The organism is Streptomyces sp. NPDC051310 (genome assembly GCF_044455245.1).
In the GTDB taxonomy this organism is placed as follows: Bacteria; Actinomycetota; Actinomycetes; order Streptomycetales; family Streptomycetaceae; genus Streptomyces.
The window spans coordinates 1-55,743 of the sequence record NZ_JBITEO010000029.1 but is presented as its reverse complement, the minus strand read 5'-3'; the positions used below and the strand labels follow the sequence as shown (position 1 = coordinate 55,743).

Genomic DNA, 55,743 nt, shown 5'->3' with positions numbered 1-55,743 from the left:
CGACGCGGCCCTGCGCACCACCGGTCTCGGCTCGATCGGGCTGATCGGTTCGGCCGCCAAATGGACGCGGTTCCGGCACCGCCTGGCCACCGAGGGCGGCCACGACGCCGCCACCATCGACCGGATCAGGACCCCGATCGGCATCACCGGGATCACCGGCAAGGAACCGGCCACCATCGCGGTGAGCGTCGCGGCAGACCTGCTCCGGAGCTTCGAGCAGGACCGCCACTGAACCGTGCGGTAGCGGCGGCCACGGTCCGGTGCTCCGGTACGTCCTCCGGAACACGCTCCGAGCACACGCTCCGGTACGTCCCTAGAGGCCGCCGTCGCGGCGCAGGCTGGCGGGGCCGGAGTGGGCGCTGACGGAGGCGAAGTGGCCGTAGTACTTGGCGGCGTACTTCAGCGCGCCGAAGCCGCCCATGGAGAACCCGGCGACGGCGCGGCCGTCAACGCGACCTCCTGGAGGAACGCGGGGCGACGGCCGGGGTCCGGACCGCCGTGGAACGTGCGGTTCGGACGCTAGCCACGCGCCTCCCGGTGCAGAACCCGGAACGTCACGGACTGACAGACGCGGCCGCGGTCGGCTATGAGCCGGCCGGGGTCGGCACCGACTCCGACGGGACGGGAACCCCGACAGCCTCGGTCGTCCCCACGGCGGCCCAGGGGCGACCACGGCCGGCGGGCCGGGGTTGCGGATTTGGCCATCTGAGCAGGTTCGAGGCGTCACTCAGAGGGATTTCCGGCCACCCTTGGCCGGGCAACGTCTGTCCGGGCGTCGAACCGGCAGAGTCGACTCGGGATGACGGAGGAGCCGGCCCCCGGCCCCCGTCCTGCGAAGGAGGTGGAGTGACCATGACGATGCATGCCGTCGAGCTCCCGGAACTGTGGATGCCTCATCCGCTGCGGGTCAACCGGCATCTGCCGGGGCTGCGCGCGGAGAGTGAGACGTGGGCACGGGAGATGGGCATGGTGAGCGACGGAAGACGGACGTCCCGCCACGCGATATGGACCCGGTCCCAGTTCCAGGCCATGACGGTGGACCAGCTCACCGCATGGACCCTTCCCGACGCCGCCCCGGCCGACCTCCGTCTCAACCACCGGTTCAACATCTGGGCGTTGGCGTGGGACGACTACTTCGCCTCGGCCTTCAAGCGGACGGGCGACATGCAGGGCGCGCGGGAGTTCACCGTTCGGCTCCACGCCTTCCTGCACCCGGAGGACGGGGCCCGGTCACCGGAGCCGGTGAATGCCGTCGAGCGCGGACTCGCGGACCTGCAGCGGCAGCTGTTTCCACCCCGACTGGCGCACTGGCGGCGGGACTTCAACCGGGCCCTGGCGCAATACATCGATGCCGGAGTCGAGGAACTGGCCAACAGCCGCGCCGGCCGCGTACCCCACCTGATCGATTACGCCCCGTTCCGGCGGGAGAGCTTCGCCGCTCACACCGCCCCCTACTCCGTCGAGCTCTCCACCGGTGCGCGCATACCCGAGCGCATACGGAGCAGCCGGACCATGCGTGGATTACTGGCCGCGTTCATGGACGTCATGGGGCTGGCGAACGACATCGCCTCCTACGACCGGGAAGTCCATGAGGAGCACGACGTCAACAACCTCGTCGTGGTGATGGCCACGTCGCTGGGCATCCCCCTCGGCGATGCCGTACCGGCCGCCGTCCGTCTGGTGAACTCCCGGCTGCGCGACTTCGAACAGCTCCGGCAGGACGGGCTTCCGCTGCTGGTCCGGCGCTGCGGCTTGCGGCACGAGGAGCGAGCCGAGCTGGAGACGTGGATCGGAGGAGCCTGCAGCTTCCTGTCGGGTCTCCACGCCTGGTACACCGGGGCACCCCGGTATGTGTCCCCGGACGGGCCCCCCGGGCTACGGTACCGAGCGGGCACCGGCGCATGCCCGCCGGTACCCGCTTCAGTCGCCGGGCCGGGGAGCGGCGCCCAGCCGTGAGGGGATCTATCGCCTCCGCAGGAGGCGGCCGAGACGCACCCACCACGAGGAGCGGTCCCCCGGCCCCCGGCCGGGCTCGGGGACGGGCCCCGGCACCGGCGCCGCCCGGAGCGCCGAACCGCTCTGCGGGGGCGGCGCCGGGAGCGGTACCGGGAGATGCTGGTTCCTCGGGGGGCGCGCGGCGAACGTGACGGGCAGTGCCGTCAGATGCCGGGCCCAGGTGGAGGAACGCCACGTGAGGTCCTTCTCGGGAACGGCCAGAGCGATGTCGGGAAGCCGCGTCAGCAGGATGTCGATGCCGGTGTCGGCGATGATGCGCCCGATGTCCTGGCCGGGACACTCGTGGCTGCCGGCGCTGAAGGACAGGTGAGCGCGGTTGTGGTGGACGGGTGTCGAGGGATCCGGGCGGATCGCCCTGTCGACGTTGCCGGCGGCCAGGCCCAGCAGGAGCATGTCTCCCGCCTTGATGTCCTGCCCGCCCAGGGTGGTGTCCCCCTTGGCATATCGGGAGGGACACACCATCAGCGGGGGCTCGTCCCAGAGGACCTGCTCCACGGCTTCGGGCAGGGTCATCTGTCCGCCGGCCAGCGACCCGCGGAACCGGGGGTCGGTGACCACCATCCGCAGGACGTTGGACATGAGGTTGGCGGTGGTCTCGTACCCGGCGAGCAGGATGAGGCGCAGGTGTTGCACGACCTCCTCGTCGGTGAGGCCCGCCGGGTGGGCCATCAGAGCGGAGGCGATGTCCTGCCCCTTGTGCACATGCTTGGTCCTGACGAGCTCTTCGAGGCTCTCCACCACGATCGCGTTGCTGGCGAGCGAGGTCTCGGTGGCCTTGAAGAGGTCGCGCGCGGCGTGCACGAGCCGGGGAGTCCCCTCTTCGGACATGCCCAGCAGATGGGTCAGGGTGAGCATGGGCAGGTGCTCGGTGAACTGGCCGACGAGCTCGGCCTCGCCGCTCGCGCAGAACGAGTTGATCAGCTGGTGGGCGAAGCGGGTGATGTGGCGTCGGAGGCCACGGTGATCGAACTGGTCGAGCGAGGCGGTGACCGCGCTGCGCAGGCGCTGGTGCTCCTCGCCGTCCGCGCAGACGCAGTCGGGACGCCAGCCGATCATGGGCATGAGGGGGGAGGTGGCCGGGTCGATCTCCCCGCTGCTCCAGCCGTGCCAGACGCGGGGGTCGCGGGAGAACTGGGTGGCGCGGGTGGCCACATCACGGTTCTCGAGGTAGCCGAGGACGAGCCAGGCACGTACGTCGCCGTCGAGCAGGACGGGTGCCACGGGGCCGTGGGCGGCACGCAGCTCCTCGTAGAGGCCCATGGGGTCCGTCTCCGCTGCGGAGCCGAAGAGGCGGACCGTCCCGCCGGGCCCGGTGGCCGCATGGGCCGGGCAGCCCGGCGGCGGGAGCATTCCGGAGTCCTCGGTGGCGTGGTCGGGGCGTGGAACGGTCATGCGGTCTCCTGGGCGGCGAGGGTGCACAGGTAGACCATCAGCGAGAGGAGGGCGTCGCGGCAGGACGCCCGGTCCCGGGCGTCACAGGTGACGAGGGGTACGGATTCGCTGAGGGCCAGAGCCGTGCGCAGTTCTTCTTCGGGGTATTCCGGTGCGTCAGGGAAGGCGTTGACGGCCACGATGAACGGGACGCGGCGGTCCTCGAGACGGGTGACCACCTCAAAACAGACTTCGACCCTGCGGGTGTCGACGAGGACCACGGCACCGAGCGCGCCTTCGAAGATTCCGTTCCACAGGAACCAGAAGCGCTCCTGTCCCGGGGTTCCGAACAGGTACAGGACCAGCTCCTGGCTGATGCTGATACGGCCGAAGTCCATCGCGACGGTCGTGGTGTTCTTGCTCGCCGTGCCGGGATTGTGGTCGATCCCGACGCCGGCCTGGGTCATCGTCTCCTCGGTGGTCAGGGGAGGGATCTCGCTCACGGCTCCGACCATGGTCGTCTTGCCGACTCCGAAGCCTCCGACGACGACGACCTTGACCCCCCTGGCACCGTGGGCCAGCAGCACGTCGGTGTCGCGTGGGCCTGCCATGAGCGCGTCAGAGTCTGCGTAGTCCATGAATAACCGCCTCCAATAGGCCGCGGTCGGGATAGGCCGCGACGGGCACGGGTGCAATCGCCTCGACGCGTTCGTCCTCGACGAGCTGGTGCAGCAGCACCGTGACGACGCTGAACGGCAGGCTGAGGTAGGCCGAGATCTCGGCCACCGACAGCGGGTACCGGCACATGGAGAGGATGGCCGCCTGCTCGGGCTGCATCGAGGGTTCCGGCTCGGACCTCGTCGCGATCAGGGTGACGAGGTCGAAGGTCCTGGCCGAGGACCCCGCGCCACCGGTGATGACGTAGAGCGGAACGGGAGTGCCCTCGTCCCAGGGTGACTGGTTCTCCGAGCTCACATCGCCTGCCGGACGTCATCACGAGGCGGGCTGGTCATGTGCCGACCGATCCGGACCACCAGCGTCCGCATGCGGTCGCCGAGCAGCCCGGCGTCCACCTCCTCGTCCGCCAGTACCGCGAGGTACGCGCCGGGGCCGGCCGCCATCTGGCAGAAGTACCCGCCATCGGCCTCGATCCCGACCGTGCGCGTCGAGCCGTCTCCGTGCGGGAACATCTGCGCGATGGCCCTTGCCAGGCTCTGAAGGCCGGAGCATGCGGCGGCGATCGCGTCGGCCGTGTCGGGTGCTGTGCTGGCCTGGCCGATGCAGAGGCCGTCCGACGAGAGGACGACGACGTGTCGTACGTGCGGAACGCCGCCCACCAGCTCGTTGAGCATCCAGTCAATGTTGGGCAGTGGCTGCATGTTAGTCGACCTCATCAGACGGCTCATTGTGCGGAGTTGAGGATTCGGCGTCCGGCCTCTTGGCACCGTTGAAGGCCTCCCACATCAGGCCGGGCTGGCGGGACGTGCCGGAGGTGCCCCGGGAGACGGGGGTGGCGGGGGGCGTGGGGGCCGTGCGGACGACCGGTGGCGGGACGGGTGACTCCCGGCGCCGGCGGGGGAGCCCGTTCACGGTCTTCCCGACCTCGCCGCCGGAACGCGCCGGCCTGTCGTGCACGGCCGCCGGTGCAGGCCGGGGGCGGATCGGTCCGCCGACGGGTCTCCGTACGGGCTCCGGGGTCCGTACGACGGGCTGCTCCACCGTGGTGATCAGGCGCCGGGGTACGAGGACGACGGCCCGTACGCCTCCGTACGCGGAGGTGCGCAGGTCGACTTCGCAGCCGTGCTCGCGGGCCAGCCTGCTCACGACCGGCAGGCCGAGCTGCGTCACCTCGCCCAGGCCCGTCAGGAAGAGCCCCGACGAGGCGTCCGCCATGACGCGCGCGATGCGCTGCCGGACCTCCTCCGTGAGTCCGACCCCGCGGTCCTCGATCTCGATCGCGATGCCGGAGGGCACCTCGATCGCGCTCACCTCCACCGGGGTGTGCGGGGGCGAGAACGTCGTGGCGTTGTCGAGCAGTTCGGCGAGCAGGTGGATCAGCGGTTCGGCTCCCGGACCGATCACCGCCGCCTCCGTGACGGCCTGCAGCTTCACCCGGGGATAGTCCACGATGCGCGACATGGCCCCCCGCAGGACGTCGTAGAGCGGAATGGCCTTCGACCACTGCCGCCCGGGACGGGCGTCGCCCAGGACCGCGATGCTGGCAGCGAGGCGGCCGATCAGTGCGTTGCGGTGGTCGATGCCCTGCAGGCCGCGGGAGAGCACGAGGTCCGTGCCGTGGACGATCTGCATGGAGCGGAGGTCCTTGGCGAGCTGGTGCACGATCGCCTGCACCCTGCGCGCCACGGCCACGAGGGCCCGCTGGGAGGAGTCCCGTGTGCTCTCCTCGGCCTCCACGGCCTCCAGGAGCGTCCGCAGGGCCAGCTTGAGGGCCTCGGTGAACTCGTCGTCGAGGTGCGCTCCGAAGGGGACGGACTGCAGGATGTCCGAGGACGTGTCGCCCTGCCTCAGGCGCGCGACCGCTGCGGGAAGGAGCTCCTCGGCCAGCCAGACGGTGGTGGTGCGCTGATCGGCCAGGCGCCTGAGGAGCGCGGCCTCACGCAGTGCGTGGGCTTCCTGCGCCTGGGCGACCGCCCGTGCGTGACGGGCCGCTTCCGCCGAGCGCGACCGGCGTACGGTCGCAGCCGAGCAGATGGCCGTGAGCGACACCGCGGCGACGCCCCACCATGCGAGCGGCGTCCGTATCTGCGCCGAGGGCGAGAAGGCCAGCCCTATGGCCAAGGCGCCGGCCAGGACGCCCGGCGTGATGAGCCACACCGGGAGCGTCGCAGGCGGCCGGGCTCCGGAGGTGGAACCTGCACGAACCATCAAGGTGTCCCTAAACAGTCTGGAATGAGCGGACCGAGGTAGTACGACGCATCATCAGGAACATAATTTCGATCGAATGCGTAAACGTTCTCGAACGGGGCCGCTCATAAAACACTCGCGCGAACGCTCACCATGGAGCGCGGCGCAACTTCTGCGGCGAGCATAGTCAGTTCATGTTTGGCGTGTGGCTCCGATGAACGGAAGGTTCCCATCAAGCAATTCGACCGCATGAAGTGACAAGAATACGGACTGAAAATGACACCGGGTGATCGAATTGTGTCCCGATTCCCGCGACCCGGCGGAGTGGGCCCGGCCGGCCCGCCCCGAAGGCGACGTGGCGGAGAGACCCGGACCTCCTCGGAGGCCCGGGTCCGGGTCGTCACGCCTGCTGCTCGCACACACGGGCGGCTACCGGCTGATCGACTGGCGGGGCATGCGCCCTGACGCGGCGGAGGGAGGCCGGCTCGACAGGATGGCCGACACCTCCGGGCAACCGGCGTCAGGCCTCAGAAGAGCCCGAGCTTCCTGGGCGAGTAGTTCTGGAGGATGTTCTTCGTCTGCTGGTAGTGGTCCAGCATCATCCGGTGCGTCTCCCGGCCGATGCCCGACTGCTTGTAGCCGCCGAACGCGGCGTGCGCCGGGTAGGCGTGGTAGCAGTTCGTCCATACCCGGCCCGCCTGGATCGCCCGGCCCGCGCGGTAGGCCGTGGTGGCGTCCCGCGTCCAGACGCCGGCGCCGAGACCGTACAGCGTGTCGTTCGCCGTCGTGACGGCGTCCTCGAAGTCGGTGAAGGACGTCACCGCGACGACCGGGCCGAAGATCTCCTCCTGGAAGACGCGCATGCGGTTGTCGCCCTCCAGGATGGTGGGCTGGACGTAGTAACCGCCCGCCATCTCACCGTCGTACTCGATGCGCCGGCCGCCCGTCAGGATCTTGGCGCCCTCCTGCAGGCCGATGTCCAGGTACGAGAGGATCTTCTCGAGCTGGTCGTTGGAGGCCTGGGCACCGATCATCGTGTCCGTGTCCAGCGGATGGCCGGGCACGATCCGCTCCGTGCGGGCGACGGCGGCGTCCAGGAACTCCGCGTAGTGACCGCGCTGGACCAGCGCGCGTGACGGACACGTGCACACCTCGCCCTGGTTGAAGGCGAACATGGTGAACCCCTCCAGCGCCTTGTCGCGGAAGTCGTCGTCCGCCGCCCACACGTCGTCGAAGAAGATGTTGGGCGACTTGCCGCCCAGCTCCAGCGTCACCGGCCTGATGTTCTCGGAGGCGTACTGCATGATCAGCCGCCCCGTCGTCGTCTCCCCGGTGAACGCGATCTTCGCCACGCGCGGGCTGGACGCGAGCGGTTTGCCGGCCTCCACGCCGAAGCCGTTGACGATGTTCACCACGCCCGGCGGCAGCAAGTCCGCGACCAGGCCCACCAGGAGGTGGATGGAGGCCGGGGTCTGCTCGGCCGGCTTCAGCACGACCGCGTTGCCCGCGGCGAGCGCGGGCGCCAGCTTCCAGACCGCCATGAGGAGCGGGAAGTTCCACGGGATGATCTGCGCCACGACGCCGAGCGGCTCGTGGAAGTGGTACGCGACGGTGTCGTCGTCGATCTGGCTCAACGACCCCTCCTGGGCCCGCAGGGCGCCCGCGAAGTAGCGGAAGTGGTCGATGGCCAGGGGCAGGTCGGCGGCGAGGGTCTCGCGGACCGGCTTGCCGTTCTCCCAGCTCTCGGCGACCGCCAGTTCCTCCAGGGAGGCCTCCATCCGGTCGGCGATCCGCAGCAGGATGCCCGCCCGTTCGGCCGGCGCCGTCCGGCCCCAGGCGGGAGCCGCCGCGTGCGCCGCGTCCAGCGCGCGCTCCACGTCCTCCGCGGTGCCGCGGGCGATCTCGGTGAAGGGCCGGCCGTCGACCGGACTCACGTTCTCGAAGTACTGGCCACGGGCGGGGGGCACATAGGCGCCACCGATCCAGTGGTCGTAGCGCGACGCGTACGAGACGATCGCGCCTTCCGTGCCGGGAGCTGCGTAACGGGTCATCTCGGGGCCTTTCTCGTACGGGGCCTGGCTCGCCGCAGCGCCGCCCGCGACGGGTGCGCGGGGTACGCGCCGGCCGGCGGTGCTCGCCGGGAGACTAGGGACCCGGAGGTTGCAACGCCGTTGCGGTGGGCCTTCGCCGATGTACCGGCGTGCTGCCGCCACATGGGGTTGTGCACCGTGTTGCGGTGCCCCGCACCCGTGCGGCTGCCGCGCGCGCCGCTACGGCTTCGCCCGGTGCCCCACCCCGCCGCCTCCCGCACCCAGTTCCGCGTCCAGCGCGCGAAGCCTCGCCCTTACGGTGGCGCGATCGCCGGCCGGCACACTCGCGGCGAGCGCGCGCCACACCTCCAGGTCGTCCTCGCCCCACGGGCTGTACGCCCAGTCCGCCAGCAGCCCCGCGTCCCCGCGGGCGATCAGCGCCGCCCGCAGCCGGTCCGCCAGCATCTGCCGCAGCCGCACCACCGCGGGCGCACCCGAACCCGGCAGCAACGGCCCGGCGTACCCGCTCAAGGCGGCCGTCACCGCCCCCGAGGCCAGCCGGCGGCCGACCGCGCCGAAGTCCGCGTCGACCGGCACGGCCAGCCGGTACGGCCGCGAACGCAGCACCCCGGGCCCCAACAGGGCCCGCAGCCGCGACAGTTCCGCGCGCAGCGTCACCGGATTGACCGCCCCCTCCTCGTACAGCGCCACCAGCAGCTCATCACCGCTCAGGCCCTCCGGGTGACGGGCGAGCAGGACGAGGATCTCGCTGTGCCGCCGGCTCAGGCGTACCGTGCGCCCACCGGCCGCCCACAGCGCCTCGTCCCGCCCGAGCGCCGACAGCCGCGCCCGCTCACCGCCCGCGGGCGGCCCCGCCAGCGCCAGCTGTGACTCCGCGGCCCGCGCCACCGCCTGCACGAACGCCAGGCTGTGCGGATGCGCCAGCCGGTCCCCGCCGGTGATGTCCACCGCGCCCAGCAGGTGCCCGGTGTGCGGATCGTGCACGGGCGCCGCCGCGCACGTCCACGCCTGCACCGGGCGCCGGAAGTGCTCCGCGGCGAAGACCTGCACGGGCCGGTCGACGGCGAGCGCCGTCCCGGGCGCGTTCGTCCCGGCCGCCGACTCCGCCCAGCGCGCGCCCGCCACGAAGTTCATGCGCTCCGCGCGGCGCAGCGTGCCCGCATGCCCCTCCACCCACAGCAGGCGCCCGTACGCGTCGCACACCGCCACCAGGTGCTCCCCGTCCGTCGCGTACGCCCCCATCAGCTCCCGGATCACCGGCATCGCGGCGGCCAGCGGATGCCCGCCCCGGTACGCGCCCAGCTCCTCCCCGCCGAGGTCCACGCAGGCGGCGCCCTCGGGGCTCACCCGGGCCCGCGCCGAACGCCGCCACGACTCGGCCACCAGCGCCCGCACGGGCGGCCCCGGCACACCGCCACCGGACGTGAACGCGTCGTGCGCCCGGCGCAGCGCCCCGGCCCGTGCCACCGGATCCGCACCCCGCTCCAGCGCCGCCTCACCCGCCCAGGCATCGCCCAACTCGCCCTCCCGCTGCCGTACGCCGCCGCGCCGGTGCCATCGTCGCCGCCCCTCACCACCCCGACAAGCGTGCCGGTGCGTCCGACCCGTACGAGGCGACCGGACGAGCCCTCCCGTAGAGTGGGCGGCGGGCCGTGACTGGCGCTTGGGTGGAGTACCACCGGGGAGCGGCCCGACGGACCGACGTCGATGCCGCGCGCCTGGGCGAGCCACCGCGACGCTCAGGAGCGCATCCATGACCACCGACAGGTCCACCAGCACACCCGCCGGCACGCACGCCCCGTCCCCGACCGCCCGCCTCATGGACGGCAGCGGCCTCGCCCGCCGCCTCATCGAGGACACCGCCGTCCGCGCCGCCGACCTCACCCGCCGCACCGGCACCCGGCCCTGCCTCGCCACCGTCCTCGTCGGTGAGGACCCGGCGTCCGTGACGTACGTGCGGATGAAGCGGGCCCGCTGCGAAAAGGCCGGAATCCGCTCCCGCCACATCGAGCTGCCCGCCACGACGACCACCGGCGAACTGGTCGCCACCCTGCGCTCCCTGTCGGACGACCCCGACGTCCACGGCATCCTGCTGCAGCACCCCGTCGGCCCGCACATCGACGAACGGGCCGCCTTCGAGGCCATCGCCCCGGCCAAGGACGTCGACGGCGTGACCACCAGCTCCTTCGCGGCGATGAGCTTCGGCCTGCCCGGCTTCGTCTCCTGCACCCCGGGCGGCATCATGCGGCTGCTCGACGCGTACGAGGTCGACCCGGCCGGCAAGCGGGCCGTCGTCGTCGGCCGCAGCGCCATCCTCGGCAAGCCCGCCGGCATGCTGCTGCTCGCCCGCAACGCCACGGTGACGTACTGCCACTCGTACACGCCCGCCGCCGACCTGTCGGCGGCCCTCCGCGAGGCCGACATCGTGGTCGCGGCGGTCGGGCGGTCCCGCTTCATCCGCGGCGAGGACATCAAGCCCGGCGCCGTCGTGATCGACGCCGGGTACAACGAGGGGAACGTCGGCGACGTCGACTTCGAAGGTGCGGCGGCCCGGGCGGCCCTGATCACCCCCGTACCGGGCGGTGTCGGCCCGATGACCATCGCCGTGCTGCTCGCCCAGACCGTCGACGCGGCGGAGCGGCAGCTCGCGTAATACCCGGGGGCCTCATGGCCGGGGCAGCACCGCCGCCAGCTCCCGCAGGTGACGGTGCAGCCCCCGGTGCGGCTCACCGGCCGGCAGCCATTCCTTGCGGATCTTCGCCACGCACGTGTAGTTGGTGTCGCAGACGTTGGCCAGGGGCGCCTCGCCCGCCTGCGTCACCAGCTGGTACGCGTCCAGCCGGGACAGGCCGTAGTCGCGGGCCAGCCACTGCACCAGATCGAGCTGGGAGATGCGGAAGGCGTCCTCCAGCGGCCGTGCCGAGCCGGTCGACATGATGTGCGTGTCGGACTCGATGCGCGGCCAGGGCGTCGCCACACCCTTCAGCAGCTCGACCACCACCACGGTGTTCATCGCGCACTCCACCGCGACCCCGCACGTCTCGCCCTCGCCCTGCCGTGCGTGCCCGTCCCCCAGGCTCAGCAGCGCGCCCTCCACGTTGACGCCCAGGTAGCAGGTGACGCCGGCGCGCATCTCGGGCGTGTCCATGTTCCCGCCGTGCGCGTCCGGGACGAGTGCGGAGCGGACCTCCAGGTTCGCGGGCGCCACCCCCACCGTGCCGTGCATCGGATCCATCGGCAGCTCGATCTCGATGTCGCTGTCCCGCGCGTCGAACAGGCAGGTGCGGCGCTCCCGGTCCAGATGCCACATCCACACCACCTCGGGCAGCGGCTCCTGAAGGGTGGCCGTCGTGTGCGTGGAGGTGAGCGCCCCGAACAGCGGTACGGTCGTCGACGCCGCCCAGTCGCGGGCCGGCTCGATCGACACGAAGTGCACGGCCACCGTGTCGCCGGGCTCCGCGCCCTCCACGAAGAACGGCCCCGTCTGCGGGTTGAGGAACGGGAAGGTGCACACCTCCGACACCAGGTCCTTGACGGACCGTACGCGACCGGCGAAGCAGTCCTCGGTGTACAGGTCCAGCACCGTGCCCGGCGCGATGCGCGCCACGGGAGCGGCGCCGCCGAACGTCCAGGCGTATTCGCCCTCCTGGGGGCGTACGGTCACGATCCGCGGATCGGTCATCGTCGCTGCGCTCCTGTTCGGCCGGGCCGGTGGCGGACTGCGCTCACGCTACGGCGCCGCCACCGGCCCCGCCAGGGCCTCACACCGGACGACCGGACCCGTCCTCCGACGCACCCGTCGGCCCCATCGCCTCCGCGAGGCCCGGTGCCGGATCCCCGGGCGCGTCCGTCGGCCCCATCACCTCGGCCAGGGCCGACGCCGGATCCCCGGCCGGAGGGGCCGCCGGAGCCCACCGGCCGCCCTCCTTGCGCAAGGCCCACCAGCGGCCGTCACGGCCCAGCCGGAGCTGGACACCGGCGCCCGGCACCGTCCAGCGGTCGGGCCCCGACGCCCGCAGCGCGGGCCGCTCGGTCTCGTCCCACGCCTCGGCGAGCAACGCGCGGGCGCGTGCCGCCTGCTCCGGGGCGGGTGTCCACTCCTCCTCCAGCACGGCCAGTGCCGCGGTGCCGCCCAGGCGCCACGCGCGCGTGGCCAGGTCCAGGCCGGCCCGCCGCCGGCCGGTCCCGGCAGCCAGCCGGCCGGTGACCCGGGGATGCCCCTCCGTCCCGGCGGCGAGCCGCACCGCGTCCTGGTCCCGTGTCAGCTCCGGTTCCGCCGGCTGGTGCTCATGGCCGGGTACGAGCGCCTCCGCCAGCATCCGGTGGGCCCGCGCCGCCGCGTCCGCCGCGAGCAGGGCCAGCGCGTCCGGGTCGACACCGGGCGCCGGAGGGGTCTCGGTGTCCAACGCCGGCGGCTCGCCCGGCCGTTCCGGCAGCGGGGGAGGGGCGGGCAGGGGCGGCAGGATGTCCCGCGCGGCGAACGCCTCGTCGGCCCGTACGCCTTCCGGTCCCGTGTCCGCGGGCCGGCCGCCCTCCGTGCGTCCGGCCCGCGCCGCGCTGCGCACCTGGAGCTCGTCCAGCACCCGCCGCTCTCCGCGGCCCCGCATCAGCAGCAGCACGAACGGGTCCTGGTCCAGCAGCCGCGCCACCTGATAGCAGAGCGCAGAGGTGTGCGGACAGTGGTCCCAGGCATCGCACGTGCACTCCGGCTCCAGGTCACCGATCCCCGGCAGCAGTTCGATGCCGGCGGCCGCCGCGTCCTCCACCAGATGCGGCGGCATGTCGCGGTCCAGCAGCGCGGCGATGTGCCCCGCCCGGTCCACCACGAGGTCCAGGAACAGATCCCACTCGGGGTCGGTCAGTTCCTGCAGCAGGATGTCGCTGCGGTGCGCGGTGCCGTCCCGGTCCTTGACGACCGCGGTGATGCGCCCCGGCCGGACCGAGACCGCGCCCACCGCGCCCTCACGCGCGTGACGGCGCCCTCTCTTCAACTGCTGCCCGTCGAGCGCCGTGTCCTCCAGGGCCCGCAGCCACGCCCGGCCCCACCACGTCTCGGCGAAACCGCGGCCGTGGGCGGGCGGCAGCGCCGCGAACGTACGCTCGTCGTCGGTACGGCTCATCGCGCGCTCCCTCGCTCCGTCTTCCGCTGCGTCTCCTGCTGCGCCTCCCGCTGTGCCTTCCGCGGGGCCGGCTCCCGCGTTTCCTGCGGCGCTTGTCGCTGCCTCTCCCGTCCCGGATGGCGTTTTGGACCACCGGCCGGCCCGCGCAACTCCACCAGTGCCGCCAGCTCGGCGTCGGTCAGCTCGGTCAGCGCGCTCTCGCCGGAGCCGAGGACGGCGTCCGCCAGGTCCTGCTTGCGCGCCAGCATGGCGGCGATGCGGTCCTCGATGGTGCCCTCCGCGACCAACCGGTGCACCTGCACGGGCTGGGTCTGCCCGATCCGGTACGCGCGGTCGGTGGCCTGCGCCTCGACGGCCGGGTTCCACCAGCGGTCGTAGTGCACGACATGACCCGCGCGGGTCAGGTTGAGACCGGTGCCCGCGGCCTTCAGCGACAGCAGGAACACCGGTACCTCACCGCCCTGGAACCGTGCCACCATCGCCTCGCGCTCGGCGACCGGGGTACCGCCGTGCAGGAACTGCGTCCGTACGCCGCGTGCCGCCAGATGCCGCTCCAGCAGCCGCGCCATCCGCACGTACTGGGTGAAGACCAGCACGCTCGCCCGCTCCGCGAGGATCGTGTCGAGCAGCTCGTCCAGCAGTTCCAGCTTCCCGGACCGGCCGGCGATCCGCGGATCGTCCTCCTTCAGGTACTGCGCGGGGTGGTTGCAGATCTGCTTGAGCCCGGTCAGGAGCTTGACCACCAGGCCGCGGCGTTCCATGCCGCCCGCCCCGGCGATGGCCGCCAGGGTCTCGCGCACCACCGCCTCGTACAGGCCCGCCTGCTCCGGGGTCAGCGACACGGTGTGGTCGGTCTCCGTCTTGGGCGGCAGCTCGGGCGCGATGCCCGGGTCCGCCTTGCGGCGGCGCAGCAGGAACGGCCGGACGAGGGCGGCCAGCCGCTCGGCGGCGGCGGGGTCGGTGCCCCCCTCGACGGCCTGTGCGTAGCGGCTGCGGAAGGTTCCGAGCCGGCCCAGGAGTCCCGGCGTCGTCCAGTCGAGGATCGCCCACAGCTCGGAGAGGTTGTTCTCCACCGGCGTGCCGGTCAGCGCCACGCGCGCGTGCGCCCCGATGGTCCGCAGCTGCCGGGCGGTCGCCGAGTACGGGTTTTTGACGTGCTGCGCCTCGTCCGTGACGACCATGCCCCAGGTGGTGCCGGCGAGCCGCGCCGCGTCCAGCCGCATCGTGCCGTACGTGGTGAGGACGAACTCGCCCGCCTTCACGGGTTCCAGTTCGCGCGCCGGGCCGTGGAAGCGGCGCACCGGCGTGCCCGGTGCGAACTTCTCGATCTCGCGCTGCCAGTTGCCCATCAGGGACGTCGGGCACACGACGAGGGTCGGGCCGGCGGCCGACGGGTCGGTCTGCCGGTGCAGGTGCAGCGCGATGAGCGTGATGGTCTTGCCGAGGCCCATGTCGTCGGCGAGACAGGCCCCGAGGCCCAGGGAGGTCATGCGGTGCAGCCAGTTGAGACCGCGCAGCTGGTAGTCGCGGAGCGTCGCGGCCAGACCCGCGGGCTGCCCGATCTCCCGCTGCCCGCCGGCTGTCCCCTCCGGATCGGCGAGCCGGTCCCGCAGTGCCCGCAGCCGTCCCGTCGCCTCCACGTCGACCCGGCGGCCGTCGACCTCGGCGCTGCCGGTCAGCACGGCACCGAGCGCGTCGATCGGGGTGACCCCGTGGTCCTGGGCGGTCTGGGCCCGGCGGGCCTCCTCGGGGTCGAGGAGCACCCACCGGTCACGCAGCCGCACGACGGGCCGGCCGGCCTCGGCGAGCCGGTCCAGCTCGGCCCGGGTCAGCGGCTGGTCGCCGATCGCGAACCGCCAGTCGAAGCGGAGCAGGGCGTCGGCGGACAGGAACGACGGCAGACCGCCCTGCCGGGCCGCGTCGCCGGGCGTCTCCTCGTCCGGAAGCCCGATCACCGCCCGGGCGGTCAGCGAACGTGCGAGCTCCCTCGGCCAGTGCACCGGTACGCCGGCCGCCGCCAGCGCCCGTCCCGCCTCGCCGAGCAGCTCGGTGACCTCCTCGTCGGCGAGGGCGACGGCATCGGGGACGGCGGCCGACAGCAGGGGGCCGAGTGCGGGCCAGGCACGCGCGGCCCGGCGCAGCGCCAGCAGCGCGTCCATCCGGGCGCGCGGCCCGAACGACCGGCCCGCGGCCGCCCCCGGCCCGTCCGCCGTACCCGACCAGACATCGGCGGCGTCGGCGACCAGCGCCGGGTCGTCGGCACTGTGCAGCTGCAGCACGGCACGGAAGGCCGGCCGCGCCTCGGCCGCGGGTTCGGGGGAGCCGGACATCGCGTCGCCGGGTGCGTCCAGGCCGGTGACCTCGACGCGCAGGGAGAGCCGTACGCCGGCGTCATGGCCGGCGGCCACGTCCGCCGCCCAGGCCCGCTGCTCCGGCACGTGCTGCGGGGGCTCCGCCGCGAAGGCCGCGCTGTCGGCGGCGAGAGGGGCCGCGGGCGTACGGGGCAGGGTGTCGGCCACAGCGTCCAGGAACGACCGCAGCAGCTGCTCCGGCTGCGGCAGCAGCGCCACGCCGTCCGGCGCGCTGCCGACGGGCACGGCGTGCGCCTGTGGAGGCATGGACGCCGCCAGGGTACGAAGGTGCTCCAGGTCGTCGGGTCCGAGCGGCCCCACCCGCCACGCGTCATGGTCGGTGACGGTCAGACCGGGCAACAGCCTTCCACGCGCCACGAGTTGCAGCGCCATCAGGGCGGCCGCGCCCCAGAACGCCACGGAGGGTGCGGCGCCGGCGTGGAGGCGGGCCCGCGTGAGCACGGGCAGCGCGTCGCGCACGGGCAGCGCCAGCGCCCGTACGGTGCCGGTCACGCCCTCGTCCGTGATGACGGTCAGCTCCTCGGCGGCGCCCGCGGCACCGGCGGCTCCGGGCGAGTCGGCTGACTCCCGCGGGTCGGGGAGATAGAAGGCCACCCGCCCGGCGCGGGGCGGGTCGCCGGGCAGGAAGACCGCGCGCGAGCGCGCGAAGCAGGGGAAGACGGGGGACTTCGGGGCGGCGGGGTTCGGGGCGGGCGTTGCATCGGAGAGCCTGTGCACAGCGCTGACGCATTCCTCAAATTTGACTAGTGCGAGCCGGAGCGGCCGAGGGTACCGGAAGCAGGCGCCGTCATGCGCTCAATTCGGCCGTGATGCAGCTCACTTCACCGAGGTGCGGGCCTGTTGGGGCACGGCACCGATGCCGGGATCGAGTCCGGCTACGCCGGCACGCACGACGCGAGCGTGGTCGGGTTCGCCTTCACCGCGCTGTGCAACCGGATGGTCGAGGACGCCACCGCGCCCCGCCGCGGGAGAGCCGAGGCCGAGCAGGTGCCGCGGCGTTTCACCCGCGGCGGCCCAAGCCCCGCACCGCCGGCCGATCCCGTGCGGAGACGCGATGAAGGCTTCCAGGACCCTCATCGGTGGGGGAGGCCTGCGCCTGCGGAGCGTGGCGCGGCGGGCGACCAGCTCGTCGATGCGTTCGGCGAGCTGCCGCCCGGCATCGACCTGCAGGGGGGTGCAGCCAGCCCTACCTCCCCCCTTGGGAAGCCCCCCGGCTGCCTCCGGGTGGTGGTGCCATGGCGGGGGGTGCGCACTCGCCCGTACGTTGATCAGGTCGGCGTACATCATGCGCACGGACCAACATCCGGAGTCCTCATGCCTCAGCTCATCGCTGCCCTCGACACCCTCACGCCCGCACCGCCGGCCGGTGCTTCCGCTCCCGCACGCGGGATCCGGAGCACCGGCAGTGAGTTCGCGCCCCTGCTGCGCGTCGTGAAGTCCCAGGGGCTGCTGGAGCGCCGCACCGGGTGGTACGCGGTCGGCATCTCCGTCAACCTGCTGGCCCTGGCGGCTGTCGCCGCCGGCCTCGCCCTCTTCGGGCATTCCTGGTGGTCCCTGCTGCTGGCCGTCCCCTTCGCCGTCCTGTCCGCGCGCGCCGGGTTCTTCGCCCACGACGCCGGCCACCACCAGATCAGTGAGGACAAGCGCCGGGACAGGCTCCTGCAACTGCTCCACGCCAACCTGTTGCTCGGCATGAGCCAGGAGTGGTGGAACGACAAGCACAACCGGCACCACGCCAACCCCAACCATGAGGAGAAGGATCCCGATGTCGCCCCGGACGTCCTCGTCTTCTCGCGGCACCAGGCGGAGGGCCGCACCGGCTTCCGGCGCTGGCTCACCCGTCACCAGGCTTGGCTGTTCTTCCCGCTGACCACCCTCGAAGGACTCGCCCTGAAGGTGTACGGGTTCCAGGCGCTGTTCGCCAAGGACGGGCCGCGCCGAGCGCGGCGCGAGCGGCTGACCGAAGGCGGGCTGCTCCTCGCCCACGTGGCGGGCTACCTCACCCTGCTGCTGAGCACCATGCCGTTCGGCCGGGCCGTCGTCTTCGCGCTGATCCACCAGATGCTGCTCGGTCTCCACCTGGGCCTGGCCTTCGCCCCCAACCACAAGGGCATGGAGGTGCCCGACCCGCACGGGGAGCCCTGGGGTCATCTGCGCCGACAGGTGCTCACCTCGCGCAACATCCGGGGCGGCGCCTTCACCGACTGGTTCCTGGGAGGGCTGAACTACCAGGTGGAACACCATCTCTTCCCCAGCATGCCCCGGCCCCACCTGAAGCTCGCCCAGCCCATGGTGCGTGCCCACTGCCGCGCCCTGGGCATCCGTTACACCGAGACCGGGTTCGTCGACTCGTACCGTCAGGCCCTCGGCCACCTCCACGACGTGGGCGAGCCGCTCCGTACCGCCCCGACGGCGCGGTGAGGACACGCCACCGCGGGCCGTGCTCCAGGACCGCTAGGGTGGCAGTTGATCATCCGTTCGACAGAGGGGGTCCCGGGGGATGCGCGGCACGGTCACTGCGGTCAGCAGCAATGGGGAGTACGCGTTCAGCAAGCCCAATCGCCCCGCGATCACGCTGCTGGCCGGTCTCGGGGTGGAAGGGGACGTCCACGCGGGCGTGACGGTGAAGCACCGGTCCCGCGTCGCGCAGGACCCCACCCGGCCGAACCTCCGCCAGGTGCACCTGATCCACGAGGAGCTCTTCGATGACCTGGCCGCGGCCGGCCACACCGTCGCACCCGGTGAGCTCGGGGAGAACATCACCACCCGTGGCATCGACCTGCTCGGCCTGCCGGCCGGCACCCTCCTCCGCATCGGCCGCGGAGCCGTCATCGAGGTGACCGGCCTGCGCAACCCCTGCCTGCAGATCGACGCCTTCCAGAACGGACTGCTGAAGCAGGTCGTCGGGCGTGACGAGAAGACGGGCGACGTCGTCCGCAAGGCCGGGATCATGGGTGTCGTGAGGACCGGGGGAGAGGTCCGCCCCGGAGACCCGGTCGAGGTGGAACTGCCGGACGAGCCGCACCGGCCGCTGCAGCAGGTCTGAGCGGCGCCGACAGGGGTACGCGTGCGTCATGAACGACAAGCGGCACGAAGGACCCGGCGAAGAAGGCCGCAGCGTCCCGAGGGACCTGCCCGACGAGCAGGCGAGCACCGGCTCCGACCACTGGGACGCCGACCTGTCCCGGACGGGCGACGAGGGCCGGGGCGGCACGCCCGCCGGAGAACCCGCCCCCGCGGAGGGTGCGGCGGGTGCCGAGCCCGACGACGATCCGGCCCCCGAGGAGCCCACCGGCTGACCCGTCAGGCGGGCCGCACCGCCATCGCCTCCAGGGCCGTCAGCAGGGCGGGGAGCCGTGCTCCACGCCCCACCGGAAGCACTTCGCCCGGCTGGTCGTCGAGCAGGACGAACGCGATGTCGTCGGTCCGTGCCACCAGTGACCACCCGGGGCCGTCGGCCCTGAGCATGCGTGCTCCGTCGGGTGCGAACCCGGACCGCACCCGGCCGACTGGCGGCGGGGAGTCCAGGTACCGCTGCACCTCCTCCAGCACGCGCCGCACTGCGGTGTCCCCGTATTCCGCGGTTCCCCCGGGTCCGGAGGATACGGAGTCCGCGGAGGCCGGGATGCCTTCCCCGTCGGAGGTCCCCGCGGCAGCGGGACCACCCGACCCGCCGGCCGCACCGGGCCGAGCCGAGGGACCTGGTGTGTCGTCCGCGGCGCCCCCGGTCACCGGGGCCTCGCGGCTGCCGTCCGGAGCCGCGCCGTCATCGTCCGGAGCGCCGGGAGGGGCGAAGTCGTCGTCGAGCCGGCTGCGCCAGGAGGCCCACTGGAGTGCGATCTCGTCCGCGCCCAGCCGCCGCTGGGCGGGGCCCCAGGAGCCGGCGTCCGGCGGGGTCAGCGGGGGCCGGTCGCCCGGGGCGGTCGGGGGATCGTGCGGCGGCGGCAGCTGGGGCGCGGCCACCGAGAGCGCGAGCGGCCAGCCCGGCAGCGCGGCGACCACACTGCGCTCGTCGGGGGAGAGGTCGTACTCCATGCCGCAGTCCCAGGAGGCGATGGCCACGGCCACCAGGGACACGTCGTCCACGACGACCGTCCACCGGGCGCCGTCCCCGTCCTGCCCCAGCACCAGCCCGTAACCGTCGGCGTACGGCTCCAGGCCCAGGGCCTCGCACGCCTCGGGATAGTCGTCCGCGAGCACGCTGGGGAACTGCGCGGGTGTCAGCAGCGCGGCCGTGAGCACGTACAGCGCGTCGTCGTCCGACGGGGCGTCGACCGCGACGTCGTTCCCGACATGACCGGCCTCGCCCGCGTCCTGCGTCCCCTCCATGCCGCCCTCCCCTCGGATCGTTCGTCGGCGCACCTTAACCAGCGGGTAACCCGCGCGTCGAGGGGCTGTCCGACCGTAATGAGGTCGACACCTTCCTGACCGTCCGGCTACGGTCCGTGGCATGTCCAGCACCAGCTCGCACTTCGTGTGCCTGCCCTGCCGTGTCTCCTACAAGAAGACGGCCGGCTACGGCAGACGGCTCAGGGACGTCTGTCCCCGCTGCGGCGGGCAGCTGCTGAGCGCGGGCTCCGCCCTCGCCGTACCTCCGCGCCGCGACAGGGCCGGCTGGCGCGCTCTCGCCGCCGTCCTCACCGCGGGCCTGCGCTTCCGCCAGGACTGCTGCGGCTGCGGTCCCGGCTACCGCCCCCGGACGCCCCGCGAGGTGAGGGACCTGCTGGCGTACGGCGCCCGCACCGGCACCGCACCGGCCCGGGCGCTGGCCCACGGCGACCCGTACGGCGACGACGTCAGGCAGCGGGTAGGCCGAGGAGGCTTCGCGCCACGCTCTGGGGGGACTCGTCCCGCTCGCGGGCGAGGGCGATGACCGCCCGGCAGGCCAGCTCGCTGACCCCGAAGGACAGCGCCTCGGGCGACACCCAGCCCGCCGCTTCGTCGATCCGCTCCTGATCGTCCTCGGCGCACGCCGACACGTAGACCGCCGCCGCCTCGAAGAGGTTGTGCTGCCGTGCGCGGGAACCGTTCCCCTGTTCCGGTGCCGGGGACTTGGGGAGCTTCAATATCGTGCGGAGTCTGCTGTACAACGGACCCACCTTCCCCTCCACCTGGGCTGTCCCTCCAACCTACGGCCCGTCCCGCGGCGGCAGAAGAGGGCCGCACCACGACTCCGGCGCGCGGGACCCGTCTCGGCGCCCCCGTCGCTGTCGTGTCCGGTTCCCGTCAGCCCTGCGCGACCTCACGTACGGCGAGGGCCAGGAAGCGGTCGTCCCGGTCCACGTACGACTCCATCCGCCAGCCGGCGCCGGCCAGCAGCGCCCGCAGGTTCGGCTCGGCCCGCACATCGTCATCGCTGATCCGCCGTCCGTGGCGGGCGGCCAGGGCGGCCCGGCCGATCGGATGGAACAGCGCCAGCACTCCGCCGGGCCGCACGACGCGCGCCAACTCCCGCAGGTTCTTCGCCGGGTGGGGGAGGTGCGAGATGAGCCCCGCCCCGAAGACGGCGTCCAGGGCGCCGTCGCGCACCGGCAGCCTCGTCACGTCGGCCAGGAGCAGTGCGGCGCTGCCGTCGCGCCCGGCCCGCACGGCCGCCGCCAGCATCGCGGGGGTGAGGTCGGCGCCGATGACGGTTCCCTCCGGACCGACGGCCTCGCGCAGCGGCGGCAGCGCACGGCCCGTGCCGCAGCCCGCGTCGAGGACCGCGTCCCCCGGCCGCAGTCCGAGATCCGCGACGGCCGCGGCGTACGCCGGGCCGTCGTCAGGGAACCGCGCGTCCCAGTCCGCCGCCCGGGCGGTGAAGAACTCCTGCACATCCGTGTGGTCGTCGGTCATGCGCACATGATCCCGCACATGCGATCCGGCCGTACGGTGCACATGTTCGAGCGGGGCACGATCGTGCAGAAGCATCTCTCTGTCATATTCCGTCAGCTTTCGAAATGCGCCCCCTAGGTGCGCCCCTGTGAGGTCTAGCGTCCCTGAGCCATGGGACACCTGGACCACGCCACCTTCGGCTGGCTGACCCCCGTGCTGTCGTACGCCATGGCCTGCATCGGAGCGGCCCTCGGCCTGCGCTGCACCGTACGCGCGCTCGACGAGACGGGCCGCTCCCGCCGCAACTGGCTGCTCACCGCCGCCTCCGCGATCGGCACCGGCATCTGGACGATGCACTTCGTCGCCATGCTGGGCTTCGGCGTCACCGGCACCGACGTCCGCTACGACGTGCCGCTGACGCTCCTGAGCCTGCTCGTCGCCATGGCCGTGGTGGGCGCCGGTGTCTTCGCCGTCGGCCGCGGGCACCGGCAGTCCGCGGGGCACGCCGGCCCCGAACACGGCCCCGAACACGGCTCAGGCCCCCGTACCGGTCCGGCGCACGGCCGCGGCAACGGCAACCGCGACCGGCCCGGACAAGGACAGGGCCGCAGGCAGGGACCGGGCCGCGCCGGTGCCCTCCTGCTCGGCGGACTCACCACCGGTCTCGGCGTCGCGAGCATGCACTACCTCGGCATGGCCGCGCTCCGGCTGCACGGCACCGTCCGCTACGACCCGCTCCTCGTCGCGCTCTCCGTCGCCATCGCTGTCGTGGCCGCCACCGCCGCCCTGTGGGCGGCCCTCAACATCACGTCCCCCGTCGCGGTCGCCGCCGCCTCCCTGGTCATGGGCGCCGCCGTCAGCAGCATGCACTACACCGGCATGCTCGCCGTCATGGTCGACGTCGCCCCCTCCGGCGGGCACCTGCCCGGAGCCACGCCGATGCAGTTCATCTTCCCCCTCGCCGTCGGTCTCGGGTCCTACCTCTTCGTCACCGCCGCCTTCGTCGCGCTCTCCCCGACCGCCGGGGAACGCGCCGCCTACGCCTCGGCCGAACGCCGCACCGAACCGGCGACCACCCCTCTTTAGCGCCCGCACCCGGAACGAGGACGCCATGCCCACTCCCCGCACAGCCCCCGGCGGGGCCGCCGTCCCCGAGGTGCCGCCGCCCGGCGCGGCGGCCACCCGCGGACGCCGCGCGCACGCGGGACCACCGGGTTCCGGCGACCCCCGCTCACCGCACACGGCGGCTCGGCGTCCCGCCCGCGACCGGTGGCGCCCGAGGCCCCGGACCGTACGCGCCAGGATCATCTCGCTGCTGATGATGCCCGTCGTCTCCCTGCTCGCCCTGTGGGGCTTCGCCACCGTGACCACCGCGCAGGACGTCACCCGCCTGTACGAGGCCCGGCACGCCGACGAGCGGATACGCGAACCGGTGGCCGCCGCCGCTGCCGCCCTGCAGGCGGAGCGCAGCGCCGCCGTACGCCAGGCGGCCGCGCCCGGCACCGGGCACGCCACCGGACTGCGGCGGCTCGCGCGGCGCACCGACGCCGCCGTCGCGGCCCTCCGCCTGGACGGCCGGCACACCGTGGCGGACACCGGAGACCTGCCGGCCGACGCCGCCGCGCGGGTCCGGCAGTTCGTCGGTCGCGCCGAGGGCCTCACCACCCTGCGGACCGCGCTCATCGACGGGAGAACCGGCGTGGACACCGTCCACACCCGGTACACGGCCGCCATCTCGGCCGCCTTCGACGTCCAGGGCGCTCTCACCGGCATGCCCGACTCCCCGCAGGGCTCCCGGGCACGCGTGCTGCTGGAGCTCGCCCGCGCGGGCGAGATGCTCGCCCGGGAGGACGCCCTCCTCACCTCCGCCCGGCTCACCGGGGAGTTCCCCGCACCCCGGCACCGCGCCTTCACCGGCACCGTGGAAACCCGTCGCACCCTGCTCGTGTCGGCGACCGCCGATCTTCCCTCCCCCCAGCGCGACGGCTGGCACCGGCCCGCGGCACAGCGCCCCCACCGGCAGCTCCTGGCCGCGGAGAACACCGTCGTCGCCGCGCCGCCCGGGCGGAAGGCCGCCGCCGCCGTCCCGGCGGCCGCCTGGGACGAGGCCCACAGCACCGTACGCACCGCCCTGGCCGCCCTCGAGAGCGACGCCCGCCGCACCGCGGCCGACGACACCGACCCGCTCACCGGCGGCATCCTCACCCCGGCCGGAGCGGCCGTCCTCCTGGGCCTGGCGGCGGTCACCGCCTCCCTCGTCATCTCCGTACGCATCGGCCGCGCCCTCGTCGTCGAACTCGTCACCCTCCGCAACACCGCCCTGGAGATCGCCCGGCGCAAACTCCCGCAGGCCATGCACAGGCTGCGCGCCGGGGAAGAACTGGACATCCGGACCGAAGCACCACCCGGGCCGCCCGCGCAGGACGAGATCGGGCAGGTCGGCGAGGCCCTCGGCACGGTCCACCGGGCCGCGCTCGGCGCCGCCGTCGAGCGCGCCGAGCTCGCCGGCGGGATCTCCGGCGTCTTCGTCGACCTCGCCCGCCGCAGCCAGGTCCTCGTCCACCGGCAGCTCACGCTCCTCGACAACATGGAGCGCCGTGTGGACGACCCGGCCCAACTGGGCGACCTGTTCCGGCTGGACCACCTGACCACCCGTATGCGCCGGCACGCGGAGAGCCTCATCATCCTCTCCGGCGCCGCCCCCGGCCGCGCCTGGCGGACACCGGTCCCGCTGACCGACGTCGTACGGGCCGCCGTCTCCGAGATCGAGGACTACGCGCGCGTGGAGGTACGCCACCTGCCCGAAACGGCGGTCAACGGAATCGCGGTGGCCGACCTCACCCACCTCCTCGCCGAACTCATCGAGAACGCCACTCAGTTCTCCCCGCCCCACACCAAGGTCCGCGTCACCGGCGAACCCGTCGGCAACGGGTACGCCCTGGAGATCGAGGACCGCGGCCTGGGCATGGGCAGGGAGGCGCTGGCCGAAGCCAACCACCGCATCGAGCAGTCCGAGGCGCTCGACCTGTTCGACAGCGACCGCCTCGGCCTGTTCGTCGTCAGCAGGCTCTCCGCACGCCATGACATCCAGGTCCGCCTGCGCCCCTCGCCGTACGGAGGCACCACGGCCGTCGTCCTGCTCCCCACCGACCTGCTGCAGAGCGCGCTCCCGGCCGCCCCCGGCGGCCGCGACGCCACCGTGCCCGCGCCGCCCCCCGCCGCGCACCGCCGGCCGTCCCGGGTCCCCGTACCGACACCTGCCGGCGCCGCACCGGCCGGCCGACACCCGAGCGCGTCACCGCCGGCCCCCGTCACCGCCCTGCCGCTTCCGGGCCACCCGCCGCGCCCGCCGGACCCGGCCCGGATCGGCGGGCACGGCGACCCGGCGGTGGACGGGCCCGGTGACCGCGGCGGTGAACAGCAGGCCCGCGGTCACGCGTACCGCGGCCGCAGCGGCGAACACGACGTCAGCAGCCGCGCCGCTCACGGCGCGTCCGATGCGCGCGACGACGTGGTGGACGACCGCAGTGGGCTTCCGCGCCGCGTACGGCAGGCCAGCCTGGCACCGCAGTTGCGTGAGGCGCCGCCACCCCGGGGCGAACAGGCACCGGTCATCAGGGGCAGCGACCCCACCCGCAGCACCGGCCGCACCGGCACCCCGCTCACCACACGAACACCCGAACAGGCCAGGGACCGCATGACCGCCTATCGCGACGGCTGGGCCCGCGGCGGTGCCGCCGGCGAAGGAGACCGACGATGATCGAGCACCAGAGGATCGCCGCCCATCACCCCGCCCACCACCCCGCCCGGGAACTGGACTGGCTGCTGGACGACCTGACCACCCGTGTCAGGGAGGTGCGCCACACGGTCGTGCTCTCCGGCGACGGCCTGGCCGTGGGGGCCTCCAGCGCGCTGTCCCGCGAGGACGCGGAGCACCTGGCCGCCGTGGCGTCCGGGTTCCACAGCCTCGCCAAGGGCGCCGGCCGCCAGTTCCACGCCGGTGACGTACGCCAGACCATGGTGGAGATGGACGAGGGCTTCCTGTTCGTCGCCGCCGCCGGGGAGGGGTCGTGCCTGGCCGTCCTCAGCACGGCCGACGCGGACATCGGCCTCATCGCCTACGAGATGGCCCGGCTCGTCAAACGGGTGGGCGAGCACCTGCGCACCCCGCGCCGCGTCAATGCCACCCCGCCGGCCACCGGATGACGGGCGGCGCACCATGACCGAGCCGGGCAGCCACTGGTACGACGCCGACGCGGGGCCGCTCGTCCGCCCGTACGCCATGACCGGCGGCCGTACGAAACCGGGCCCCAGCAACGTACGCTTCGACCTCATCGCGCTCGTGGTCGTCGACGACGATCCGCCCACCGAAGGGTCCGGCGCAGCGCTCCTCGGACCGGAGCACCGGGCCCTGCTCACCCTCTGCTGCGCCGAGACGCAGTCCGTGGCCGAACTCGCCGCCGACGCCGACCTGCCGGTCGGAGTCGTCCGGGTCCTGCTGGGCGACCTCCTCGAAGCCGGGTACGTCATTGTCAGCCGGCCCGTACCGCCCGCGCAGCTTCCCGACGAGCGGATCCTCAGGGAGGTCATCGACGGCCTCCGGGCTCTCTGAAGCTGCTGACTCTCTCCCCTCACCAGTCATCCTCCGACCGTCCCATCGGCGCCCTCCCGAGAGAAGTGACGCATGGCCTCCGAGTGCTCCGACACCACCGCCCTGGCCCTGAAGATCCTGGTCGCCGGCGGCTTCGGCGTCGGCAAGACCACCCTGGTGGGCGCGGTCAGCGAAATCCGCCCCCTGCGTACCGAGGAACAGCTCAGCGAAGCGGGCGCGGCCGTCGACGACACCACCGGGGTCGACCGGAAGACCACGACGACCGTCGCCATGGACTTCGGCCGCATCACCATCCGCTCCGGGCTGTCCCTCTACCTGTTCGGGACGCCCGGGCAGGACCGCTTCTGGTTCCTGTGGGACGAACTGTCCCAGGGGGCCCTCGGGGCCGTGGTCCTGGCGGACACCCGCCGCCTGGAGGACTGCTTCCCGGCCGTCGACTACTTCGAGCACCGCCGGATCCCGTTCGTCGTCGCCGTCAACTGCTTCGCCGGAGCCCGTACGTACGGTGCGCACGACGTCCTGCGCGCACTGGACCTCGACCGGGGTACGCCCGTCGTGCTGTGCGACGCGCGCGACCGCGACTCGGGGAAGGAGGTCCTCATCCGGCTCGTCGAGTACGCCGGCCGGGTCCACACCGCCCGCCTGCTCGACTCGGTGTCCTGACCACCGGCCACCCGGCGCGATCCCTTTCGCCGTCGACATCGAGGCGCTGCCGCCGCACACGACGTGACGGTGAAGCTCCGGAGCGCTCTTGCCCTGCCCACGTCAGTACGAAAGGCTTAAGGAGAAACGGGGCAACGGGGAACGCGGGAAACGGGGAGGACCGGAATGGCTCTGGACAAAGGACTCGACTGGCTTCTGGACGATCTGACCAAACGGGTCGCCTACATACGGCACGCCCTCGTGCTGTCGAACGACGGGCTGGTGACCGGTGCCAGCAGCGGGCTCGCCCGGGAGGACGCCGAGCATCTGGCGGCGGTCTCCTCCGGCCTGCACAGCCTGGCGCGCGGATCCGGACGCCACTTCGGTGTGGGCAGCGCCCGGCAGACGATGGTGGAGTTCGACGAGGCGATGCTGTTCGTCACCGCCGCCGGCGAAGGCAGCTGCCTCTGCGTGCTGAGCGCGGCCGAAGCCGATGTGGGGCAGGTCGCCTACGAGATGACCCTGCTGGTCAACCGTGTCGGCGAACACCTCGCCGTGGCTGCCCGGCGACCCGGCGGCTGAGTTTTCCACAGGCCTGACACGCTGGTCCTCCTCCGCGTTACCTTCGTGACACAGAGTGACGCTCGACTCACGGGGGAGGACCCGCATGACGGTCACCGACACCACGGCACGCACGGTCGCATTCGCACGCGCGGCACAGGAACTCGCGCTCGAACGCAGCGAGTTCGACCTCGCGGTCCAGCTCGGACATGTGCGCACCGTGCCCGGAACCACGGGAAGCGACGGCGCAGCCGGGCGGCCCCGGGTCGCCCGCGCGGAGCTCGACCGGCTGCGCGCGGCGCCCGACTTCCCGGACGGCCTGCGCGACCGTGTCCGCACGGTCGGCACGGCCGAGGCCGCCCGGCTCGTCTCCATCACCACCGACCGCTTCACCAGACTCGCCCGGACCGGCCACTTCACCCCGGTCAGGTTCTACCTCAACCGCTACCGGGCGGTCGTCTGGCTCTACCTCGCCGGTGAGGTGCGCGAGTTCGCCGAACGGCACCCGCAGCTCCTCACCGGCAGACTGCCGGGCGCGCTGCGCGCCAAGCTCGACGCGGGCGACGACGCGCGCCCCCGCAACTGGCGGGCCCGCCGGCTCGGCCTGCTGCTGCGCGGCACGGACGATCCCTGGTCGGGGGCGGCGGCCATCGCCTCGCTGCTCGATCCGCTCCAGGTCGCCGAGGTGGTCGACGACCCGTACGAGCGCGCCCACCTCGACCGGCTCCGCCCCGAACCGCCGCACGCCCGCTCGGAGTCGGCGTCCTTGCGTGAGACCACCGAGCGCCTGCTCCGGGCCGACGAGCCCGACGAGATCCTGTGGCACCGCCTCGGCCTGGCCCTGGCCCTCGACGAAGCCCGTGCGCTCCGGCCGGCTCCCCGCCCGGACGGCGGTGTCGCCCGCAGCCGGCCACCGGCCCGCCCCGCCCGCGGGCGCGCCGGCCTGCTCGGCCGCCTCCTGTTGCGCCGCCGCACCTCGGTACGGACCGGTTGAGGCGGCGGGCACGCCGCAGGCAGGGAGGGAGGTACGCGGGGAGACACGCCGGCAAGCACGCAGGCCGCACTGGCTAGGCGCCCCGCGGCAGCACCGAACCCAGCACGGCGGGCAGGGGGTACCAGTCCGACGACACGACGCTGGCGTGCCGCCCGGCCAGCAGGGCCACCCGCTCCCGTGCCTGCGCCTCGGTCGGACGCACGCCGTCGATCGCGGGTGCCACGCCGTGCGCGTCGGTCATGACGACCAGGTAGTGCCGCTCGTCGTACCACCCGGTGTCGATGGAGCCGCCGGCGTAGGCGGAGGCGTCACCGTCGAAGACGACGAACCAGGGCCGGAGTCCCGCGTCCGCGTACCGGCTGCGCGGGTCCCCGGCCTGAGCGCCGTTCACGGCGGGGAACGCCGACGCCTCGCGCAGACGCCCGGCCGCGGCCAGGTGGCGCAGGTGCTGCGCGTACTCGCGATCGGTCCACAGCGTGTCGAGGGGGTTGTCCTTCTCCACGGTCCCCGGGATCAGCTGGACGATGAACTTCCCGGCCATCGCCGAGCGCGCCGGCCAGCCGTCCAGCCGCGCAGCGGTGTCCAGATCGGGGCGGGCGCCGGCCAGGTCGGCGGGACGGAACAGCGCGTCGCCCAGCCGCGCCGTCAGCAGCTCGTCCAGGGCGGCCGGGCCCCGGCCGTACTTGCCCTGGAAGCCGTCCTTCAGCTCGAGTTTCAGCATGACCGGCCGGTGTCCCGGGTTGGCGTCGTGCCAGGCCCTGATGTCGGCGAGGCACCCGCCCAGATCCTGGTTCCTCGGCTTGGTGCGCAGCTCACCGGCGTTCGCCGCGTTCACGCAGTTGTTGTCGTTGCCGATCGGGTTGCTGTGCGAGACCCGCCAGGATCTGCCGAAGGCGTTCGTCCACACATCGATCTCGAGCATGCCCGCGCCCGAGTCCAACCCATCGGCGAAGTAGGGGAACTTGGCTTTCTCGTAGGCGTTGTGCACCCCGACCGACGTCGAGCCCGAGTAGGCCAGCCCGCCCGGGTCGGCCGCTCGCGCGTCGACGGGGGCGAGGCCGATGGCCAAGGCCATGACGGCCATCCCGGCCATGGCCGTACGTGCAAGCGTCCTCATAGCCCCTGCCCCCATCCGTCGACCAAGCGTCGACCCGGTTCGTCCGTCGAAGTCGACCGCAGAGTAGGGGAGTTGAGTGAAGGAGGGGAGACCTGGGACTGTCCGTCGTCACAACATTTCGCCGTGGGGTCCGTGGAGGCGGCGCTTCCGCGGCTGCACCTTCGCCCCGTTCTCCGCTCCCGCCAGCGGGCCGGGCGGCTCGGGCCCTCGCGGGCCGGAGGAGGTCCGCCGACGGTTATGCGGGGAGCCCGCGTTTCCGGGCGGGCCGCCGACGCGCGGGCGCCCCCCGGGACGGGCGCGCCCAGGAAGGCCCCCCTCGGGGCAGGCACCCTCAGAAGCGGAAGCACCCTCGACAGGCCCCCTCGGAAACAGGCGCGTCGGGCCGGGCCCCCCTTGGGGCAGGCACCCCCAAAGAACAAGCCCCCGGGCCCTCGCCCCGCAGGCCGGGGCGCCGCTCGGCGCAGTCCCCCACGGGAGAGACCTGCCGGGCGGGGCCCGGGCGTGCGGGACGGGCGGCGGGCGTGCACCATGGGCGCATGCTGCTGGCCCGTCTCGCGGAGGTCTCCGGCCAGGTCGCCGCCACCTCCGCGCGCTCGCGCAAGATCGCCGCGTTGGCGGACCTCTTCGCCGCGACCCCGCCCGACGAGGCCCCGCTGGTCATCGCCTACCTCGCGGGCCGCCTCCCGCAGGGCCGGATCGGCGTCGGCTGGAGCACCCTCGAGGAATCCGTGCCGTCCGCCGCGGAAGCCACCCTGACGGTGGCCGACACGGATGCCGCGCTGACCGCCCTCGCCCAGGTCGCCGGCCCGGGCGCCCAGGCGGAACGCCAACGGCTGGTGCGCGAGCTGATGGCCGCCGCGACCCCGCCCGAGCAGCAGTTCCTGCTGCGGCTGCTCACCGGTGAGGTCCGGCAGGGAGCGCTGGACGCGGTGGCCCTCGAAGGAGTCGCGGCGGCGACCGCGGCGCCCGCCGCCGACGTACGTCGTGCCGTGATGCTCGAAGGGTCGCTGCCCCGCGTCGCCCAGGCCCTGCTCGCCGAGGGCCCCGCGGCCCTGGAGCGGTTCCGTCTGCGCGTCGGCACCCCGGTGCACCCCATGCTGGCGCACAGCGCGAAGAGCGTGGCTGAGGCGATCGCCGCCCTCGGCCCCTGCGTGGTCGAGGAGAAGCTGGACGGCATCCGTGTCCAGGTGCACCGCTCCGGGGGCGACGTCCGGGTCTACACCCGGTCCCTCGACGACATCACCGACCGGCTCCCCGAGGTGTCGGCGGTGGCCCGTTCCTTGGACGGCGACCGGTTCGTCCTCGACGGCGAGGTGATCGCGCTCGATGCGGCCGGCCGCCCGGCCCCCTTCCAGGACATCGCCTCACGTGTCGGGTCCCGCGTCGACGTGGCCACCGCGGCGGCCGCCTTGCCCGTGTCCCCCGTCTTCTTCGATGTGCTCGCGGCGGACGGCGCCGTCCTGCTGGACCTGCCGGGCCGGGAGCGGCACGCCGAGCTGGCTCGCCTGGTCCCGGAACCCATGCGCGTGCGCCGTACCGTCGTCGAGGACCCGTCCGAGCCGGCCCGGACCGACGCCGCGGAGGCGTTCTTCGCCGACACCCTCCGCCGCGGTCACGAGGGTGTGCTGGTCAAGGCCCTCGACGCGCCGTACAGCGCGGGCCGGCGGGGCCGCTCGTGGCTGAAGGTGAAGCCGGTCCACACCCTCGACCTCGTCGTCCTCGCCGCCGAATGGGGCCACGGACGCCGCACCGGTCTGCTGTCCAACCTCCATCTGGGGGCCCGTGCCGCGGACGGCTCGTTCGTCATGCTGGGCAAGACCTTCAAGGGCCTCACCGACGTGATGCTGCGCTGGCAGACGGAACGGCTGCGCGAACTGGCCGTCGAGGACGACGGTTTCGCCGTACGGGTCCGACCGGAGCTCGTCGTCGAGATCGCGTACGACGGCCTCCAGCGCTCGCCCCGCTATCCGGCGGGCATCACGCTGAGGTTCGCGCGGGTCGTGCGCCACCGTCCCGACAAGCGGGCCGCGGAAGCGGACACCGTCGAGCGGGTCCTGGCGTCAGGGCCTCAGGGGGCGTCCCGGGACGTGTAGCGGTGCCTGACCCACAGCGGCAGCACGTACCAGCAGATCAGGTACCACGTCACCACCCCGGCGACCAGCCATGGCACGTAGGAGTCGTGCGTGGCGACCCGCAGCACCAGGAACAGCGCCGAGACCAGAGTCGCCAGGAGCAGCAGCAGCCCGATGAAGGTGAGGCGCGATGCCCAGACGACCGTCTGCGGCTTGATCCGCCGCCCGGACACCAGCCGGTGGAACGAGACGGGTCCTATCAGCGCCCCCGTCGCGCACGACCCGAGGGCCACCGTCGTGATGTAGATCGCCTTGTTCGTGGACGTCAGGTCCGCGTACCGCGGCGTGAAGACGACCGTGAGGAGGAAGCCGAACAGGATCTGCACGCCCGTTTGGGCCACCCGTATCTCCTGGACCAGCTCCGACCATCTGCGGTCGGCACGTTCCTCCGCGGTCTCGTTCCGCCCCCGCTCCGCCGGGGAGGCCTGCCCGCTCGCGTCGCCGTGCTCGCTTGTGTCGTGCCGGGTCGCGCCGTGCTCGCCCGCGCCGCCACCACCCGTGCCGCGACCGCCCGTGCCGCGCCCCTCGTCCGCTCCGTGTCCGTCGTGCCCAGCCATGGCTACCTCCCACGGTCCGTCCCGCCGCCCGGCACTTCCCTTGTAACCCCGTGGGGCCCCCTCAACCAAGGCGGTACGACAGCCGGAGGAACTCTCCGGGTGTCGCGCCGCCGGAACGTGACCGGCAGGCCCGCCGCCCCCATGCTCGTACGGACCTTCCGGGCAGCCCCCGGAGAGCAGGCGCCGACCGGGAGGAGCAGCGCCGTATGCGTGCCACCCCGCACACCACGCCGCAGTCCCCGCCCCCGCCCGCGCGTGGCACCGGCACCGGGACCGCGCCCGGGGCCGGAGCCCACGCCCGGGTCGGCGACCGGGCGGCGTGCCCGACGAGGCCGGCGGGACCCACCAGGCCGACCGGGCCCGGTGGACCCAGGCGCCCCACCCCGCCCACCGGCCCCCCGGTCGCACCCTCCGGTTCACCGGAGCCGGAGTGTTCCGTACGACCGGCCGGGCCGGGCCGCTCGCGTTCCGTGGCCGTTCCGGGGTGTACGCACGCCGTCGCGGGTCATCAGGACCGTCGGGTCCGACAGGGACCACAAGTGCGACCGGAACGGAGTGAAGCGAGATGACGACCCGGGCTGCGGTCTTCGACGTGGACGGCACCCTTGCCGACACCAACCACCTGCACGTCACCGCGTGGTGGGAGGCGTTCCGGCAGGCCGGCCACGACGTCCCGATGCACGCCATCCACCGCTCCATCGGGCTCGGCAGCCACGATCTGATCGCCCGCCTCCTCGGCGAGGACCGGGACAAGGATCAGGACGACGCGCTCAGCAACGCCCACAGGACTCTCTACGGCACGTACTTCGACCGGCTGCCCGCCTTTCGCGACGCCGGGCGCCTGCTGAGGACCCTGGCGGCCGGCGGCTGGACGGTCGTCCTGGCCACCTCCGCCGGGGGAGGGGAACTGTCGGCCTTGCGCAGGGCCATCGAGGCGGACGACGCGATCAGCGCCACCGCGAGCGCGGACGACGTCGCCCGGGGGAAACCGGCTCCCGAGCCGGTGCGCCAGGCCCTGGAGCTGGCGGGAGCGCGCGCCGAGGACTCGGTCTTCGTGGGTGACACGGTCTGGGACATGCAGGCCGGTACGCGGGCGGGTGTCACATGCGTGGGGCTGCTCTGCGGCGGCATCCCCCGCGCCGACCTGACGGAGGCGGGGGCCGCCGTGATCCACGACGACCCCGCCGACCTGTTGGCGCACCTGGACGACGGCCCCCTGCGCGGCAGTTCCTCGTGACGAACGGGGCGTGCGAAGTGTCTACGGGATCCGCATCGTCCGAGGGATCCGGGGCGTCCGAGAGATCCGGGGCGTCCGAGAGATCCGGAGCGTCCGCGGAACCCGGAGTGTCCGGGGAGGTCACTTGCGGAGCTCGCGCTGGAGCTGCTCCTTGTTCATGTTCGACCGGCCCTGGACGCCCTTGCGCTTGGCTTCCTCGTACAGCTGCTCGTACGTGGGGCCCTTGGGTCCGCCCCCGGAGCCCGAGCGCTGGCCGCCCCGCTTCGAGGACGACATGTCCTGCTTGGAGGTCTTGCTCGCGGTCCTGGACTCGCCGGAGCGTGCCCGCTCCTTGTTCACGGTGCGCGCGGCGATCTCCTCGGCCCGTTTCTCGCTCGTGCCGCGCTTCTTGGCGCTCTCCTTGATGTGCTCGTACTGCCGTTCACGCTTCGGGCTGGATCCTGCGGGCATTGCTCCTCCTCACGGTCCCCCGTTGCCTGTCCTCACCCTCGTACCAGGGGCACCCCTCCGCAAACGCGCCGCCCCCGATCGTGATTGGACCTCCGGAGGCGAGGTATGCGTGGCTGTACGACGCTGAACGGGTACCCCCACGGACCAAGGAGTGGAGCGACGTGGAGAAGAAGGCAACAGACAACCACCCCTCGGACTGTGACGTCACCGTCCAGCTCAGCGACTGCGGCCGCGAGGACGCGCAAATCGTCTTCGACACTCTCGACCACGTCTTCGTGGGCTGTGACCTGCCTGCCTCCGGGCCGGAGCAGCGCCATGACCACGAGCCGACGGTCTGGATGGCGACGTTCGACAGCTCCGCACGCTCGGGCGGGGACCTGCCCGGCCCGCCGCGGCTGACGACGCCCGTCGCCGCGGTGCTGACGGGCGACCACCATGCCGTCGAGGAGGTCGAGAAGGAGCTCGGCCGCCTCTTCGAGGTGCGGACGTCGGAGTCGGTCCCCGGCGAGCACGAGAGGGAGCTGCGCCTCCTGCTGGCCCCGCGCTGAGCCGGCCCCCGGCGGGCCCTGACCCGCCGACCCTCCCCACGAGGGCGGTCCCGATGAACCGGGGCCGCCCTCTTCCCTGTCCCTGAGTCGGACAGTGCCGCGCGGCCCCCCGGACCGGCGCCGTACACCCCGCTATGCACCCGGTGTATACACCCTGTGTAGAGTACCGGCCGGTAAGCGACGTGTACGAGAAAGAGGGAAAGCCATGCCCTTCGGGAAGAAGCCCGCCCCGCGCACCGGACGCCGCTCCGTGGGCGTCACCGCCGCCTCCTTCCTGGCGGCGGCGTCGCTGGTCCTGTCGCTGGCCGGCTGCTCCGTCGACACGGTGGCGCCCGCCGGAGCACGGGACGAGGCCAAGGGGGAGGCGGGGCCCGTCGACTGCCGCCGGGCCAAGTGCATAGCCCTGACGTTCGACGCCGGTCCCGGCAAGGACACGCCCCGGCTGCTCGACATCCTCAAGGAGGAGGGGGTCCCGGCGACCTTCTTCCTGCTCGGCAAGAACCACGTGGTGCGCCACCCCGACGTCGTACGGCGCATCGCCGCCGAGGGCCACGAAGTGGCCAACCACACCTGGACCCACCAGGTGCTCACCGACATCGAGCCCGAGGAGATACGCCAGGAGCTCTCCCGTACGCAGGACGCCATAGCGAAGATCACCGGCCGCAAGCCCACGCTGATGCGCCCGCCGCAGGGCCGTACCGACGACACGGTCTCGGAGATCAGCCGTGAGCTCGGCCTGGCGCAGGTGCTGTGGAGCGTCACCGCCAAGGACTACTCCACGACCGACTCCGACCTCATCCGCCAGCGGACCCTCGACGGCGCGGACAAGGACGGCATCATCCTGCTGCACGACATCTACGACGGCACCGTCCCTGCCGTGCCGGGCATCATCGAGGAGCTGAAGAAGCGGGGCTTCACGTTCGTCACCGTTCCCCAGCTGCTGGCCCCGGCCAAGGCCGAGCCCGGTACCGTCTACCGCCCCTGAACGGCCCCACGCTGCTCCCGCGCCCCACGCACCTCTTGCGACGGAGTCGCCTCCTGCGACTGCCCCGCCTCCCTGGCCTCCCTCGCCTCGTGAGCCCTGCGGCGCTGTGCCGGAGGAGCCCGCGCCGTGCGACGCTGGCACCGGCGGGATGCGGCAACGGGCGCGGGCCCGGCCCGGAGCTCCTCCGGCCGGGCGGGCAGCCCGCGCGAGCCGGGCGCGTACGGACCGCCCGAGCCGCGCCGCCCGGTCGGTCGGCGCGGTGCCGAGCCGACCGCGTCGCGCCGAGCCCGACCGAGCCGAAGGAGCGCACGTGGCCATGACCGAGCAGCAGGCCCGGGACGTCCTGGACACCATCGCCGAAGCGCTCGCCCCGCAGCCGGACGCCAACCGCTTCGTGCCGGCCGTCGCCGCCGGCACCGCCGTGCGGGCCGTGATCGGGACACTCGCCCTGGAACAGCGCCACATCGTCGCCGCCGACCGCCGCTCCTTCCTGCACCTGGCGCAGCGCGCCGCCGGGCAGCCCCGGTGCGCCGAGTTCTTCGAGACCCTGGCGGAGGGGGAGACCCTCGCCCTGGAGCGCCTCGGCGCGCTGCTGACCGGCTGCGGACTCGACGAGGTGGCGGCCCGGGCGTACGAACCGCAGGCGGGCTGCCAGGCCTACCCGGCGTACGTCGCGTGGCTCGCCCTCAACGGCGAACCGGCCGACGTCGTCCTGGCCCTGTCCGCGAACTTCGCCGCCTGGGGCGGTTACTGCGCCACCATCGCCGAGGCACTGCGTACGCGATACGGCTTCACCGACGAGGCGTGCGGCTTCTTCGACTTCTTCGCCCTGCCCGCCCCGGCTCTGCGCGCCCAGGCGCTCGCGGCCGTACAGGAGGGCGGCGGCCGGATCTCCCTCCCGGCCGCTCACGGCTACGGCCGGCTGCTCCAGACGTACGAGCTGATGTTCTGGGACACGCTCGCCGTCGCCGCCCGGTGACCCCGACCCGACCCGGCCCGACCCGACAGGGACCTCCGCGTTCATGGACGGGAAAGGCGGGTACCCGCCGCTCGTTCCGTCCGTCGGACGCCGGGAGGCACCATGGCTGTGCGGCACCAGTTGATCAGAAGGCCGCCCGAGGCGGTGTGGGCCGTCCTCGCGGACGGTTCCCGCTACGCCGACTGGGTGGTGGGCACCGATTCGTCCCGCCCCAAGGACGACGGCTGGCCGGACGTCGGTTCCGCCATCGCCTACACCGTGCGCGTCGGCCCGTACTCCGCCGAGGGTGACACCGTCGTCCGCCTCTGCGAGCCCCTCCGCCGACTGGAGCTCGAAGCCCGCAGCGGCGCCCTCGGGACCGCGCGGATCGCCATCGAGCTCCGGCCCTGGGGCGACGAAACGCTCCTGATCATGGACGAGCACCCGCTGCGCGGACCCGGCGGCCTCCTGCACAACGCGCTGCTCGACGCCCTGCTGCAGCTGCGCCACCGCGCCATGCTCGGCCGCCTCGCCGACCTGGTCGAGAACGAGACCGCGCCGGGCGGGGAAGCCTCCGGCCGGCCCTCTGCCGGCGGTCAGGGCACCGCCACCCCCGCCCCCGGCACGCCCTGACGGAGACGCCGATGTCCCGCACACCGTCCCCGTACCCCGCGGGACTGGAGACGAAGGCACCCGACGCGGTCGTCATCGGCGCGGGCCCCAACGGGCTCGTCGCCGCCAATGTCCTGGCCGACGCCGGCTGGAACGTCGAGGTCCTCGAAGCCAACGAGGAGCCCGGCGGCGCGGTCCGCAGCGACCGGGGCGTCCACGAGGACTACGTCAGCGACACGTTCAGCGCCTTCTACCCGCTGGCCGTGGCCTCGCCCGTCCTCTCCCGCCTGAACCTCCACGAGGAGGGACTGCGCTGGAGCCACGCGCCCAGTGTCCTGGCCCATCCGCTCACCGACGGCCGCTGCGCCGTCCTGGCGCGCGACCGCGCGGCCACGGCGGCCGGACTGGAACACTTCGCCCCCGGCGACGGCCTGGCCTGGGACAACCTGTGTGCCATCTGGGACGGGATCGGCGAGGACGTCCTGCGCGCCCTGCTCACCCCGTTCCCGCCCGTGCGCGCGGCGGCGCGCCTGTTCGCCCGGTTGCGCACCGCCGGGGGCCTGCGGCTGGCCCGCACTCTGCTGCTGCCCGTGCGCAGGCTCGGCGAGGAGGAGTTCCTCGGCGACGGCGGCCGGCTGCTGCTGGCCGGCAACGCCCTCCACACCGACCTGGCACCCGAGGCGGCCGGCAGCGGCGGGTTCGGCTGGCTGATGTCCATGCTGGGCCAGACCGTCGGGTACCCCGTGCCGACCGGCGGTGCCGGGGCCCTCACCACCGCACTCGTACGACGTCTGGAGCGGCGCGGCGGCGTGGTGCGCTGCGGGGAGCGGGTGACCGACGTGGTCGTCCGCGCCGGTCGCGCCGTGGCCGTCCGCACCGCGTCCGGCGAGACGGTCCCGGCGGGCCGCGCGGTGCTCGCCGACGTGGCCGTACCCGCGTTGTACGGCGATCTCGTCGCCCCCGAGCACCTGCCCCCGCGCCTGCTGGACGACCTGCGCCGGTTCCAGTGGGACTGGGCCACCTTCAAGATCGACTGGGCCCTGTCGGGGCCCGTGCCGTGGACGGCCGAACAGGCCGCCACCGCGGGCACCGTGCACCTGGCCGACGGCATGGACGAGCTCACCCGCTTCGCGGCCCAGCTGGCCATGCAGCACGTGCCCGACCGGCCCTTTCTCCTCTTCGGCCAGATGACCACCGCCGACCCGTCCCGGTCGCCCTCCGGTACCGAGTCCGCCTGGGCCTACACCCATGTTCCGCACCGCGTGCGCGGCGACGCCGGTGACGGCGGGATCACGGGCACGTGGGACCTGCGCGAGCAGGAGGCGATGGCCGACCGTATCGAGGCGCAGCTCGAACGGTTCGCCCCCGGGTTCCGCGACCGCGTGCTCGCCCGGCGCGTCCTCGCCCCGCCCACCCTCGAATCCCTGGACGCCAACCTGCGCGACGGCGCCATCAACGGCGGCACCACCGCCGTCCACCAGCAGTTGTTCTTCCGCCCGGTCCCCGGCACCGGCCGCCCCGAGACACCTGTCGAAGGCTTGTACCTGGCCTCCTCGGGCGCGCACCCGGGCGGCGGCGTGCACGGCGCCCCTGGCGCGAACGCCGCGCGCGCCGCCCTGCGCAGCACGCGCCCGGTACACCGTGCGCTGTCCCGCGCCCAGAGCGCCCTGGCGACCCGGGGCCGCCGCTGACGCTGGGAGGGATCAGCCTGCCGGGGGCGGTGTCGGCGCATGCCGGACGGTGAGGCCCTGTGCCGCGGCCCGCGGGCGCCCGCCCGCGCGCTCGCTCACGACGTCGGCCGGAGCCCCGACGGGCGGCTGGTGCGGAACCAACAAGACGGCCTCCGGTGCCCCCACCGGCCGCCTTACCGGTCGGCCGCCCGGGTGAGGCGCTCGGCCGCCTCCTCGGCGCGGCGCCGGGCGCGGCGGGCCGTACGGTCGGCCTCACGGGCACGGTCGCGGGCCTCGCGGGCCTCCGTGGCGGCCGTGTGCCGCCGCTCCTCGGCCTGCTGGAGCTCCTCGGCCAGGGCGGCTGCTCTCTGCTCGGCCTCGTGCAGGTCCGCCTGGGTCCGCCGGCGCTCGGCCTCGGCCCGCTCGTACGTCTCCTCCAGCTCCTCGGCCTCCCGCCGGGCCGTGGCCGCCTCCTGTCGGGCCCGCTCGATCCGTTCGCGCCGTGCCCGCTGCTCGGCCGCCTCCTTCTCCGCCCGCTCCTTCTCCGCCCTTTCCCCCTCCCTCTGACTCGCCTTCCGGTCCTTCGTCGCCGTTCCCGTCACCGCAGACCGCGATCGCGGCCGTGCCCGCGACGGCGCCTCGGCCGTGTCGCCGACGGGTTCCGGTCGGCGTGCCGGGCGATGCGCCGCCGCGTCCGTCGCGGCCGCGTCGAACCCGACCGGCGCGCTCAGCGGCTTCGCCAGCCGGCCGGCCATCCACTCCTCGGCCGCTCCGGGATCGGCGAGCACCGCCTGCAGCGTGGCTTCCACCTCGTGCTGTACGTCGTCACCGACCGGCTGCCCCGCGTCGGCCGCCAACTGCCGCGCCTCCCGGGCGAGTGCGGTCACGACGGCGTTCCGGCGGCGGCTCAGGTCACGCAGCCGCGCGCCGTCGAGTGCCCGGTGCGCCTGCCGCAGCCCCTCTCCGAGCGCCACCAGGGAGCGGGTCTCGTCGGGCCGTTCCCGTACGAGGAGATTGCTCGTCCACGCGGCCAGCGTCGGCCGGCGCAGGGCCTGGATCCGTGCGGCGAGGGCCTGGTCACCCGCTGTGCGGGCCGCCAGCGCACGTTCGTTGCGGGCCGCGGTGAACCGGTCGGGCCGCAGCCCGTAGAGCTCGTCGGCCACACGCTCCCACTCCACGGCTCCGTTCGGCATAAATCCAATGTTGCCCGCCCAAAGAGGTTTCCTCCCCGGGGAGTGGTGGTCACTCGCGCGGGGAGGGAGGCATCCCAACGACAGGAGAAGACGAGACACGGAGGAGAAGACGCATGATCACCCGCGAACAGATTCCCGCGGTACTCGACCATCCGGTGTACGACGCCGAAGGCAACAAGATCGGCAGTGCCTCGCACGTCTTCCTGGACGACACGACCGGTCGTCCCGACTGGGCGACCGTCAAGACGGGTCTCTTCGGCAGCAGCGAGACGTTCGTCCCCATCCACGACGCCGTCCTGATCGGTGACCACATCGAGGTCCCGTACCCCAAGAACAAGGTCAAGGAGGCCCCGAACGTCGACGTCGACGCCGGCGGCCACCTGTCGGCCGAGGAGGAGCAGCGCCTCTACGACTACTACGGCATCCGCTGGGACACGGCCGGCACGGCGTACGTGGACACGGCCGACGGCCGCACCGCATCGGGCCGGGCCGACACCGGCCGGGCGGACGCCGGCCGGGCGGACGCCGACCTCACCGGCACCGAGGGGCCGGCGGCGGGACCCGGCGCCCGCGCGGGCCGCACCGCCGACGACGCGATGACCCGTTCCGAGGAGGAGATGCACGTCGGCGTCGAGCGGGAGCAGCGAAGCCGTGCCCGGCTGCGCAAGTACGTGGTGACGGAGGAGGTCCAGCAGACCGTACCCCTGCGCCACGAGGAGGTCGTGGTCGAGCGCGAGCCCATCACGGATGCCAACCGGGACGCCGCGCTGTCCGGACCGGAGATCACCGAATCCGAGCACGAAGTGACGCTGCACGCGGAGCGGCCGGTCGTGGAGACGGAGGCCGTCCCGCAGGAACGCGTGCGACTGAACACCCGTGAGGTGACGGAAGAGGAGACCGTCCGGGGCCGTGTCCGCAAGGAGCGGATCGAAGCCGACCTGCCCGAGGAGGAGCGGGGCCGCGGGGACGAGGGACCCGACCGCTGAGCCGCTCCACGCGCTCCCGGCTCCGTTGAACCGTCCGGCCACCGGCCACCGGCCACCGGCCACCGGCCACCGGCCGCCCGCCCCCGGCGTCGTATACGAACCTCCCGCCAGGAGCGTGTGCCGATCCGGGTGAACAGTAAAGGCGCGGAAGGAGAATAACCGGGTGACTTTGCCGGGCGCATGTATTGCCGGCACCCGGCGAAGCGGCCCGCACAGCCGTCTTGGTGTCGGCTGTGCGGGCCGCTGATGCGTCCGCGCGAGTACTCCGGAACGCTCCGGAACGAAATCAGAAGGCGAAGACGCTCTCGCCCTCGGTCTGCATCACGCAGGAATTGGGATAGGTGCGGGCGTAGTCGATGCGCCGGCCTTCCCAGATGCCCTGCGCCGTGACGACGACCGGGTCGTAGATCTTGATGCACGGGCGCTGCTCGTCACTGCTGAGCTGGTCGAACCGCCCCTGCACCGCGCGCAGTTCGGCACAGGCCTGCTGCGGTGCCGGATGGGTGCCGGCGGGCTTCGGGCTACAGGTCAGCGTCACCGCCCGCAGCGGGGTCGCGGTCGTGGCCTCCTCGCCCTGCGCCACGGTCAGCACGAGGGCGCTCGGGGCGTAGAGCCGCTGCTCGGACTGCTGCGCGGCCTCGGCCGCGGTCAGCGGGCCCAGCGCTCCGGCGGCGACCAGACCGCATACGATGGCGCGCTTTACCAGTGTCCGCATTGCATGAACCCTCTCGGTTGGTTTTTCCGGTTGCTGCGGTGGACACACTGCCTCGCTCTCTCTGTTGCCGCACATTCAACAGCACTTTTCAGTTTTGTCTGTTATTCAAGCAGTGACGCGAAACCGCCTTCCCGGTCGACGGTGCGGCCTTGGTCCATGCCGCCCACCTGCCTCTATGGCGAGGCCGAAAACGGTTCAAAAGTTCACGATGTGCGAAACGGTACGGTTCGGCCCGTGTCAACACGGCTGAAACGCAACGGCAACATGACCGGTCACCCGCTGGGGTGATCTTTCATCAGAAGGTAATGTTCAAGTAAAGTCGACGAAGCCGCGGTGGCGCAGGCTTGTCCGTACGCCGCGTCACGGCGCCATGCCCTGACGGCCGTACGGCGGCGGCAGCGCCCGGCCGCGGCCGGCTCGACCCGACCATGACCCGACCACACCGCGCGCCCGGCCACGGCCGGAGTGCAGGAGGCAGGCCACGTGACAACAGTGACGAAGATCGCTCCTGGCATGGTGAACGCCAACCGACCGGAGACGTACGGGGAGTTGAGACCGCTGTGAGGAGGTCGTACACCCCCCTGACCCGCTCGGCCCGTCCGTCGCCCCCGGACCGAACCGCTAGGAACACACCCCCATGTTCACCCAACTGAAAGACCCGTCCGTGCTGCGCCGCGACATCCTCGCGTCGCTCGTCGTCTTCCTCGTCGCGCTGCCCCTGTGCGTGGGCGTGGCGGTCGCCTCCGGAGTGCCGGCCGAGCTGGGTCTCGTCACCGGCATCGTCGGCGGCCTCGTCGTAGGCGCCCTGCCCGGCAGCGCCCTGCAGGTCAGCGGCCCGGCCGCAGGGCTGACCGTCCTGGTCTACGAGGCCGTGCGGGAGTTCGGCCTCGGCGCGCTCGGCGCCATCGTCCTCATCTCCGGACTTCTCCAACTCGCTCTCGGCGCCTTGAAGTTCGGCCGCTGGTTCCGGGCCATATCCGTCGCCGTCGTCCAGGGCATGCTCGCCGGCATCGGTCTGGTCCTCATCCTCGGCCAGGTGTACGCGATGGCCGACACCGCCCAGCCGTCCGGCGGCCTCGGCAAGATCGCCGGACTGCCTTCGCTGGCCGCCTCCATCGCCTCCGGGGGGCCGGCCCTGACCGCCTTCCTCCTCGGGGCGGGCACGGTGGGCGCCCTGCTCCTGTGGCCCCGGCTCCCCGCCCGCGTCAGGGTGGTTCCTGGCCCGCTGGCCGCCGTGGGACTGGCCACCGCGGCGAGCGCGCTCTTCGGGCTCCCGGTCGCCAAGGTCGAGGTGCAGGGGCTGCTCGAGGCCGTCCAGCCGCCCGGCTTCGGTGACTTCACGGACCTCGTCGGCGTCGCGGCGGTCGGGACCGTCCTCGCCTTCACCCTCATCGCCTCCGCCGAGAGCCTCTTCAGCGCGGCCGCGGTGGACCGCATGCACGACGGTCCGCGTACCGACTACGACAAGGAGCTCATGGCGCAGGGCGTCGGGAACACCCTCTGCGGGGCCCTCGGCGCACTGCCGATGACCGCGGTCATCGTGCGCAGCTCCGCCAACGTGCAGGCGGGTGCTCGTACGTGGCTCTCGCGCTTCTTGCACGGGCTCTGGCTGCTGCTCTTCGCGGCTCTGCTGCCCGCCGCGATCGGCGTCATCCCGCTGGCCGCGCTCGCTGGGGTCCTGGTGCACGCGGGCTGCAAGCTCGTGCCCGTCCGGGAGCTGGCGCCGCTGTGGCGCGAACACCGGGGCGAGGCGGTGGTCCTCGGCATCACCGCCGTCGCCATCCTGGTCACCAACCTGTTCGAAGGGGTGGTGCTGGGCCTGCTGCTCGCAGTGTGCAAGACCGCGTGGGAGACCTCCCATGTCCACATGGAGACAAAGGAACTGACCGGTGGCCGGCTCGTCGTGGTCATCACGGGCAACGCCACCTTCCTGCGGCTCCCCAGGATCCTGGAGCAGTTGGAGAACCTGCCCAAGGACCGGCCCATCGAACTGGACCTGTCCGGGCTGCGCCACCTGGACCACGCATGCCGCGTCGCCCTGGAGAACTGGGCGCTGCGTCACAACGACGCCGGCACCGAACCGGTCCGGCTCCTGCGCCCGGCCCCGGCGGACCCGTCGGCTCAGCCCTCGGTCCGTCCTCCGGTCACCTCCAAGGCGTAGTCGACGACGGACCAGGGCGTCACGCGGTCGTTCTTGACCAGACCGACGGCCTGGTCCGGCCGGCCGGCCGCGCCGGGCTCGCCCGCCGGCCGGGCTGCGGCCTGCGCGCTCCCCGCGGCACCGGCCGTGAGCAGAGCGCCCGCGGCCGCGGCCACGGCCGTCGCGCGAAGAAGCGCGGCTCGGGTGGTGCCCCGGGCGGTTCGGTCGGTCAGGGCGGCTTGGGCGGTGCGGTGGTTCACGGTTCCCCTCTCGGTGTGACGGTCCGGACGGAAGATCAACGAGTGGGAACCGGACAGGTGTCGAGCGGGTGTTGTCGTCAGGGTGACGAGTGAGAGCCTCCCGGGACGGTTGACCGCAAAGGTGCAAGAGGCGTTATATGGGATAAAGGGCGAATAAAGTCTTCCCTAGGAGGCAGGCCCGCAATGACCACTCATCCGAGCATCGAGCAACACCCGGATCTGGCCGAGATGCGCTCCCGGTTCGAACGGGCGACCACCACCCCGCGCAGCCAGGCGGTCGAGACGCTTGGCCTGCTGACAGGTGTCTACCTGGCGGCCTCGCCCTGGATCGCCGGGTTCAGCGGCCTCACCACCCTCGCCGTGTGCAACCTGATCACCGGCGTCGCCTACGCCCTCTGCATGGGCGGCTTCGGCTCGGCGTACGAGCGGACCCACTCCATGGCATGGGCCGCCTGCGCCATCGGCGCATGGACGATCGTCTCCCCGTGGGTCGTCGCCGGTAACGTCGACACGACCCGCAGTGTGGTCAACAACATCATTGTCGGCATCGTGGCTCTGCTGCTCGGCGCGGCGATGGCCGCGGCCGCGATGAGCAACCGCCGTTCCGGGCGTGCCCGCGCACGCGGGGGCCCCGGCCCGACCATGGATTGAGCAACCCGACCGCTCGACATGAGCCGACGAGGCTCGTATCCCAAGGGACAGGCTCGGCCCCGGCGCCCGCGGCGCCGGGGCCGACGCCTGCCCTGCGCCGGCTGCCCTGCATGACCTCTCGCATCGGGGGTACCGGAACACCCGGCCGCGCCCGGGACGATGTCCTCCCCCTGCATCGTCCGGCGCGGCCCTGTCGCGTCATCCCGCTGCTCCGGACGTACCGTGCGCGGGCCCGCCCGGTCGCTGTCCCGGGCGGGCCCGTGGTCCGCAGCGCGCAGCAGCCGGAAGCGCGGACAAGGACATCCACCACGGTACGGCGCCCCACTGACAACGGCTCCGCGGCAGTCGCCCGGCGGAGGCACCGCAACGTTTCCCCCAGTGGCGGAACCCGCCATTCCCTCAACCCGCTGCGACCGCCCGCGGACGGAGCGTCATCCGCCCGGCCCGCCCGGCCGGAGCGGCCGGACCCCGGCATATGCGTGACCCCGGCCACCGCCCACGGCCGCCCGCGCCGCGTCCGCTTCCGGCCGGGACGCGGCCGCGACACCGGCCGCGGGGCAGACGGCCTTTCGGGGCGTGCCCTAGCCTCCCGCGCCATGGCCATCACACACATCAGACGCCTCATGCTGGTCGCGGTCCTCGCCCTCGCCACGGCCCTCCTCGGCCTCGGCAGCCCCGCCGCCGCGGCCGGACCCGACCTCACGATCACCGCGGACCGCCAGACGGCGACGCCCGGCTCCACGGTGAACCTGACGATGACCCTCACCAACAGCCAGGCCAGCGACATCTGGTTCGTGTACCAGTCCGTCCAGCCCACCTGGACGACCACACAGCGCAAGGACCTCAAGTACGCCTTCAGCGGCTGCGTGGCGGAGGGCGTCACCTGCTCCGGCACGGGCACGTCCAGCCTCGGCGTGAACTACGCCATCCCGATCGCTCCCGGCGCCAGCCGCACCGTCACCCTGACGCTCGACATCGCGGCGGACTCCGGCTGCAACGGGAACATCGGGTTCTACTCGTACTTCTACTACGAGTACGACAACGGGAAGGCGACCCAGGACGGCATCGTCGCCACCCCCGAGACGCGCGTCGTGTGCGCCACGGAATCCGGCCCCGCCCGCACGGCCTGAGCCTCCCCGAAACCCGCGGGGGGGGGGGGGGGGGGGGGGGGGGGGGGGGGGGCCCCCCGCCCCCCCCCGCCCCCGCCCCCCCCCCCCCCCCCCCCCCCCCCCCCCCCCCCCCCCCCCCCCCCCCCCCCCGGCCCCCGCGGCAGCCCCCCCGGGAAGCCGGGCCGGCCGTGCCCCGCCGCCCGTGCGACCGCCTGCTCGGCGCCCCCGGACCGGGTCCACGACCCGTACGGGGGCCGATCGGCGTGGCGGCGCACGGGACGAGCGACGTGTGATTTTCCGTCAGGTTTCACGAAGGGGGCACGCAACCTCCACAGGGGCCGCACTATGTGACGCGTCGGAGCGCCACGCACACGCACACGCGCCGTCAGCCGCGCCGTGACGTGCAGGGGAGAAGTGCGTGACGCAGGGGGGTGGGGCACGCCCGGTGGGGAGCACCGGCCGGCCTCTCCGGGGAGGGAAGTCACCGCATGAAGCGGAAGCTACGCACGACCGCGCTCACCGTGGGCGTGCTCTTACTCGGGCTGGTCACGCCCGCGGCCCCGGGGATACCCGCGGCCCCGGCGGCCGCCGCCGCAAACCAGGAGCCGCGCGTCGACCTGCGCGTCCTCGTCGTGACGGACGGCGGCCCGGCCACCGCGGCCATCGCCGCCGAACTCGACGGCGGCGGCACTCCGTACACGCTCGTCGACCTGCGGCGCCAGGACCGGCCGGTGATCGACCGGGCATTCCTGGCCGACACGGTGGACGGCCGCCCCCGGGCCAGGTTCCAGGCGGTCGTCCTGCCGAACGACGATCCCTTCCCGGCCGGGTCCGGGGAGATGGCCGCGCTCGTCGCGTACGAGAAGACCTATGCCGTGCCCCAGGTCGACGCCTACACCTACGCACGGCCCCGGACAGGGCTCGAAGCCCCGGTCGGCGCCGGCTACCTGGGCTCCGTGGACGGCATCCGCGCCGGCGTGACGGCGGCCGGCAGGGCCGGTCCCTTCGGCTACCTCGACGGCACGGTGCCGTTCGAGGACAACTCATCCGCGGTCTCCGAGAGTTACGCCTTCCTCTCCCGGCCCGCCGCGGGCGCGGACTTCACCACCTACGTGGACGCACCCCTCCCCGGCAAGGCGGGCCGCGGATCACTGATCGGCGAATACCGGCACGACGGCCGCCGGGAGCTCGTGATCACCTTCGCCTACAACCAGTACCAGCAGCAGTTCCGCGTCCTCGCCCGCGGCATCGTCGACTGGATGACGCAGGGGGTGCGGCTCGGGGCCTCCCGCCACTCCTTCAGCGTGCACGTGGACGACGTCTTCGCCGAGGACGACCGCTGGGACACCACGCTCGACTGCACACCCGGCGACGTCGACTGCGCCCCCGGCGAAGGCACCCGCGACCCCATCCGCATGAGCCCCGACGACGTGCGGCACGCCGCCCGGTGGTCCCGCGACCGCGGCTACACCCTCGACCTCGCCTTCAACGGCGGCGGCAGCGTCGAGCACCGCGAAGCCAACGGGGGAGCCGACCCCACCGCCGACCGCCTGATCACCGACCGCGACACCTTCCGGTGGATCAACCACACCTACGACCACCCCTACCTCGGGTGCGAGCAGGACGTCAGCACCGTCCCGTGGACGTGCGCGACCGGTCCCGGCGGCACCACGCGGTGGGTGAGCCCCACCGAGATCGACCGCCAGATCTCCGCCAACCGCACCTGGGCCGAGCGGGCCGGCCTGCCGCTGCGCGACGGTGAACTGGTCACCGGTGAACATTCCGGGCTCAAGCTGCTGCCGCAACAGCCGGAGGACAACCCCGGGCTCGCATCCGTGCTCGCCGACAACGGCGTGGCCTGGCTCGGCGCAGACAATTCCCGCGACCCCGTCCAGCGCCGGGTGGGCCCCGCTCTCACCGTCGCCCGCCACCCCATCAACATCTTCTACAACGCCGGCCGGATCGCCGAGCAGGTCGACGAGTACAACTGGATCTACACCAGCAAGGCGCAGGGCGGCAGCGGCCTGTGCGAGGACCTGCCGACGACGACCTGCCTCGACGCCCCGCTCGATCTTGCCACCGGCTACTCCCGCCACATCGTGCCCCTGGAGACCCGCGTGGCGCTCGGTCACGTCCTCGCCGGCGACCCGCGGCCCCACTTCATCCACCAGTCGAACCTCGCCGAGGACCGCATCGGCTACCCGGTCCTGGACGGCGTCCTCGACGGGTACGCGGCGCTCTTCGCCGACAACACCCCCTTGCTGAACCCGCCGATGAGCGACATCGGCGCGGAACTGCGCGACCGCGCCGCGTGGGACGCCGCCGTGAAGTCCGGCCGGGTCACCGCCCACCGCGTCGGTGACCGGGTCACCGTGGAGGCCCCCGACGGCCTGCCCGTCACGGCCACCATGCCCAGCGGCACCACCTGGACGGCCCCGGACGGCCCCACCGCCTTCGGCACCCCCTACGCCGGCACCGTCTCCGGCTGGGTCCGCCCGGCGCCGCCCGGCGGGCTCACGCTCACCCTGCCCGCCGCACCCGCGCCGCCGGACGCGCAGACCCCGGCCCCGCCGGCCGCCGCGCCGCGTGCCCGCGGGCCCCGTCCGCCGGTCCCGGCCGGTGTCGTACGGCCCGTCCCGTACGGCGCGGAGCGGCGCTGACCCGACCCCTCCGGCTTCCGGCCCGAGGCACCGGCCGGCCGCACCGCCCGGCCGGCCGGCGCCTGCCTCCCGCAGCCGGAACGTTCCTCCCGGGTCGCGTCCCCGCCCCGCCCGTACACCGCCCGCGGCGGACCGGCGGCCGCACCCACCGGCACCGCCGTACGGCGCGACACCGACCGCCCGTCCGCACCGCCGCGGGCCACCGGCCGGCGCCGGACGGCGGAGCGCCGGAGCCGGGCCGGCGCACGCCCTGCCGCCCCCACCCACTTCCTGCCGTGGAGCACGTCCATGCACGTTCCGAACCATGTCCCCCGCGCCGGCGCGGCGCGGGTCACCCTGCTCACCGAGGGCACCTACCCGCACAGCCACGGCGGCGTGAGCGTCTGGTGCGACCAACTCGTCAACGGCATGCCCGACATCGACTTCCGCATCCTCGCCGTCACCGGGACCGGCCGTGAACCACTCGTGTGGACCCTGCCCCCGCACGTGGCCGAACCGGTCTCCCTGCCCATGTGGGGCCCACCCCCCGAGGGATCGGCACCGCGCGGCCGCCGCGAGCGCAGACTGATGGCGGCGTACGAGCGCTTCCTCACCGCCCTGCTGGACCCGGCGCACGAGGACGGCTTCGCCCCGGCCCTCTACGAGATGGCCGCGGCGGCGCGCGACGGGCTGCTGAGCCCCGCGCTGCGTGGCGACCGGGCCCTGCGCGTGCTCACCGGGGTCTGGAACCGGCCGGGCCTGCGCGTCCGGGAAGCCGCCCCCACCCTGCACGACGCCGTCACCGCGACCGCACTGCTGGAGCACGCCCTGCGCCCGCTGGCGGCGCACCCGCCGGAGACGGGCGTGGCCCACGCGGTGAGCGGCGGGATCGCCGTCCTGCCCGGACTCACCGCCCTCGAACAGCACGGCGTACCGCTGCTGCTGACCGAGCACGGCGTCTACCTCCGCGAACGCTACCTGGGGTACCGGACGGCGCCCTACCGGTGGCCGGTCAAGGCCGTGCTCCTGGGCTTCTTCCGCCTCCTCGCCGAGGAGACGTACCGGCGGGCCGCGCTCATCACGCCCGGCAACCGCTACAACCGGCTGTGGGAGGAGCAGGGCGGCGCCGACCCGGGACTGATACGCACCGTCTACAACGGCGTGGACCCCGACGAGTTCCCGGCCGCCGGCCCCGAACCCGGCAGCCCCACCCTCAGCTGGGCCGGCCGCGTCGACCCCATCAAGGACCTGGAGACGCTGATCCGCGCCTTCGCCCTCGTGCGGGAGCAGGTGCCGGGGGCGGCGCTGCGGCTCTTCGGGGGCACCCCCAAGGGCGGCGAGTCCTACCGCACCCGGTGCGAGGAACTGGCCGCCTCCCTCGGCCACGGGGACGCGGTCACCTTCGAAGGACGGGTGGACGACATCCGGGACGCCTACGCCGCGGGCAACGTCGTCATGCTGTCCAGCATCAGCGAGGGGTTCCCCTTCACCCTGATCGAAGCCATGTCCTGCGGACGCGCCACCGTCTCCACCGACGTGGGCGGCGTACGGGAGGCCGTGGGCCCGACCGGCCTCGTCGTGCCCCCGCGCGACCCCGTGTCGATGGCCGCCGCGGCGCTGGAGCTGCTGGCCGACGCACCCCGCAGGGCCGCCATGGGGGAGGCCGCGAGGCTGCGGGTGATCGAGCAGTTCACCCTCCGCCGGACCATCGACACCTTCCGCTCCATCTACCTCGAACTCGCTGTCCCGGACCGCTCCCGCCGGCCGGGCACCCCCCAGCCGCTCCGGCCCGTGCCCCGCGTACCGGCCGCCGCCCCCGGTGCCTGGAGCGTGGCCGGATGAGCCGTCCCGCGCCGCGCGCCCCCGGCCACGCCGACGCCGTCGGCGAACTGGCAGCCGGCATGGCCGACCGGATAGCGCCCGCCGTCCACGCCTACGAGGTCGCCGCACTGCTGGAGTCCGAGGGCCTGACGGGGGAGCGGATACGGGAGCAGTACGGCCACCCGAGCCTGTTCTCCCTGGCGGAGGAGCTGTACGAGCGGGTCCCGCGCACCTTCCCCGAGCCACCCCCGCCGGCCGACCCCTGGGCCCCCGACCACGTCCGCTGCCTGCTGCGCGGCCTGCTGTTCGCCCTGCCGGGGCTCGCCTACCCCCTCACCGCCCCCCTCTGGGACTCCGGCCCCCGGGCCCTCGCCGCACTCGTGGCCGCCGGGCTGGTCTCCTGGGCCTGGGGCCAGGCACTGGCCCACCGCGTCCACCTGCGCCTGGTGAGCGGACGGTACGAGGCCGGGCGCACCCTCGCGGCCGGGGCGCCGGCCGGGGCGCTGCTGGCGGCCACCGCCGCCGTGCTCGTCGCGGGACCCGGTGCGGCGGCCGTCGCCGCACTCGGCCAGTCCGCCTACCTGGCCGCCGCCGGTGTGCTGCTCGTGCTCAACCGCGAACGGCTGCTGCTCGCCGCGCTGACGCCCCTGGCCGGGGGCGCCGCCGTCCTGGTGCTCCCGTGGGATCCGGGCCCGGCCGGCCGCCTGACCCCGGCCCTGCTGAGCGTCGCAGCGGCCACCGCTGCGGCCGCCCGCACCGTACGGGCCGCCCTGCGCACCCCCGCCGCGCCCGCGGCGGCGCGGCCCGCGTACCGGACCTCGCTGCCGTACGGCCTGTTCGGCCTCGCCGCCGCCGTCCTGGTGCTGTCCACCGGGCGGCACGATCCGTACGCCGTCCTCGCGCTCACCCTCAGCATGGGCCCCGCCGAGTGGCTGCTGTACCGCTACCGCGGCCTGTCGGTGGCGGCCCTGCGGGCCTCCGCGACGCAGCGGGACTTCCGGCTGCGCTCGGCCCGGACGCTGGCCCTGTGCCTGACGGCCTATCTGCTGCCCCTGTGGCCCGCGGCCCTGCTGGCCGGTGCCGAGCCGGCCGTCCTGCTCACGCTCGCCGCCACCCTCTGGACGGCCCTCCTGCTCCAGGCGTTCGGCGTGGCCTGGCCCCCGGCGGCCGTGTGCCTGACGGCCGCGGGAGCCGTCTTCGCGGCGGCCGCGACGGGCGCCCCGCCCGGCGCGCCGGTGCCCCTGCTGGCCTGCGCCGCCGCCGCGGTGGTCCTCGTCGTCCTCACCCTGCGCTGTCTGGGACGGCCCACCGCCCACGCCTGACCCGTCCCCGCCCCGCCCGGCCCCCGGGCCGGAACCCGCCCGACGAAAGGAAGACCAGATGACGTCCGCACCGCTCGCCGCCGTCACCGGAGCCGAAGGCTTCATCGGCTCGCACCTCACGGAGGCGCTCGTCGCGTCCGGACACCGGGTGCGCGCCATGGCGCAGTACAACTCCTTCTCCTCGTACGGCTGGCTGGAGACGCTCCCGGCCGATGTCCGCGACCAGGTCGACATCGTCCTCGGCGACGTCCGCGACCCCGGTTCCGTCCGCGGCCTCGTCGACGGGACCGACGCCGTCTACCACCTGGCCGCCCTGATCGCGATCCCGTACTCGTACCAGGCCCCGCACAGCTACGTGGACACCAACGTCACGGGCACCCTCAACGTGCTGGAGGCGGTGCGGCAGGCCGGAACGCCGCGGCTCGTGCACACCTCGACCAGTGAGACGTACGGCACCGCCCGCACCGTGCCGATCACCGAGGACCACCCCATCAACACGCAGTCCCCCTATGCCGCTTCCAAGGCGGGCGGCGACCGGCTGGCCGACAGCTACCACGCCAGCTTCGACACACCCGTCGTGACCCTGCGCCCGTTCAACACCTACGGGCCGCGCCAGTCGATGCGGGCGGTCATCCCCACCGTCATCGGGCAGGTCGCGGCCGGTTCGCGGACCATCACCCTGGGGGACCTGCGGCCCACCCGCGACTTCACCTACGTGACGGACACGGCCGCGGCCTTCCTCGCCGTGGGCACCGCGCCCGCGGACCGGGTCGTCGGGCGCACCTTCAACGCGGGCACCGGGCAGGAGATATCGGTGGGCGACCTCGTCCGGCTCATCGGCAAGGTCATGGGCACCGACCTCGACGTCCGCGAGGACGCCCGCCGCATCAGGCCGGCCAACTCCGAGGTCATGCGCCTGGTGGCGGACGCGACCCGTCTGCGCGACGCCACCGGCTGGACGCCCGCCCACGACCTGGAGGAGGGACTCGCCCGCACCGTCGAGTTCTTCCGGGACCCCGCCCACCTGGCCCGCTACAAGACGGACATCTACAACGTCTGACGCCCCCGGGCGCCGCCCACACGGCACCCGGCACCGCCCACTCCGCACCCACCCGCTCGACCCACGGTTCCGTACCCCACGACGAGGGCCCGACGTCCACCGTCAGCCGCACCCACAGGGAGGCTCCCCATGCACGCCGTGATCCTGGCCGGAGGAAAGGGCGTACGACTGCGCCCCTACACCACCGCGCTGCCCAAGCCGCTCGTGCCCATCGGGGACCAGCACGCCATCCTGGAGATCGTCCTGCGCCAGCTGGCCTGCGCCGGATTCACCAGCTGCACCCTGGCCATCGGACACCTCGGCCAGATCATCCGTGCGTACGTCGGCAACGGCTCGCGCTGGGGCATGGACATCGACTACTCCGCCGAGGAGAGCCCGCTGGGCACCATCGGGCCCCTGCTGACCATGCGCGACCGGCTCCCCGAGTCCTTCCTCGTGATGAACGGCGACATCCTCACGGACCTCGACTACGCCGACCTGCTGCGGCGGCACACGGACGGTGACGCTCCCCTGACGATCGCCACGTACTCCCGCAAGGTCCACATCGACTTCGGGGTGCTCACCACCGACGCGGGCAAGGTCGTGGCGTTCAGCGAGAAACCGAGCATGGACTGCCGGGTGTCCATGGGGGTGTACGGGATCTCCCGCTCCACCCTCGACGGGTACACCCCCGGCCTGCCCCTGGGCTTCGACGAGCTGATCCTCGACCTGCTGAAGTCCGGTGACGCCCCGCACGCCTACGAGTTCGACGGCTACTGGCTCGACATCGGCCGTCCCGACGACTACGACCGCGCCAACGCCGAGTTCACCACCCACCAAGCACTGCTGCTCAAGGGAGCCTGACCACCTCATGCGCATCCTCGTCCTCGGCTCCACCGGCTACCTCGGCGGGCACGTGGCACAACAGGCGGGCCTCCTGCCGGGCGTCCGGCTGCTGCGCGCCGCCCGCCGCCCGGACGCCGGCGCGGACCTGGTGGCGGACCTCGCGACGACCGGCACCGAACGGCTCGCGAAGGCCCTCGCCGACCTGGCCCCCGACGCCGTGCTGAACTGCGCGGGTGCCGTCTCCGGCGACCCGGTACGGCTCGCCGAGGTCAACGCCCGCGGACCGGCGGTGCTCTGCGCCGCGCTGCGCGAGGCGGCCCCGGCCGCGCGGCTGGTCCACCTGGGCTCGGCCGCCGAGTACGGGCCGGGCGTCCACGGCGAGCGCACGACCGAGAGCGCGCCGACCCGTCCGGCGTCCCCGTACGGGGCGACCAAACTGGCCGGCACGATCGCGGTCGGCGCCTCCGGTCTCGACGCGGTGGTCCTGCGCGTCGGCAATCCCGTCGGCCCCGGTGCCCCGGCCGCCGGGCTGCCCGGCGGGCTGGCGCTCCGGCTCCGGGCGGCGGGCGGGGATCCCGGCGCCGTCCTGCGGCTCGGTGACCTCTCCGCGTACCGCGACTTCGTCGACGTGCGGGACGTGGCCCGGGCGGCGGTCCTGGCCGCCACGGCCACGGGACCCCTGCCGGGCGTGCTCAACATCGGCGGGGGAGGGGCCGTTCCCGTACGGGCCCTCGTCCACGGGCTCGTACGCACGGCCGGCTTCCAGGGGCGGATCGAGGAGACCGCCGGCGGGTCGTCGCGCTCGGCGGGGGTGCCCTGGCAGTGCTCCGACATCACCGCGGCCCGCGAAGCGCTCGACTGGACGCCCAGGTTCCGGCTGGAGGACTCCCTTGCCGCGCTCTGGGCGGCCCAGCAGGCCGGCCCCACGGCGGTCCGGTGAGCGCCGTGCGGCCCCGCGGGCGACCGGGCGTGAGCCGCGCCGGGGCACGCCCCCTTTCGCTCGCCGCCGTCCTGCTGCTGCTCCTCGCCGCATGCTCGTCCGGCGGCCGGGACCCCGACGGCCACCGGAGCCCCGACCGCTGGCGGCCCGGTCCGGGCACCGCCTGGCAGTGGCAGCTCGACGGACCGGTCGACCCCCGCACCGACGTGCCGGTCTACGACATCGACGGCTTCGAGAACACGGCCGCCGACGTCGCCCGCCTCCACCGCGACGGCCGCAAGGTGATCTGCTATGTCAACGCCGGCGCCTGGGAGGACTTCCGCGCGGACCACGCCGCCTTCCCCGCCTCCGTACGGGGCAAGCCCAACGGCTGGGAGGGGGAGCGGTGGCTCGACATCCGCCGCCTCGACACGCTGCGCCCGCTGATGGAGCGCCGGCTCGACATGTGCCGCGACAAGGGGTTCGACGCCGTCGAGCCGGACCTCCTCGACGGCTACCTCAACGACACCGGCTTCCCGCTGCGCCCGCGGCACCAGCTGGCGTACAACCGCATGATCGCCCGCCTGGCGCACGAGCGGGGCCTGTCCGTGGGGCTCAAGAACGACCTCCCGCAGATCCCGGAGCTCGTGGACGACTTCGACTTCGCCGTCAACGAGGAGTGCGCCCAGTACGGGGAGTGCGACCGGCTCCGTCCCTTCATCGAGGCGGGCAAGGCGGTCTTCCACGCCGAGTACGCCCTCCCGCCCAGCGCCTTCTGTCCGCAGGCCCGCCGGCTGGGCCTGTCCTCCATGCGCAAGAACCTCCGGCTGGACGCCTGGCGCAGGCCCTGCTGACCCGGTCGCCCCCGCGGCCGGCACCGGCGCATGGCGGGCGCCGCCGGGGGAAAGCGGAGTCACACAGCGGGCCCCGAACCGGAGCGACGAGCGAGGGAGTTGTGGTGCATCCAGACATCTGGTCCTGCCCGGAGGCGGCGAACTACCTGCCGGGTACCGATCTGACCGGCTACAAGGTCGAGGCGCAGGACGGCGGCATCGGCACGGTCGACAAGCACTCGGCCGAAGCCGGTTCCTGCTACGTCGTCGTCGACACCAGGCCGTGGATCTTCGGCAAGCAGGTGCTGCTGCCCGCCGGAGTCATCAGCTCCGTGGACACCGAGCGCGAGGTGGTCCACGTGTCCCGGACCAAGGAGGAGATCAAGAACGCCCCCGAGTACGTCCCCGACGAGCACGACCGCGACGGCGGCCGGCGCATGGAGTTCGCCGACTACTACCTGGCGTTCTTCCGCTGAGCCCTGGGGGGTGGGGGGAGGGGGGTGTCAGAGGGTGGAGAGTCGTGTGTGGAGGGGGTGGGGGGGTTGGGGGGGGGGGTGGGGGGGGGCGCCGAGGGGGGGGGGCATGT

51 protein-coding genes, 1 pseudogene and 1 riboswitch (1 of these 53 only partly in view) are annotated in these 55,743 nt (G+C 73.5%); of the genes and pseudogenes, 32 read left to right on the top strand and 20 right to left on the bottom strand.

Translation table 11 applies throughout. The features are described from left to right. Positions 1-232, top strand: the 3' end of a protein-coding gene (gene xdhC, locus ACIA79_RS30440; RefSeq protein WP_399431617.1) for a xanthine dehydrogenase accessory protein XdhC. Its footprint begins 578 nt before the window's first position; 232 of the gene's 810 nt are visible here — the last part of the coding sequence; its start codon lies beyond the left edge, outside the window; it ends in the stop codon at positions 230-232. An 84-nt stretch (positions 233-316) separates the two neighbouring features. Here the strand turns inward: xdhC and ACIA79_RS30435 are convergent. Then, positions 317-448: pseudogene (locus ACIA79_RS30435) on the bottom strand (alpha/beta hydrolase-fold protein); the annotation flags it as partial. 404 nt (positions 449-852) lie between these two features. On the opposite strand from ACIA79_RS30435, the gene ACIA79_RS30430 reads away from it, so the two are divergent. After that, entirely contained in the window at positions 853-1,956 is a 1,104-nt protein-coding gene (locus ACIA79_RS30430; protein ID WP_399431616.1) for a hypothetical protein, read from the top strand. Between the two features lie 6 nt (positions 1,957-1,962). Here ACIA79_RS30430 and ACIA79_RS30425 read toward each other — a convergent pair whose 3' ends face one another. From ACIA79_RS30425 to ACIA79_RS30395, 7 genes are all read right to left on the bottom strand, one after another. After that, positions 1,963-3,408: a cytochrome P450 gene (locus ACIA79_RS30425; RefSeq protein ID WP_399431615.1), complete on the bottom strand. Its 1,446-nt coding sequence runs from the start codon at positions 3,406-3,408 to the stop codon at positions 1,963-1,965. Then, a complete protein-coding gene (locus ACIA79_RS30420; protein ID WP_399431614.1) occupies positions 3,405-4,025 on the bottom strand; it encodes a GTP-binding protein in 621 nt (206 codons plus the stop codon). Before ACIA79_RS30420 ends, ACIA79_RS30425 begins: the two co-directional genes overlap by 4 nt. Beyond that, complete coding sequence (locus ACIA79_RS30415) at positions 4,006-4,362, bottom strand: DUF742 domain-containing protein (RefSeq protein ID WP_399431613.1); 357 nt, start codon at positions 4,360-4,362, stop codon at positions 4,006-4,008. Before ACIA79_RS30415 ends, ACIA79_RS30420 begins: the two co-directional genes overlap by 20 nt. Continuing rightward, on the bottom strand, positions 4,359-4,781 hold the full coding sequence (locus ACIA79_RS30410) for a roadblock/LC7 domain-containing protein (protein ID WP_399431612.1): 423 nt from the start codon (positions 4,779-4,781) through the stop codon (positions 4,359-4,361). The genes ACIA79_RS30415 and ACIA79_RS30410 overlap by 4 nt, the downstream gene beginning before the upstream one ends. Beyond that, positions 4,768-6,273 carry an ATP-binding protein gene (locus ACIA79_RS30405; protein WP_399431611.1) on the bottom strand — a complete coding sequence of 502 codons (1,506 nt, stop codon included), beginning with the start codon at positions 6,271-6,273 and terminating at the stop codon, positions 4,768-4,770. Before ACIA79_RS30405 ends, ACIA79_RS30410 begins: the two co-directional genes overlap by 14 nt. A gap of 506 nt (positions 6,274-6,779) precedes the next feature. Further along, complete coding sequence (locus ACIA79_RS30400; RefSeq protein ID WP_399431610.1) at positions 6,780-8,303, bottom strand: aldehyde dehydrogenase family protein; 1,524 nt, start codon at positions 8,301-8,303, stop codon at positions 6,780-6,782. 219 nt (positions 8,304-8,522) lie between these two features. Continuing rightward, positions 8,523-9,821, bottom strand: a complete 1,299-nt coding sequence (locus ACIA79_RS30395; RefSeq protein WP_399431609.1) for a GAF domain-containing protein — start codon at positions 9,819-9,821, stop codon at positions 8,523-8,525. Between the two features lie 124 nt (positions 9,822-9,945). Then, positions 9,946-10,034, top strand: a riboswitch (ZMP/ZTP riboswitch). A 22-nt stretch (positions 10,035-10,056) separates the two neighbouring features. Here ACIA79_RS30395 and ACIA79_RS30390 point away from each other — a divergent pair. After that, positions 10,057-10,956 carry a bifunctional 5,10-methylenetetrahydrofolate dehydrogenase/5,10-methenyltetrahydrofolate cyclohydrolase gene (locus ACIA79_RS30390; RefSeq protein ID WP_399431607.1) on the top strand — a complete coding sequence of 300 codons (900 nt, stop codon included), beginning with the start codon at positions 10,057-10,059 and terminating at the stop codon, positions 10,954-10,956. 12 nt (positions 10,957-10,968) lie between these two features. On the opposite strand, the gene ACIA79_RS30385 is transcribed toward ACIA79_RS30390, so the two are convergent. The 3 genes from ACIA79_RS30385 to ACIA79_RS30375 form a co-directional block, all read right to left on the bottom strand. Next, positions 10,969-11,985 (bottom strand): acetamidase/formamidase family protein, encoded by a 1,017-nt coding sequence (locus ACIA79_RS30385; RefSeq protein ID WP_399431606.1) that lies wholly within the window; start codon positions 11,983-11,985, stop codon positions 10,969-10,971. A 79-nt stretch (positions 11,986-12,064) separates the two neighbouring features. After that, positions 12,065-13,423, bottom strand: a complete 1,359-nt coding sequence (locus ACIA79_RS30380; RefSeq protein WP_399431604.1) for an SWF or SNF family helicase — start codon at positions 13,421-13,423, stop codon at positions 12,065-12,067. Further along, entirely contained in the window at positions 13,420-16,512 is a 3,093-nt protein-coding gene (locus ACIA79_RS30375) for an SNF2-related protein (protein ID WP_399431603.1), read from the bottom strand. The genes ACIA79_RS30380 and ACIA79_RS30375 overlap by 4 nt, the downstream gene beginning before the upstream one ends. 597 nt (positions 16,513-17,109) lie before the next feature. Here ACIA79_RS30375 and ACIA79_RS30370 point away from each other — a divergent pair. The 3 genes from ACIA79_RS30370 (at position 17,110) to ACIA79_RS30360 (ending at position 19,094) form a co-directional block, all read left to right on the top strand. Further along, positions 17,110-18,216: a fatty acid desaturase family protein gene (locus ACIA79_RS30370; protein WP_399431602.1), complete on the top strand. Its 1,107-nt coding sequence runs from the start codon at positions 17,110-17,112 to the stop codon at positions 18,214-18,216. A 79-nt stretch (positions 18,217-18,295) separates the two neighbouring features. After that, positions 18,296-18,841 carry an MOSC domain-containing protein gene (locus ACIA79_RS30365; RefSeq protein ID WP_399431601.1) on the top strand — a complete coding sequence of 182 codons (546 nt, stop codon included), beginning with the start codon at positions 18,296-18,298 and terminating at the stop codon, positions 18,839-18,841. A 28-nt stretch (positions 18,842-18,869) separates the two neighbouring features. Continuing rightward, positions 18,870-19,094 (top strand): hypothetical protein, encoded by a 225-nt coding sequence (locus ACIA79_RS30360; protein WP_399431599.1) that lies wholly within the window; start codon positions 18,870-18,872, stop codon positions 19,092-19,094. Positions 19,095-19,098: 4 nt separating this feature from the next. Here the strand turns inward: ACIA79_RS30360 and ACIA79_RS30355 are convergent, their stop codons facing one another. From ACIA79_RS30355 to ACIA79_RS30345, 3 genes are all read right to left on the bottom strand, one after another. Continuing rightward, positions 19,099-20,124 carry a hypothetical protein gene (locus tag ACIA79_RS30355; protein WP_399431598.1) on the bottom strand — a complete coding sequence of 342 codons (1,026 nt, stop codon included), beginning with the start codon at positions 20,122-20,124 and terminating at the stop codon, positions 19,099-19,101. A gap of 467 nt (positions 20,125-20,591) precedes the next feature. Beyond that, a complete protein-coding gene (locus ACIA79_RS30350) occupies positions 20,592-20,864 on the bottom strand; it encodes a hypothetical protein (RefSeq protein ID WP_399431647.1) in 273 nt (90 codons plus the stop codon). 157 nt (positions 20,865-21,021) lie between these two features. Next, complete coding sequence (locus ACIA79_RS30345; protein ID WP_399431597.1) at positions 21,022-21,630, bottom strand: class I SAM-dependent methyltransferase; 609 nt, start codon at positions 21,628-21,630, stop codon at positions 21,022-21,024. A 150-nt stretch (positions 21,631-21,780) separates the two neighbouring features. On the opposite strand from ACIA79_RS30345, the gene ACIA79_RS30340 reads away from it, so the two are divergent. From ACIA79_RS30340 to ACIA79_RS30310, 7 genes are all read left to right on the top strand, one after another. Continuing rightward, the gene (locus ACIA79_RS30340) at positions 21,781-22,695 is read left to right on the top strand and encodes an MHYT domain-containing protein (RefSeq protein ID WP_399431596.1); all 915 of its coding nucleotides are present in this window, start codon (positions 21,781-21,783) and stop codon (positions 22,693-22,695) included. A gap of 25 nt (positions 22,696-22,720) precedes the next feature. Beyond that, positions 22,721-25,369, top strand: coding sequence for a nitrate- and nitrite sensing domain-containing protein (locus ACIA79_RS30335; RefSeq protein WP_399431595.1), 2,649 nt, complete (start codon positions 22,721-22,723; stop codon positions 25,367-25,369). Beyond that, positions 25,366-25,815: a roadblock/LC7 domain-containing protein gene (locus tag ACIA79_RS30330; RefSeq protein WP_399431594.1), complete on the top strand. Its 450-nt coding sequence runs from the start codon at positions 25,366-25,368 to the stop codon at positions 25,813-25,815. Before ACIA79_RS30335 ends, ACIA79_RS30330 begins: the two co-directional genes overlap by 4 nt. A gap of 13 nt (positions 25,816-25,828) precedes the next feature. Beyond that, positions 25,829-26,221, top strand: coding sequence for a DUF742 domain-containing protein (locus ACIA79_RS30325; RefSeq protein WP_399431593.1), 393 nt, complete (start codon positions 25,829-25,831; stop codon positions 26,219-26,221). A 72-nt stretch (positions 26,222-26,293) separates the two neighbouring features. After that, on the top strand, positions 26,294-26,884 hold the full coding sequence (locus tag ACIA79_RS30320; RefSeq protein ID WP_399431591.1) for a GTP-binding protein: 591 nt from the start codon (positions 26,294-26,296) through the stop codon (positions 26,882-26,884). A 165-nt stretch (positions 26,885-27,049) separates the two neighbouring features. Further along, a complete protein-coding gene (locus ACIA79_RS30315) occupies positions 27,050-27,445 on the top strand; it encodes a roadblock/LC7 domain-containing protein (RefSeq protein WP_399431590.1) in 396 nt (131 codons plus the stop codon). 85 nt (positions 27,446-27,530) lie between these two features. Continuing rightward, the gene (locus ACIA79_RS30310; RefSeq protein ID WP_399431589.1) at positions 27,531-28,418 is read left to right on the top strand and encodes a DUF6397 family protein; all 888 of its coding nucleotides are present in this window, start codon (positions 27,531-27,533) and stop codon (positions 28,416-28,418) included. Positions 28,419-28,491: 73 nt separating this feature from the next. On the opposite strand, the gene ACIA79_RS30305 is transcribed toward ACIA79_RS30310, so the two are convergent. Beyond that, on the bottom strand, positions 28,492-29,535 hold the full coding sequence (locus ACIA79_RS30305) for a phosphatidylinositol-specific phospholipase C domain-containing protein (protein ID WP_399431588.1): 1,044 nt from the start codon (positions 29,533-29,535) through the stop codon (positions 28,492-28,494). 536 nt (positions 29,536-30,071) lie between these two features. Between ACIA79_RS30305 and ACIA79_RS30300 the strand changes: the two genes are divergently transcribed. Beyond that, complete coding sequence (locus ACIA79_RS30300) at positions 30,072-31,628, top strand: ATP-dependent DNA ligase (protein ID WP_399431587.1); 1,557 nt, start codon at positions 30,072-30,074, stop codon at positions 31,626-31,628. Here ACIA79_RS30300 and ACIA79_RS30295 read toward each other — a convergent pair. Continuing rightward, the gene (locus tag ACIA79_RS30295) at positions 31,604-32,224 is read right to left on the bottom strand and encodes a DUF6328 family protein (protein WP_399431586.1); all 621 of its coding nucleotides are present in this window, start codon (positions 32,222-32,224) and stop codon (positions 31,604-31,606) included. The two genes, ACIA79_RS30300 and ACIA79_RS30295, sit on opposite strands and share 25 nt — an antisense overlap. A gap of 565 nt (positions 32,225-32,789) precedes the next feature. On the opposite strand from ACIA79_RS30295, the gene ACIA79_RS30290 reads away from it, so the two are divergent. Then, positions 32,790-33,461, top strand: coding sequence for an HAD family hydrolase (locus ACIA79_RS30290; RefSeq protein ID WP_399431585.1), 672 nt, complete (start codon positions 32,790-32,792; stop codon positions 33,459-33,461). 120 nt (positions 33,462-33,581) lie between these two features. On the opposite strand, the gene ACIA79_RS30285 is transcribed toward ACIA79_RS30290, so the two are convergent. Continuing rightward, on the bottom strand, positions 33,582-33,911 hold the full coding sequence (locus ACIA79_RS30285; RefSeq protein WP_399431584.1) for a plasmid stabilization protein: 330 nt from the start codon (positions 33,909-33,911) through the stop codon (positions 33,582-33,584). A gap of 161 nt (positions 33,912-34,072) precedes the next feature. Here ACIA79_RS30285 and ACIA79_RS30280 point away from each other — a divergent pair, with 161 nt between their 5' ends. The 5 genes from ACIA79_RS30280 (at position 34,073) to ACIA79_RS30260 (ending at position 38,705) form a co-directional block, all read left to right on the top strand. Continuing rightward, on the top strand, positions 34,073-34,459 hold the full coding sequence (locus tag ACIA79_RS30280) for a hypothetical protein (protein ID WP_399431583.1): 387 nt from the start codon (positions 34,073-34,075) through the stop codon (positions 34,457-34,459). A 205-nt stretch (positions 34,460-34,664) separates the two neighbouring features. Further along, positions 34,665-35,444, top strand: coding sequence for a polysaccharide deacetylase family protein (locus tag ACIA79_RS30275; RefSeq protein ID WP_399431582.1), 780 nt, complete (start codon positions 34,665-34,667; stop codon positions 35,442-35,444). 316 nt (positions 35,445-35,760) lie between these two features. Then, positions 35,761-36,423, top strand: coding sequence for a transcriptional regulator (locus tag ACIA79_RS30270; protein WP_399431581.1), 663 nt, complete (start codon positions 35,761-35,763; stop codon positions 36,421-36,423). Positions 36,424-36,525: 102 nt separating this feature from the next. Further along, positions 36,526-37,035, top strand: a complete 510-nt coding sequence (locus tag ACIA79_RS30265) for an SRPBCC family protein (protein ID WP_399431580.1) — start codon at positions 36,526-36,528, stop codon at positions 37,033-37,035. Between the two features lie 11 nt (positions 37,036-37,046). Continuing rightward, on the top strand, positions 37,047-38,705 hold the full coding sequence (locus ACIA79_RS30260; RefSeq protein WP_399431579.1) for a phytoene desaturase family protein: 1,659 nt from the start codon (positions 37,047-37,049) through the stop codon (positions 38,703-38,705). Positions 38,706-38,878: 173 nt separating this feature from the next. Here ACIA79_RS30260 and ACIA79_RS30255 read toward each other — a convergent pair whose 3' ends face one another. Continuing rightward, positions 38,879-39,877, bottom strand: coding sequence for a hypothetical protein (locus tag ACIA79_RS30255; protein ID WP_399431578.1), 999 nt, complete (start codon positions 39,875-39,877; stop codon positions 38,879-38,881). Positions 39,878-39,990: 113 nt separating this feature from the next. Here ACIA79_RS30255 and ACIA79_RS30250 point away from each other — a divergent pair, with 113 nt between their 5' ends. Next, positions 39,991-40,863, top strand: coding sequence for a PRC and DUF2382 domain-containing protein (locus ACIA79_RS30250; RefSeq protein ID WP_399431577.1), 873 nt, complete (start codon positions 39,991-39,993; stop codon positions 40,861-40,863). A gap of 286 nt (positions 40,864-41,149) precedes the next feature. Here ACIA79_RS30250 and ACIA79_RS30245 read toward each other — a convergent pair whose 3' ends face one another. Beyond that, positions 41,150-41,578: a subtilase-type protease inhibitor gene (locus ACIA79_RS30245; protein WP_399431576.1), complete on the bottom strand. Its 429-nt coding sequence runs from the start codon at positions 41,576-41,578 to the stop codon at positions 41,150-41,152. Between the two features lie 637 nt (positions 41,579-42,215). On the opposite strand from ACIA79_RS30245, the gene ACIA79_RS30240 reads away from it, so the two are divergent. Beyond that, positions 42,216-43,739 carry a SulP family inorganic anion transporter gene (locus ACIA79_RS30240; protein WP_399431575.1) on the top strand — a complete coding sequence of 508 codons (1,524 nt, stop codon included), beginning with the start codon at positions 42,216-42,218 and terminating at the stop codon, positions 43,737-43,739. Here the strand turns inward: ACIA79_RS30240 and ACIA79_RS30235 are convergent. Then, positions 43,700-43,978, bottom strand: a complete 279-nt coding sequence (locus tag ACIA79_RS30235; RefSeq protein WP_399431574.1) for a hypothetical protein — start codon at positions 43,976-43,978, stop codon at positions 43,700-43,702. The genes ACIA79_RS30240 and ACIA79_RS30235 overlap by 40 nt on opposite strands. A 183-nt stretch (positions 43,979-44,161) precedes the next feature. On the opposite strand from ACIA79_RS30235, the gene ACIA79_RS30230 reads away from it, so the two are divergent. The 10 genes from ACIA79_RS30230 (at position 44,162) to ACIA79_RS30185 (ending at position 55,633) form a co-directional block, all read left to right on the top strand. After that, entirely contained in the window at positions 44,162-44,629 is a 468-nt protein-coding gene (locus tag ACIA79_RS30230) for an SPW repeat protein (protein WP_399431573.1), read from the top strand. A gap of 596 nt (positions 44,630-45,225) precedes the next feature. Continuing rightward, positions 45,226-45,759 (top strand): hypothetical protein, encoded by a 534-nt coding sequence (locus ACIA79_RS30225; RefSeq protein ID WP_399431572.1) that lies wholly within the window; start codon positions 45,226-45,228, stop codon positions 45,757-45,759. 467 nt (positions 45,760-46,226) lie between these two features. Then, positions 46,227-48,398: a hypothetical protein gene (locus tag ACIA79_RS30220; RefSeq protein ID WP_399431571.1), complete on the top strand. Its 2,172-nt coding sequence runs from the start codon at positions 46,227-46,229 to the stop codon at positions 48,396-48,398. A 288-nt stretch (positions 48,399-48,686) separates the two neighbouring features. Continuing rightward, positions 48,687-50,219: a GT4 family glycosyltransferase PelF gene (gene pelF / locus ACIA79_RS30215; protein ID WP_399431570.1), complete on the top strand. Its 1,533-nt coding sequence runs from the start codon at positions 48,687-48,689 to the stop codon at positions 50,217-50,219. After that, the gene (locus ACIA79_RS30210; protein WP_399431569.1) at positions 50,216-51,520 is read left to right on the top strand and encodes a hypothetical protein; all 1,305 of its coding nucleotides are present in this window, start codon (positions 50,216-50,218) and stop codon (positions 51,518-51,520) included. Before pelF ends, ACIA79_RS30210 begins: the two co-directional genes overlap by 4 nt. Positions 51,521-51,578: 58 nt before the next feature. Then, positions 51,579-52,580 (top strand): SDR family NAD(P)-dependent oxidoreductase, encoded by a 1,002-nt coding sequence (locus ACIA79_RS30205; RefSeq protein WP_399431568.1) that lies wholly within the window; start codon positions 51,579-51,581, stop codon positions 52,578-52,580. Positions 52,581-52,709: 129 nt separating this feature from the next. Continuing rightward, a complete protein-coding gene (locus ACIA79_RS30200; RefSeq protein WP_399431567.1) occupies positions 52,710-53,423 on the top strand; it encodes an NDP-sugar synthase in 714 nt (237 codons plus the stop codon). Positions 53,424-53,430: 7 nt separating this feature from the next. Further along, positions 53,431-54,345 (top strand): NAD-dependent epimerase/dehydratase family protein, encoded by a 915-nt coding sequence (locus ACIA79_RS30195; RefSeq protein WP_399431566.1) that lies wholly within the window; start codon positions 53,431-53,433, stop codon positions 54,343-54,345. A gap of 29 nt (positions 54,346-54,374) precedes the next feature. Further along, positions 54,375-55,178, top strand: coding sequence for an endo alpha-1,4 polygalactosaminidase (locus ACIA79_RS30190; RefSeq protein WP_399431565.1), 804 nt, complete (start codon positions 54,375-54,377; stop codon positions 55,176-55,178). Between the two features lie 104 nt (positions 55,179-55,282). After that, on the top strand, positions 55,283-55,633 hold the full coding sequence (locus ACIA79_RS30185; protein ID WP_399431564.1) for a PRC-barrel domain containing protein: 351 nt from the start codon (positions 55,283-55,285) through the stop codon (positions 55,631-55,633). Positions 55,634-55,743: the final 110 nt, after the last annotated feature.

What these genes read in the sequence shown, in the direction of transcription:
- ACIA79_RS30430 (WP_399431616.1), top strand. Translation starts at nt 853, where the DNA reads ATGACGATGCATGCCGTCGAGCTCCCGGAACTGTGGATGCCTCATCCG.
- ACIA79_RS30425 (WP_399431615.1), bottom strand. Translation starts at nt 3,408, where the DNA reads ATGACCGTTCCACGCCCCGACCACGCCACCGAGGACTCCGGAATGCTC.
- ACIA79_RS30420 (WP_399431614.1), bottom strand. Translation starts at nt 4,025, where the DNA reads ATGGACTACGCAGACTCTGACGCGCTCATGGCAGGCCCACGCGACACC.
- ACIA79_RS30410 (WP_399431612.1), bottom strand. Translation starts at nt 4,781, where the DNA reads ATGAGGTCGACTAACATGCAGCCACTGCCCAACATTGACTGGATGCTC.
- ACIA79_RS30405 (WP_399431611.1), bottom strand. Translation starts at nt 6,273, where the DNA reads ATGGTTCGTGCAGGTTCCACCTCCGGAGCCCGGCCGCCTGCGACGCTC.
- ACIA79_RS30400 (WP_399431610.1), bottom strand. Translation starts at nt 8,303, where the DNA reads ATGACCCGTTACGCAGCTCCCGGCACGGAAGGCGCGATCGTCTCGTAC.
- ACIA79_RS30390 (WP_399431607.1), top strand. Translation starts at nt 10,057, where the DNA reads ATGACCACCGACAGGTCCACCAGCACACCCGCCGGCACGCACGCCCCG.
- ACIA79_RS30385 (WP_399431606.1), bottom strand. Translation starts at nt 11,985, where the DNA reads ATGACCGATCCGCGGATCGTGACCGTACGCCCCCAGGAGGGCGAATAC.
- ACIA79_RS30380 (WP_399431604.1), bottom strand. Translation starts at nt 13,423, where the DNA reads ATGAGCCGTACCGACGACGAGCGTACGTTCGCGGCGCTGCCGCCCGCC.
- ACIA79_RS30370 (WP_399431602.1), top strand. Translation starts at nt 17,110, where the DNA reads ATGCCTCAGCTCATCGCTGCCCTCGACACCCTCACGCCCGCACCGCCG.
- ACIA79_RS30365 (WP_399431601.1), top strand. Translation starts at nt 18,296, where the DNA reads ATGCGCGGCACGGTCACTGCGGTCAGCAGCAATGGGGAGTACGCGTTC.
- ACIA79_RS30360 (WP_399431599.1), top strand. Translation starts at nt 18,870, where the DNA reads ATGAACGACAAGCGGCACGAAGGACCCGGCGAAGAAGGCCGCAGCGTC.
- ACIA79_RS30355 (WP_399431598.1), bottom strand. Translation starts at nt 20,124, where the DNA reads ATGGAGGGGACGCAGGACGCGGGCGAGGCCGGTCATGTCGGGAACGAC.
- ACIA79_RS30345 (WP_399431597.1), bottom strand. Translation starts at nt 21,630, where the DNA reads ATGACCGACGACCACACGGATGTGCAGGAGTTCTTCACCGCCCGGGCG.
- ACIA79_RS30340 (WP_399431596.1), top strand. Translation starts at nt 21,781, where the DNA reads ATGGGACACCTGGACCACGCCACCTTCGGCTGGCTGACCCCCGTGCTG.
- ACIA79_RS30335 (WP_399431595.1), top strand. Translation starts at nt 22,721, where the DNA reads ATGCCCACTCCCCGCACAGCCCCCGGCGGGGCCGCCGTCCCCGAGGTG.
- ACIA79_RS30330 (WP_399431594.1), top strand. Translation starts at nt 25,366, where the DNA reads ATGATCGAGCACCAGAGGATCGCCGCCCATCACCCCGCCCACCACCCC.
- ACIA79_RS30325 (WP_399431593.1), top strand. Translation starts at nt 25,829, where the DNA reads ATGACCGAGCCGGGCAGCCACTGGTACGACGCCGACGCGGGGCCGCTC.
- ACIA79_RS30320 (WP_399431591.1), top strand. Translation starts at nt 26,294, where the DNA reads ATGGCCTCCGAGTGCTCCGACACCACCGCCCTGGCCCTGAAGATCCTG.
- ACIA79_RS30315 (WP_399431590.1), top strand. Translation starts at nt 27,050, where the DNA reads ATGGCTCTGGACAAAGGACTCGACTGGCTTCTGGACGATCTGACCAAA.
- ACIA79_RS30310 (WP_399431589.1), top strand. Translation starts at nt 27,531, where the DNA reads ATGACGGTCACCGACACCACGGCACGCACGGTCGCATTCGCACGCGCG.
- ACIA79_RS30305 (WP_399431588.1), bottom strand. Translation starts at nt 29,535, where the DNA reads ATGAGGACGCTTGCACGTACGGCCATGGCCGGGATGGCCGTCATGGCC.
- ACIA79_RS30300 (WP_399431587.1), top strand. Translation starts at nt 30,072, where the DNA reads ATGCTGCTGGCCCGTCTCGCGGAGGTCTCCGGCCAGGTCGCCGCCACC.
- ACIA79_RS30295 (WP_399431586.1), bottom strand. Translation starts at nt 32,224, where the DNA reads ATGGCTGGGCACGACGGACACGGAGCGGACGAGGGGCGCGGCACGGGC.
- ACIA79_RS30290 (WP_399431585.1), top strand. Translation starts at nt 32,790, where the DNA reads ATGACGACCCGGGCTGCGGTCTTCGACGTGGACGGCACCCTTGCCGAC.
- ACIA79_RS30285 (WP_399431584.1), bottom strand. Translation starts at nt 33,911, where the DNA reads ATGCCCGCAGGATCCAGCCCGAAGCGTGAACGGCAGTACGAGCACATC.
- ACIA79_RS30275 (WP_399431582.1), top strand. Translation starts at nt 34,665, where the DNA reads ATGCCCTTCGGGAAGAAGCCCGCCCCGCGCACCGGACGCCGCTCCGTG.
- ACIA79_RS30270 (WP_399431581.1), top strand. Translation starts at nt 35,761, where the DNA reads ATGACCGAGCAGCAGGCCCGGGACGTCCTGGACACCATCGCCGAAGCG.
- ACIA79_RS30265 (WP_399431580.1), top strand. Translation starts at nt 36,526, where the DNA reads ATGGCTGTGCGGCACCAGTTGATCAGAAGGCCGCCCGAGGCGGTGTGG.
- ACIA79_RS30260 (WP_399431579.1), top strand. Translation starts at nt 37,047, where the DNA reads ATGTCCCGCACACCGTCCCCGTACCCCGCGGGACTGGAGACGAAGGCA.
- ACIA79_RS30255 (WP_399431578.1), bottom strand. Translation starts at nt 39,877, where the DNA reads ATGCCGAACGGAGCCGTGGAGTGGGAGCGTGTGGCCGACGAGCTCTAC.
- ACIA79_RS30250 (WP_399431577.1), top strand. Translation starts at nt 39,991, where the DNA reads ATGATCACCCGCGAACAGATTCCCGCGGTACTCGACCATCCGGTGTAC.
- ACIA79_RS30245 (WP_399431576.1), bottom strand. Translation starts at nt 41,578, where the DNA reads ATGCGGACACTGGTAAAGCGCGCCATCGTATGCGGTCTGGTCGCCGCC.
- ACIA79_RS30240 (WP_399431575.1), top strand. Translation starts at nt 42,216, where the DNA reads ATGTTCACCCAACTGAAAGACCCGTCCGTGCTGCGCCGCGACATCCTC.
- ACIA79_RS30230 (WP_399431573.1), top strand. Translation starts at nt 44,162, where the DNA reads ATGACCACTCATCCGAGCATCGAGCAACACCCGGATCTGGCCGAGATG.
- ACIA79_RS30225 (WP_399431572.1), top strand. Translation starts at nt 45,226, where the DNA reads ATGGCCATCACACACATCAGACGCCTCATGCTGGTCGCGGTCCTCGCC.
- ACIA79_RS30220 (WP_399431571.1), top strand. Translation starts at nt 46,227, where the DNA reads ATGAAGCGGAAGCTACGCACGACCGCGCTCACCGTGGGCGTGCTCTTA.
- pelF (WP_399431570.1), top strand. Translation starts at nt 48,687, where the DNA reads ATGCACGTTCCGAACCATGTCCCCCGCGCCGGCGCGGCGCGGGTCACC.
- ACIA79_RS30210 (WP_399431569.1), top strand. Translation starts at nt 50,216, where the DNA reads ATGAGCCGTCCCGCGCCGCGCGCCCCCGGCCACGCCGACGCCGTCGGC.
- ACIA79_RS30205 (WP_399431568.1), top strand. Translation starts at nt 51,579, where the DNA reads ATGACGTCCGCACCGCTCGCCGCCGTCACCGGAGCCGAAGGCTTCATC.
- ACIA79_RS30200 (WP_399431567.1), top strand. Translation starts at nt 52,710, where the DNA reads ATGCACGCCGTGATCCTGGCCGGAGGAAAGGGCGTACGACTGCGCCCC.
- ACIA79_RS30195 (WP_399431566.1), top strand. Translation starts at nt 53,431, where the DNA reads ATGCGCATCCTCGTCCTCGGCTCCACCGGCTACCTCGGCGGGCACGTG.